The organism is Azospirillum sp. TSH64 (assembly GCF_003116035.1).
Lineage (GTDB): Bacteria > Pseudomonadota > Alphaproteobacteria > Azospirillales > Azospirillaceae > Azospirillum.
The window spans coordinates 206,218-261,276 of record NZ_LGQW01000015.1; the positions used below are offsets into that span (position 1 = coordinate 206,218).

59 protein-coding genes and 1 tRNA gene (1 of these 60 only partly in view) are annotated in these 55,059 nt (G+C 66.2%); 36 read left to right on the plus strand and 24 right to left on the minus strand.

The window, feature by feature from the left end; translation table 11 throughout:
* From TSH64_RS35760 to ftsH, 6 genes are all read left to right on the plus strand, one after another.
* Positions 1-939, plus strand: a 939-nt coding sequence (locus tag TSH64_RS35760) for a hypothetical protein (RefSeq protein WP_199237405.1), incomplete at its 5' end; no start/stop codon positions are given.
* A 2-nt stretch (positions 940-941) separates the two neighbouring features.
* Positions 942-2,294 (plus strand): Tol-Pal system beta propeller repeat protein TolB, encoded by a 1,353-nt coding sequence (tolB, locus tag TSH64_RS02335; protein ID WP_109095397.1) that lies wholly within the window; start codon positions 942-944, stop codon positions 2,292-2,294.
* Between the two features lie 149 nt (positions 2,295-2,443).
* Complete coding sequence (gene pal / locus TSH64_RS02340) at positions 2,444-2,914, plus strand: peptidoglycan-associated lipoprotein Pal (protein WP_098740232.1); 471 nt, start codon at positions 2,444-2,446, stop codon at positions 2,912-2,914.
* 250 nt (positions 2,915-3,164) lie between these two features.
* Complete coding sequence (gene ybgF / locus TSH64_RS02345; RefSeq protein ID WP_109095398.1) at positions 3,165-4,031, plus strand: tol-pal system protein YbgF; 867 nt, start codon at positions 3,165-3,167, stop codon at positions 4,029-4,031.
* Positions 4,019-5,413, plus strand: coding sequence for a tRNA lysidine(34) synthetase TilS (gene tilS, locus TSH64_RS02350; RefSeq protein ID WP_247872700.1), 1,395 nt, complete (start codon positions 4,019-4,021; stop codon positions 5,411-5,413). Before ybgF ends, tilS begins: the two co-directional genes overlap by 13 nt.
* A gap of 82 nt (positions 5,414-5,495) precedes the next feature.
* On the plus strand, positions 5,496-7,433 hold the full coding sequence (gene ftsH / locus TSH64_RS02355) for an ATP-dependent zinc metalloprotease FtsH (protein ID WP_109095399.1): 1,938 nt from the start codon (positions 5,496-5,498) through the stop codon (positions 7,431-7,433).
* An 84-nt stretch (positions 7,434-7,517) separates the two neighbouring features.
* Here ftsH and TSH64_RS02360 read toward each other — a convergent pair whose 3' ends face one another.
* Positions 7,518-8,681 (minus strand): hypothetical protein, encoded by a 1,164-nt coding sequence (locus tag TSH64_RS02360; RefSeq protein ID WP_109095400.1) that lies wholly within the window; start codon positions 8,679-8,681, stop codon positions 7,518-7,520.
* 141 nt (positions 8,682-8,822) lie between these two features.
* On the minus strand, positions 8,823-9,671 hold the full coding sequence (gene fabI, locus TSH64_RS02365; protein ID WP_109095401.1) for an enoyl-ACP reductase FabI: 849 nt from the start codon (positions 9,669-9,671) through the stop codon (positions 8,823-8,825).
* Positions 9,672-9,789: 118 nt separating this feature from the next.
* On the opposite strand from fabI, the gene TSH64_RS02370 reads away from it, so the two are divergent.
* A complete protein-coding gene (locus tag TSH64_RS02370; protein ID WP_247872701.1) occupies positions 9,790-11,172 on the plus strand; it encodes a YihY family inner membrane protein in 1,383 nt (460 codons plus the stop codon).
* 70 nt (positions 11,173-11,242) lie between these two features.
* On the opposite strand, the gene TSH64_RS02375 is transcribed toward TSH64_RS02370, so the two are convergent.
* Together TSH64_RS02375 and TSH64_RS02380 are read right to left on the minus strand one after the other, a co-directional pair.
* Positions 11,243-12,208 carry a J domain-containing protein gene (locus TSH64_RS02375; RefSeq protein ID WP_109095403.1) on the minus strand — a complete coding sequence of 322 codons (966 nt, stop codon included), beginning with the start codon at positions 12,206-12,208 and terminating at the stop codon, positions 11,243-11,245.
* Between the two features lie 51 nt (positions 12,209-12,259).
* The gene (locus TSH64_RS02380) at positions 12,260-12,733 is read right to left on the minus strand and encodes an RT0821/Lpp0805 family surface protein (protein WP_109095404.1); all 474 of its coding nucleotides are present in this window, start codon (positions 12,731-12,733) and stop codon (positions 12,260-12,262) included.
* Between the two features lie 198 nt (positions 12,734-12,931).
* Between TSH64_RS02380 and pdxH the strand changes: the two genes are divergently transcribed.
* From pdxH to TSH64_RS02405, 5 genes are all read left to right on the plus strand, one after another.
* Entirely contained in the window at positions 12,932-13,549 is a 618-nt protein-coding gene (pdxH, locus tag TSH64_RS02385; RefSeq protein WP_109095405.1) for a pyridoxamine 5'-phosphate oxidase, read from the plus strand.
* A gap of 114 nt (positions 13,550-13,663) precedes the next feature.
* Complete coding sequence (locus TSH64_RS02390) at positions 13,664-14,566, plus strand: cation diffusion facilitator family transporter (protein WP_199237407.1); 903 nt, start codon at positions 13,664-13,666, stop codon at positions 14,564-14,566.
* Positions 14,567-14,797: 231 nt separating this feature from the next.
* A complete protein-coding gene (locus tag TSH64_RS02395; protein WP_247872702.1) occupies positions 14,798-16,201 on the plus strand; it encodes a methyl-accepting chemotaxis protein in 1,404 nt (467 codons plus the stop codon).
* Between the two features lie 91 nt (positions 16,202-16,292).
* Positions 16,293-17,405, plus strand: a complete 1,113-nt coding sequence (gene hypD, locus TSH64_RS02400; RefSeq protein WP_109095407.1) for a hydrogenase formation protein HypD — start codon at positions 16,293-16,295, stop codon at positions 17,403-17,405.
* A 208-nt stretch (positions 17,406-17,613) separates the two neighbouring features.
* Positions 17,614-18,435: a universal stress protein gene (locus TSH64_RS02405; protein WP_109095408.1), complete on the plus strand. Its 822-nt coding sequence runs from the start codon at positions 17,614-17,616 to the stop codon at positions 18,433-18,435.
* A 42-nt stretch (positions 18,436-18,477) separates the two neighbouring features.
* On the opposite strand, the gene TSH64_RS02410 is transcribed toward TSH64_RS02405, so the two are convergent.
* The 5 genes from TSH64_RS02410 to TSH64_RS02430 form a co-directional block, all read right to left on the minus strand.
* Positions 18,478-20,163: a CHASE3 domain-containing protein gene (locus TSH64_RS02410; protein WP_247872703.1), complete on the minus strand. Its 1,686-nt coding sequence runs from the start codon at positions 20,161-20,163 to the stop codon at positions 18,478-18,480.
* Between the two features lie 373 nt (positions 20,164-20,536).
* Positions 20,537-21,019 carry a GNAT family N-acetyltransferase gene (locus TSH64_RS02415; RefSeq protein WP_247872704.1) on the minus strand — a complete coding sequence of 161 codons (483 nt, stop codon included), beginning with the start codon at positions 21,017-21,019 and terminating at the stop codon, positions 20,537-20,539.
* A gap of 9 nt (positions 21,020-21,028) precedes the next feature.
* Positions 21,029-21,439 carry a hypothetical protein gene (locus TSH64_RS02420; RefSeq protein ID WP_109095410.1) on the minus strand — a complete coding sequence of 137 codons (411 nt, stop codon included), beginning with the start codon at positions 21,437-21,439 and terminating at the stop codon, positions 21,029-21,031.
* An 81-nt stretch (positions 21,440-21,520) separates the two neighbouring features.
* Positions 21,521-21,940: a hypothetical protein gene (locus tag TSH64_RS02425; RefSeq protein ID WP_109095411.1), complete on the minus strand. Its 420-nt coding sequence runs from the start codon at positions 21,938-21,940 to the stop codon at positions 21,521-21,523.
* Between the two features lie 126 nt (positions 21,941-22,066).
* Positions 22,067-22,579 carry a ferritin-like domain-containing protein gene (locus tag TSH64_RS02430; RefSeq protein ID WP_098740217.1) on the minus strand — a complete coding sequence of 171 codons (513 nt, stop codon included), beginning with the start codon at positions 22,577-22,579 and terminating at the stop codon, positions 22,067-22,069.
* A 169-nt stretch (positions 22,580-22,748) separates the two neighbouring features.
* Here TSH64_RS02430 and TSH64_RS02435 point away from each other — a divergent pair, with 169 nt between their 5' ends.
* A complete protein-coding gene (locus TSH64_RS02435) occupies positions 22,749-22,979 on the plus strand; it encodes a hypothetical protein (protein ID WP_098740216.1) in 231 nt (76 codons plus the stop codon).
* Positions 22,980-23,375: 396 nt separating this feature from the next.
* On the plus strand, positions 23,376-23,900 hold the full coding sequence (locus tag TSH64_RS02440) for a hypothetical protein (protein ID WP_109095412.1): 525 nt from the start codon (positions 23,376-23,378) through the stop codon (positions 23,898-23,900).
* A gap of 128 nt (positions 23,901-24,028) precedes the next feature.
* Here the strand turns inward: TSH64_RS02440 and TSH64_RS02445 are convergent, their stop codons facing one another.
* Positions 24,029-24,472, minus strand: a complete 444-nt coding sequence (locus tag TSH64_RS02445; protein WP_014247241.1) for a MucR family transcriptional regulator — start codon at positions 24,470-24,472, stop codon at positions 24,029-24,031.
* A 585-nt stretch (positions 24,473-25,057) separates the two neighbouring features.
* Here TSH64_RS02445 and rpiB point away from each other — a divergent pair.
* From rpiB to nrdR, 3 genes are all read left to right on the plus strand, one after another.
* Positions 25,058-25,495: a ribose 5-phosphate isomerase B gene (gene rpiB / locus TSH64_RS02450; RefSeq protein WP_109095413.1), complete on the plus strand. Its 438-nt coding sequence runs from the start codon at positions 25,058-25,060 to the stop codon at positions 25,493-25,495.
* Positions 25,496-25,644: 149 nt separating this feature from the next.
* Complete coding sequence (gene glyA / locus TSH64_RS02455; protein WP_098740214.1) at positions 25,645-26,946, plus strand: serine hydroxymethyltransferase; 1,302 nt, start codon at positions 25,645-25,647, stop codon at positions 26,944-26,946.
* Positions 26,947-26,978: 32 nt separating this feature from the next.
* Positions 26,979-27,446, plus strand: coding sequence for a transcriptional regulator NrdR (gene nrdR, locus TSH64_RS02460; RefSeq protein WP_109095414.1), 468 nt, complete (start codon positions 26,979-26,981; stop codon positions 27,444-27,446).
* Positions 27,447-27,516: 70 nt separating this feature from the next.
* Here nrdR and TSH64_RS02465 read toward each other — a convergent pair whose 3' ends face one another.
* The 9 genes from TSH64_RS02465 to bamE all read right to left on the minus strand — a co-directional run bounded on the left by TSH64_RS02465 (position 27,517) and on the right by bamE (position 36,104).
* Positions 27,517-29,619: a sodium-translocating pyrophosphatase gene (locus TSH64_RS02465; protein ID WP_109095415.1), complete on the minus strand. Its 2,103-nt coding sequence runs from the start codon at positions 29,617-29,619 to the stop codon at positions 27,517-27,519.
* Positions 29,620-29,864: 245 nt separating this feature from the next.
* Positions 29,865-30,323 (minus strand): hypothetical protein, encoded by a 459-nt coding sequence (locus TSH64_RS02470; RefSeq protein ID WP_109095416.1) that lies wholly within the window; start codon positions 30,321-30,323, stop codon positions 29,865-29,867.
* A gap of 91 nt (positions 30,324-30,414) precedes the next feature.
* Positions 30,415-31,446 (minus strand): thiamine-phosphate kinase, encoded by a 1,032-nt coding sequence (thiL, locus tag TSH64_RS02475; protein WP_109095417.1) that lies wholly within the window; start codon positions 31,444-31,446, stop codon positions 30,415-30,417.
* A gap of 83 nt (positions 31,447-31,529) precedes the next feature.
* Positions 31,530-32,120 carry a transcription antitermination factor NusB gene (nusB, locus tag TSH64_RS02480; RefSeq protein ID WP_109095418.1) on the minus strand — a complete coding sequence of 197 codons (591 nt, stop codon included), beginning with the start codon at positions 32,118-32,120 and terminating at the stop codon, positions 31,530-31,532.
* A gap of 35 nt (positions 32,121-32,155) precedes the next feature.
* Positions 32,156-32,620, minus strand: coding sequence for a 6,7-dimethyl-8-ribityllumazine synthase (gene ribH, locus TSH64_RS02485; protein ID WP_098740208.1), 465 nt, complete (start codon positions 32,618-32,620; stop codon positions 32,156-32,158).
* A gap of 18 nt (positions 32,621-32,638) precedes the next feature.
* A complete protein-coding gene (ribB, locus tag TSH64_RS02490; RefSeq protein WP_109095419.1) occupies positions 32,639-33,778 on the minus strand; it encodes a 3,4-dihydroxy-2-butanone-4-phosphate synthase in 1,140 nt (379 codons plus the stop codon).
* Positions 33,775-34,362 carry a riboflavin synthase gene (locus tag TSH64_RS02495; RefSeq protein ID WP_109095420.1) on the minus strand — a complete coding sequence of 196 codons (588 nt, stop codon included), beginning with the start codon at positions 34,360-34,362 and terminating at the stop codon, positions 33,775-33,777. The genes ribB and TSH64_RS02495 overlap by 4 nt, the downstream gene beginning before the upstream one ends.
* Before the next feature lie 78 nt (positions 34,363-34,440).
* Positions 34,441-35,583: a bifunctional diaminohydroxyphosphoribosylaminopyrimidine deaminase/5-amino-6-(5-phosphoribosylamino)uracil reductase RibD gene (gene ribD, locus TSH64_RS02500; protein ID WP_348770317.1), complete on the minus strand. Its 1,143-nt coding sequence runs from the start codon at positions 35,581-35,583 to the stop codon at positions 34,441-34,443.
* 26 nt (positions 35,584-35,609) lie between these two features.
* Positions 35,610-36,104: an outer membrane protein assembly factor BamE gene (gene bamE, locus TSH64_RS02505; protein WP_109095422.1), complete on the minus strand. Its 495-nt coding sequence runs from the start codon at positions 36,102-36,104 to the stop codon at positions 35,610-35,612.
* Positions 36,105-36,236: 132 nt separating this feature from the next.
* On the opposite strand from bamE, the gene TSH64_RS02510 reads away from it, so the two are divergent.
* The 9 genes from TSH64_RS02510 to TSH64_RS36170 all read left to right on the plus strand — a co-directional run bounded on the left by TSH64_RS02510 (position 36,237) and on the right by TSH64_RS36170 (position 42,114).
* On the plus strand, positions 36,237-36,818 hold the full coding sequence (locus TSH64_RS02510; RefSeq protein WP_109452182.1) for a ubiquinol-cytochrome C chaperone family protein: 582 nt from the start codon (positions 36,237-36,239) through the stop codon (positions 36,816-36,818).
* Between the two features lie 147 nt (positions 36,819-36,965).
* Positions 36,966-37,553 carry a DUF177 domain-containing protein gene (locus tag TSH64_RS02515; protein ID WP_109095423.1) on the plus strand — a complete coding sequence of 196 codons (588 nt, stop codon included), beginning with the start codon at positions 36,966-36,968 and terminating at the stop codon, positions 37,551-37,553.
* A 190-nt stretch (positions 37,554-37,743) separates the two neighbouring features.
* Positions 37,744-37,932 carry a 50S ribosomal protein L32 gene (gene rpmF, locus TSH64_RS02520; protein WP_012973646.1) on the plus strand — a complete coding sequence of 63 codons (189 nt, stop codon included), beginning with the start codon at positions 37,744-37,746 and terminating at the stop codon, positions 37,930-37,932.
* Between the two features lie 82 nt (positions 37,933-38,014).
* Positions 38,015-39,067 carry a phosphate acyltransferase PlsX gene (plsX, locus tag TSH64_RS02525; RefSeq protein WP_109095424.1) on the plus strand — a complete coding sequence of 351 codons (1,053 nt, stop codon included), beginning with the start codon at positions 38,015-38,017 and terminating at the stop codon, positions 39,065-39,067.
* 3 nt (positions 39,068-39,070) lie between these two features.
* Positions 39,071-40,042, plus strand: coding sequence for a beta-ketoacyl-ACP synthase III (locus TSH64_RS02530; protein WP_109095425.1), 972 nt, complete (start codon positions 39,071-39,073; stop codon positions 40,040-40,042).
* 157 nt (positions 40,043-40,199) lie between these two features.
* A complete protein-coding gene (locus TSH64_RS02535) occupies positions 40,200-40,532 on the plus strand; it encodes an integration host factor subunit alpha (protein ID WP_098740199.1) in 333 nt (110 codons plus the stop codon).
* A gap of 117 nt (positions 40,533-40,649) precedes the next feature.
* The gene (locus TSH64_RS02540; RefSeq protein WP_109095426.1) at positions 40,650-41,126 is read left to right on the plus strand and encodes a MerR family transcriptional regulator; all 477 of its coding nucleotides are present in this window, start codon (positions 40,650-40,652) and stop codon (positions 41,124-41,126) included.
* Between the two features lie 94 nt (positions 41,127-41,220).
* Positions 41,221-41,297, plus strand: a tRNA-Pro gene (locus tag TSH64_RS02545).
* Positions 41,298-41,394: 97 nt separating this feature from the next.
* Positions 41,395-42,114: a hypothetical protein gene (locus TSH64_RS36170; protein WP_247872705.1), complete on the plus strand. Its 720-nt coding sequence runs from the start codon at positions 41,395-41,397 to the stop codon at positions 42,112-42,114.
* 850 nt (positions 42,115-42,964) lie between these two features.
* Here TSH64_RS36170 and TSH64_RS02560 read toward each other — a convergent pair.
* From TSH64_RS02560 to TSH64_RS02575, 4 genes are all read right to left on the minus strand, one after another.
* Positions 42,965-43,279: a hypothetical protein gene (locus TSH64_RS02560; RefSeq protein ID WP_109095428.1), complete on the minus strand. Its 315-nt coding sequence runs from the start codon at positions 43,277-43,279 to the stop codon at positions 42,965-42,967.
* Positions 43,276-43,428: a hypothetical protein gene (locus TSH64_RS35555; protein WP_158285329.1), complete on the minus strand. Its 153-nt coding sequence runs from the start codon at positions 43,426-43,428 to the stop codon at positions 43,276-43,278. The genes TSH64_RS02560 and TSH64_RS35555 overlap by 4 nt, the downstream gene beginning before the upstream one ends.
* A gap of 31 nt (positions 43,429-43,459) precedes the next feature.
* Positions 43,460-43,903 (minus strand): ribbon-helix-helix domain-containing protein, encoded by a 444-nt coding sequence (locus TSH64_RS02570; RefSeq protein WP_109095430.1) that lies wholly within the window; start codon positions 43,901-43,903, stop codon positions 43,460-43,462.
* A gap of 595 nt (positions 43,904-44,498) precedes the next feature.
* A complete protein-coding gene (locus TSH64_RS02575; RefSeq protein ID WP_109048454.1) occupies positions 44,499-44,819 on the minus strand; it encodes a hypothetical protein in 321 nt (106 codons plus the stop codon).
* Positions 44,820-44,948: 129 nt separating this feature from the next.
* On the opposite strand from TSH64_RS02575, the gene TSH64_RS02580 reads away from it, so the two are divergent.
* The 10 genes from TSH64_RS02580 to TSH64_RS02615 all read left to right on the plus strand — a co-directional run bounded on the left by TSH64_RS02580 (position 44,949) and on the right by TSH64_RS02615 (position 54,100).
* Positions 44,949-45,212 (plus strand): hypothetical protein, encoded by a 264-nt coding sequence (locus TSH64_RS02580; protein ID WP_109452186.1) that lies wholly within the window; start codon positions 44,949-44,951, stop codon positions 45,210-45,212.
* 279 nt (positions 45,213-45,491) lie between these two features.
* Positions 45,492-45,737 carry a hypothetical protein gene (locus tag TSH64_RS02585; protein ID WP_109048453.1) on the plus strand — a complete coding sequence of 82 codons (246 nt, stop codon included), beginning with the start codon at positions 45,492-45,494 and terminating at the stop codon, positions 45,735-45,737.
* 673 nt (positions 45,738-46,410) lie between these two features.
* Positions 46,411-47,277, plus strand: a complete 867-nt coding sequence (locus tag TSH64_RS02590) for a hypothetical protein (RefSeq protein WP_109095431.1) — start codon at positions 46,411-46,413, stop codon at positions 47,275-47,277.
* Positions 47,278-47,464: 187 nt separating this feature from the next.
* Entirely contained in the window at positions 47,465-47,851 is a 387-nt protein-coding gene (locus TSH64_RS35225) for a hypothetical protein (protein ID WP_146207979.1), read from the plus strand.
* Positions 47,852-47,857: 6 nt separating this feature from the next.
* A complete protein-coding gene (locus TSH64_RS35230; RefSeq protein ID WP_146207980.1) occupies positions 47,858-49,183 on the plus strand; it encodes a hypothetical protein in 1,326 nt (441 codons plus the stop codon).
* Positions 49,180-50,634: a hypothetical protein gene (locus TSH64_RS35235; RefSeq protein WP_146207981.1), complete on the plus strand. Its 1,455-nt coding sequence runs from the start codon at positions 49,180-49,182 to the stop codon at positions 50,632-50,634. Before TSH64_RS35230 ends, TSH64_RS35235 begins: the two co-directional genes overlap by 4 nt.
* Positions 50,635-50,987: 353 nt before the next feature.
* Positions 50,988-51,776, plus strand: a complete 789-nt coding sequence (locus TSH64_RS02600) for a hypothetical protein (RefSeq protein WP_247872706.1) — start codon at positions 50,988-50,990, stop codon at positions 51,774-51,776.
* Positions 51,773-52,393, plus strand: a complete 621-nt coding sequence (locus tag TSH64_RS02605; RefSeq protein ID WP_109095434.1) for an AAA family ATPase — start codon at positions 51,773-51,775, stop codon at positions 52,391-52,393. Before TSH64_RS02600 ends, TSH64_RS02605 begins: the two co-directional genes overlap by 4 nt.
* Positions 52,394-52,397: 4 nt before the next feature.
* Complete coding sequence (locus TSH64_RS02610) at positions 52,398-53,129, plus strand: DUF3102 domain-containing protein (protein ID WP_109095435.1); 732 nt, start codon at positions 52,398-52,400, stop codon at positions 53,127-53,129.
* Positions 53,130-53,344: 215 nt separating this feature from the next.
* Positions 53,345-54,100: a DUF5131 family protein gene (locus TSH64_RS02615; protein ID WP_109095436.1), complete on the plus strand. Its 756-nt coding sequence runs from the start codon at positions 53,345-53,347 to the stop codon at positions 54,098-54,100.
* A 9-nt stretch (positions 54,101-54,109) separates the two neighbouring features.
* On the opposite strand, the gene TSH64_RS02620 is transcribed toward TSH64_RS02615, so the two are convergent.
* A protein-coding gene (locus TSH64_RS02620) for a three-Cys-motif partner protein TcmP (RefSeq protein ID WP_109095437.1) crosses the window boundary here: on the minus strand, positions 54,110-55,059 show its 3' portion. Its footprint extends 331 nt past the window's final position; only the last 950 of its 1,281 coding nucleotides appear in the window; its start codon lies off the right edge, out of view; its stop codon occupies positions 54,110-54,112.

Genomic DNA, 55,059 nt, shown 5'->3' on the forward strand with positions numbered 1-55,059 from the left:
CCGGAGCCGCCGAAGGTCGCCCAGGTGCCGCCGCCCCCGCGCGAGCCGACGCCGCCGCCCAAGCCGACCCCGTCGCCCCCGCCTCCTCCTCCGCCGCCACCCCCGCCGCCTCCGCCCCCGGATCCGGCGCCGTCGCCGACTCCGAAGCCGCCGGAGCCTCCCAAGCCCGAGCCGCCGAAGCCGGAACCGCCCAAACCGGAACCGCCGAAGCACGAGCCCAAGCCCGAGCCTCCGAAACCGGAGCCGCCCAAGCCCGAGCCGAAAAAGCCCGAGCCTCCTAAGCCGGAACCGCCGAAACCGGAACCGCCCAAGGCGGAGCCGAAGAAGCCGGAGCCTGCCAAGGAGGTCGCGAAGGCCGAGCCGCCGAAGGATGCCAAGGCCGAGACGAAGAAGGCGGATGCGCCGGCCAAGCAGCCGGAGAAGCCGTCGGCCAAGGCCGACCCGCTGTCCGACCTGCTGTCGAACGTCGGGAAGATCAAGCCGTCGGACAACCCGAAGGCTGACGGCAAGGCATCGGCCAGCGCCAACAGCGACGCCAAGCCCAGCCAGAAGACCGCGTCGGCGGCTCCGGCCGGGGCGGCCAAGGCAACAAACGGCCCCGACAAGCCGTTCAAGCCATCCGGCCGCGCGTTGGACGCCATCCGCGGCCAGCTGAGCAAGAACTGGAACTTCGACAGCGGCCGCAAGGACGCCGGTTCGATGCAGATCGAGATCCATGTGGAGGTCGGCCGCGACCACAGCGTGGTTCGCGCCTGGATCGACGACAAGTACAGGTCGCGCTACATGTCGGATGCCGCCTTCCGGGCGTCGGCCGACGCGGCGGTGCGCGCGGTCAAGCGGTCCAGCCCCCTGGAGCTGCTGACCAGCGAGTTCACGCCGCAGACTTATGAAGATTGGCGCTTCATCGTGTTCAATTTCGACCCGAGGGACATGTTCTGACCATGACGACGAAGACGAGGCTTCTGTTGAAGCTGGCCGGGGCCACCGGCGCGCTTCTCCTCTCCCTCGGCGTTGCCGCTCCGCAGGAGGCGCGCGCCGAGTTGCGCATCGACATCACGCGGGGCGTGTCCGAGCCGCTGCCCATCGCCATCACCAGCTTCGCCGGATCGGGCGGGCGCGATGCGCAGATGGGCGCCGACATCTCCAAGGTGATCTCCGACGATCTGGAGCGCTCCGGCCTGTTCAAGCCGCTGGACCCGCGCGGCTTCCTGCAGACGCCGGACCAGCTGCGCAGCGGCGAGCCGCGCTATCAGGACTGGAAGGCGCTGGGCGCCCAGGCCCTGGTCGCCGGCAACACCACCACGGGCGCCGACGGCCGCATGAAGGTCGATTTCCGCCTGTGGGACGTCGCCGCCGGCCAGTACATGCAAGGGCTGAGCTACAGCGCCTCGCCGCAGGAATGGCGCCGCATCGCCCACATCGTGGCCGACGCCATCTATAAGCGCCTGACCGGCGAGGACGGCTATTTCGACACGCGCATCGTCTATGTCGCCGAATCCGGCCCGGCGAACGCGCGCAAGAAGCAGCTGGCCATCATGGACCAGGACAGCGCCAACCATCAGTTCCTGACCGACGGCCAGACCCTGGTCCTGACGCCGCGCTTCTCGCCGACGTCCCAGGAAATCACGTACATGTCGTACTTCAACAAGAAGCCGCGCGTGTACCTGTTCAACATCGACACCGGCCGCCAAGAGGTCCTGGGCGACTTCCCCGGCATGACCTTCGCTCCGCGCTTCTCGCCGGACGGCAACAAGGTCATCATGTCGATGGCCCAGAACGGCAACACCGACATCTACACGCTGGACCTGCGCACCCGCCGCCAGACCCAGCTGACCGATGCGCCGGGCATCGACACCGGCCCCAGCTACTCGCCGGACGGCCAGCGCATCGTCTTCGAGTCGGACCGCGGCGGCACCCAGCAGCTCTATGTCATGGGCGCCGACGGCTCGGGCGTGAAGCGGCTGACCTTCGGCGAGGGCCGGTACGGTACGCCGGTGTGGTCGCCGCGCGGCGACCTGATCGCATTCACGCGCCAGCGTGGTAGCAGCTTTGCAGTTGGCGTAATCCGTCCGGATGGGACGGGGGAACGGATCCTGACCGAAGCCTTCCACGTCGAGGGTCCGACCTGGGCCCCCAACGGCCGAGTCATCATGTTCTTCAAGGACTTGCCGTCGGGTGACGGGCGTGGCCGCAACGCAAAGCTGTACAGCATCGACATCACCGGCGCCAACGAGCGTCGCGTGAGCACCCCGGTCGATGCGTCGGACCCCGCGTGGTCGCCCTTGATTCCCTAGTGGAGTAGCCCTATTTTGCGGCCACGCGGGAGCAATGCTCAAGACAAAGGTCGAACGTCGTCTTTTCGTCGGGGATTGGCGGAAAGAAGCGGCTCCTGTGCAGACAAAGTTCGACCATCAAACAAGTTTCGTTCAAGGGGTCCCTGAACATGCGTATGAAGTTCCTCGCTCTCGCCGCGGTCGCTCTGCTCGCCGCTTGCGAATCCACTCCGAACGACGCCGCCAACGGCGCCAACACCGGTGCCCAGCAGTCGTCGGTCCGTCCGGGCTCGGCGGAAGATTTCGTCGTCAACGTCGGCGACCGCGTCTTCTTCGGCCTCGACCGCTTCGACCTGTCGCCGGAGGCTCGCGCCACCCTCGACCGTCAGGCCAAGTGGCTGCAGACCTACGGCTCGGTCACCGTCACTGTCGAGGGCCATGCCGACGAGCGCGGCACCCGCGAGTACAACCTCGCCCTGGGTGAGCGTCGCGCCAACTCGGTGAAGAACTACCTGGCCGCCAAGGGCATCACCCCGAACCGCGTCAACGTCGTCTCCTACGGCAAGGAGCGTCCGGCCGTCGTTGGTTCGAACGAGGCCGCCTGGTCGCAGAACCGCCGTGGCGTGACCGTCGTCAACTGATGACGCCGGTCCCCGCCTGACGGGGAACAGGGAAGGGCGCCGCCGCCGGGCAACCGGGGGCGGCGCCTTTTCTTTTTTGGCGGCATCTTCCCGGAAGATCCTTTTCGGGGGCCGGAAAAATCCGGCAAGGTCGGTTCTTTGCGTGGACGCGCAAGTTCTGCTAAACAGCGGCCATCGCGTCGCCTTTATCGTTCGCCATGGTCGCCGTGGGTGCTCCCCCGGCATCAGATCTCCTCAGGATCCCACGCGCATGACCAACATCCGTCCCGTCGCCGCCCTCCTGCTGGGTGGCATGCTCGCGGCAACCCCAGCCGTGGGCCCCGCCCTGGCCCAGTCGAAGGGGCAGATCGAGCGGCTGCAATCGCTGGAAACGCAGGTCGCGGCACTGGGCGGTCCGGTGGAGGTGGCGCAGCTGTCGCCCTCCGTCGCCGCCGATTTCGAGATCCGCCTGCAGAACCTGGAGCGCACCATCCAGGATCTGACCGGCAAGTACGAGGAATCGACCTATCAGCTCAGCCAGCTGCGCGAGCGCCTGGAGAAGGTGAACGCCGACGTCGATTTCCGCCTGAAGGATCTGGAGAAGGGCGGCGGGACCGCCGGCGGCGCCATGGGGGGTGCCATGTCCGATGCCGCCCCGACCAAGCCGTCCAAGGCTGCCGCGGCTGACGAGAAGAAGGCCGACAAGCCGGCGCAGACCGCTTCGGCCAATCCGCCCTCGACCGCCGGACTGTCGCCGGAAAAGCAGTATGAGCAGGCGTTCGAGTTGCTGCGCAACTCCGACTATGACCGGGCGGAGAAGGCGTTGCAGGAGTTCATCGTCAAGAACAAGTCGCATGCCTATGCCGGCAACGCGCAATATTGGCTGGGCGAGAGCTATTACGTCCGCAACAAGTTCCCGGAAGCGGCCCAGGCCTTCGCCGAGGTGCTATCCAAGTACCGCACCAACCCGAAGGCGGCCGACAGCCTGCTGAAGCTGGGTATGACCCTGCAGCAGATGAACAAGAAGTCGGACGCCTGCACCGCCTTCGGCCAGCTGCTGACCAAGTTCCCCGAAGCCTCGGCCAGCGTGAAGCGCCGCGCCGATACGGAGCGCAAGCGCATCAATTGCCCGGCCTGATGGGCGGCGACTCCGAAGACGGCCCCGGGGACGGTGGGCCGGTATCGCGGGAGGAGTTCGCCCACGCCCTGGCGGCGCTGGGCGGATTCGAACCGTCACCAGCCGTCGCGGTCGGGGTTTCAGGTGGTGGCGACAGCGTGGCGCTGGTCCTGCTGCTGCGGCATTGGGTCGCGGAGCGGGGCGGAAGCCTGCTGGCGCTGACCGTCGATCATGGGCTGCGGCCCGAGTCCGCCGGGGAGGCGGCAGCGGTCGGGCGGGCGATGGCCCGTCTCGGCGTTCCCCACCGCATCCTGCGCTGGGACGGGGCGAAGCCGTCGGCCGGAATCCAGGCTGCCGCCCGGACGGCGCGGCACCGGCTGCTCGGCGCGGCCTGCGCCGAGGCCGGCATCCTGCATCTGGCGCTCGCCCATCATCGTGATGATCAGGCTGAAACGGTTCTGCTGAGGCTGGCCCGCGGGTCCGGCATCGACGGGCTGGCCGGGATGGCGCCCGTCCGTGCCGATGGGGCGGTGCGGGTGATCCGGCCGCTGCTGCGCTTTTCCCACGAGCGGCTGCTGGCGACCTGCCGCGCGGGAGGCGTGGACTGGATCGAGGATCCCTCCAACAGCAACCCGCGCTTCGCCCGTGCCCGGCTGCGCGCCGCCCGCGAGACTTTGGGCGGGGAGGGGCTCGACGCCGGCCGGTTGGGCGAGGTCGCCCGGCGCGCCGGCCGTGCCCGGGCGGCGCTGGAACAGGCGACGGCCGCGCTGCTGGCAGAGGCCGCAACCGTTCATCCGGAGGGCTGGATCACCCTGGCGCCGGCACCGCTGCGCGCCGCACCGCTGGAGATCGCGCTGCGGGCTCTGGGTGCCGCGCTGGCCGCGGTCGGCGGACCGGCGTACCCGGTGCGCGACGAAGCGCTGGAGCGGCTGCTCGACGGTTTGAAGGACGGGCAGGGCGGAGCGAAGACGGGCGCGACCTTGGGCGGCTGCGTCGTCCGGATGCGGCGCGGCGCGGTCATGGTCGCGCGCGAACCGGTGGCGGTGACGGAGCGGCCGACGGTGGCCCCCGGAGGAACAATTCGCTGGGACGGTCGATTCGACCTGAGGGTGTCGCCCGGCCATTGCCGGCCCGTCACGGTCGCGGCGCTGGGGGCCGAGGGTTGGCGCGAATGGGCAGGTCGCCAAGCGCCGAAGGGGGTGCCCGACCTGCCGGTTCCGGTGCGGGAAACCCTGCCAAGCCTTTGGTCGGGCACGGATTTGCTTGGTGTGCCGATGATCGGCATGTGCTACGGGTTCGACGCGGATGGACAGCATCCGGTGGACCGCGCAAGGTTTTGTCCACTTTCGTCGTTGGGAAGACCAGCTTTTACGGTTGTTTCGGACCGGGACGGCATTATTTAATCTGGGAACGTGCCCGTAGGAGACCGGGGTGCGGCCTTGTCGGCGCACCGCATGGCGATGGGTTCGCAGAAAGGCGTGTGACGTGAACAATTTCGGCAAGAACCTCGCTCTCTGGATCATCATAGGGCTGCTGCTCGTGGCCCTGTTCAACCTGTTCCAGAGTTCCTCCACCCGCAGCCCGCAAACGACCGTTCCGTTCAGCGAGCTTCTCGCCGAAGTGGACCGGGGCCAGGTCGCCGACGTGACGATCAAGGGCAACCAGGTTTCGGGCCATTTCTCCGACGGCCGCTCCTTCAGCACCTATGTCCCGCCCGAAGCGGGGCTGGTGGAGCGCCTGACCAACAAGAACGTCCGGATCAACGCGGTCCCCGACGACAGCAACGTGCCGTCGCTGTTCTCGGTGCTGCTGTCCTGGTTCCCGATGCTTCTGCTGATCGGCGTCTGGATCTTCTTCATGCGCCAGATGCAATCCGGCGGCGGCAAGGCCATGGGCTTCGGCAAGTCGCGGGCCCGCCTGCTGACCGAGAAGGTCGGCCGCGTCACCTTCGACGACGTCGCCGGCATCGACGAGGCCAAGCAGGAGCTGACGGAGATCGTCGAGTTCCTGAAGGACCCGCAGAAGTTCCAGCGGCTGGGCGGCAAGATCCCGAAGGGCTGCCTGCTCGTTGGTCCTCCGGGCACCGGCAAGACGCTGACCGCCCGCGCGGTGGCCGGCGAAGCCAATGTGCCGTTCTTCACCATCTCCGGTTCGGACTTCGTCGAAATGTTCGTCGGCGTGGGTGCGTCCCGCGTCCGCGACATGTTCGAGCAGGGCAAGAAGAACGCTCCCTGCATCATCTTCATCGACGAAATCGACGCGGTCGGCCGCCATCGCGGTGCCGGCCTGGGCGGCGGCAACGACGAGCGTGAGCAGACCCTCAACCAGCTGCTGGTCGAGATGGATGGCTTCGAGGCGAACGAGGGCGTGATCCTGATCGCCGCGACCAACCGTCCGGACGTTCTCGACCCCGCTCTGCTGCGTCCGGGCCGCTTCGACCGTCAGGTCGTGGTGCCGAACCCCGACGTGCTGGGCCGCGAGAAGATCCTCAAGGTCCACATGCGGAAGGTTCCGCTGTCGCCGGACGTCGACGCCAAGGTCATCGCCCGCGGCACCCCCGGCTTCTCGGGCGCCGATCTGGCGAACCTGGTGAACGAGGCGGCGCTGCTCGCGGCCCGCATCGGCAAGCGCGTCGTCGGCATGTCCGAGTTCGAGAACGCCAAGGACAAGGTCATGATGGGTGCGGAACGCCGCTCCATGGTGATGACCGAGGACGAGAAGAAGCTGACCGCCTACCACGAGGCCGGCCACGCCATCTGCGCCATCCACTGCGCCGACAGCGACCCGGTCCACAAGGCCACCATCATCCCGCGCGGCCGTGCGCTGGGCATGGTGATGCGCCTGCCGGAAGGCGACCGCATCAGCCTGTCGCAGGCCAAGCTGCTGGCCGACCTGACCGTCGCCATGGGTGGCCGCATCGCCGAGGAGCTGATCTTCGGCAAGGAGCGGGTGACCACCGGCGCCTCGGGCGACATCAAGATGGCGACCGAGATGTCGCGCCGGATGGTGACGGAGTGGGGCATGAGCGACAAGCTCGGCCCGCTGCTCTACGGCGAGCCGACGCAGGAGGTGTTCCTGGGCCATTCCGTGACCCAGCACAAGAACATGTCCGACCGCACGGCCCAACTGGTCGACGAGGAAATCCGCCGCATCGTGGACGAGAGCTACGACCGCGCGCGGGTCATCCTGACCGAGAACATCGACCAGTTGCACACACTGGCCAAGGGCCTGCTGGAGTACGAGACGCTGAGCGGCGACGAGATCAACCGTCTGCTGCGCGGCGAACCGATCCTGCGCGACGATGACCGCGAGACGATGGCCGTCCCGCCGCGTCCGACCACCGGCTCCGGCCGCCGCTCCTCCGTTCCGCCCAGCACCGGGCAGGAAAGCGGTGGCATGGGTCCGGAACCGCAGGGCACCTGAGGCTCCGGGTTCGGAAATGAAGAAGGCGGCGCTGCGAGGCGCCGCCTTTTTTCTTTGGCAGATTTCGAAGTGGGCAGGAACCGCTCAGAGCGCGCCCTTCTGCTCGCGGCGGCGGTCCAGCGCCACGTCGAACTGGCGCAGCAGCTTCTGCATGCCCTCGAAATACAGCTTGCGCGTCGGCGTGTTCTTCATGCAGCGGGCGTCGAGATGGGCGACGCTGGTGAGCGCGGACACGCAGTAGCCGAGCAGCCAGTAGCGCGACCGGATGCTGCGCAGATAGTCGCGGAACGGCTCCGGCTGGCCGGCCATGAAGCTGCTGAAGGAGGCCTCGTAGTCCGACAGGATGGTGCGGATGTCCAGCAGCGTCGTCTCCAGCAGCTTGCCCACCTTCTCGATGTGCATCAGCAGCTGGGTCTCGTAGGGCTTGTGCATGCGGATGTCGACCGGGATGCACTCGCGCGACTTCAGCCAGGTCAGGATGGTGCGGGCGCGCGGGGCGATGCGGCGCAGTTGGTATTCGTAGAAGGTCGTGCCCTTCCACGCGCTGAAGATGGTGTCGGCCTCCGACCGTTCGATGCCGAAGGCGGAGACGAACAGGCCGGCTTCTTCCAGGTTGGGGTTCCAGATCGCCTCCAGGAAGCGTTCGACGCTTCCGGCGCTGCCCTGGCTGCCCGACAGCGCCTTGCGGACGATCGGCTCGATGCGGGCGCGGATCAGGCGGCGGAGCTGATGGTCCTCCTCGTTGGAGATCAGCCAGTGGCGCGGATCGACGTTGATCTTCTCCGCCTCGAAGCAGGTCTTCAGCAGGAAGGCGTCGAGCGACGGCACGTCGTCGATCATCTGGAGCATCTTCATGTCGCCGATGATGCCGTTTTCCTGCGGCCCGTGCTTGATGCCGAACTGCTCTTCCAGCAGGGCCGCACTGTTGCGGCCGCGAAGATAGACGGCGACACCGCCGGCCTCCGGTGCCTTGGAGTTGTGCGGCACATAGATCCCGGTTTCGACCGGGCGCTCGCCGCCCTCCAGCTCCTCGTCCTCGGCGATGGGATCGCCGCCGTCGTCGTCGCGGTCGTCGAAGTTCGGGTACTTGAACAGGATGCAGTTGTTCAGGCCCTGAGCCTTGAACATGCGCTGCTCTTCCGGAATCTCGCGCGTGATGCCGATGAGATTCATCGACACGCTGGACCCGCCATACAGGATCTGCTCAAGGATCGGAGAAACCGAGTCCATTTTCTTGCGAGCGCGCATGAATATTACCCAATCCCGCGAATATTTCTCAAATCATAAACGCCGTATTCGCAAACGCAAAGAGGGATCGGCGGACCGATCCCTCTCTTCATCGTGCGATTGCGTGCACCGTCCGGCTGTTCCACCGAGCGGGCCGTGGCCTCAGCCGGCCTTCGGCGTGCCGCCCAGCGAGCCCAGCAGGCTGGCGACTTCGGCCGCCTCGTCCACCGCGACCATGCCGACGGTGTGGTAACCGCTGTCGACATGCATCACCTCGCCGGTGACGCCGCTGCCCAGATCGGACATCAGGAACAGGCCGGCGCCGCCGACCTCCTGGATGGTGACGTTGCGCTTCAGCGGGGCGTTCAGCTCGTTCCACTTCAGGATATAGCGGAAGTCCCCGATGCCGCTGGCGGCCAGAGTCTTGATCGGACCGGCGGAGATGGCGTTGACACGGATGTTGCGGCCACCCAGATCGACTGCCAGATAGCGCACGCTGGCTTCCAGCGCGGCCTTGGCGACACCCATCACGTTGTAATGGGGCATGACGCGCTCGGCGCCATAGTAGGATAGGGTAAGCAGGCTGCCGCCGTCCTTCATCAGCGGCACGGCGCGCTGCGCCACCGCGGTGAAGGAGTAGCAGGAGATGTCCATAGTGCGCAGGAAGTTGGCCCGCGTGGTGTCCAGGTACAGCCCGTCCAGCTCGTTCTTGTCGGAAAAGGCGATGGCATGAACCACGAAGTCCAGCTTGCCCCAGTCCTTCTCGATGGCGGCGAAGGTCGCATCGATGCTGGCCTCGTCCGTGACGTCGCAGGGCAGGACCAGCTTGGCGCCGACCTGCTCGGCCAGCGGCTTCACCCGCTTCAGCAGCGCGTCGCCCTGGTAGGTGAAGGCAAGCTCCGCCCCGTGCTGGGCCAGGGCGGAGGCGATCCCCCAGGCGATCGAACGATCGTTGGCCACGCCCATGATCAGGCCACGCTTGCCGGCCATGAGCGGCATCGGATTGGACATCGGAACCTCGTGAACGACGGATGTGCTGCGGCTCCAGCCGCGAAAAGTGGGGCGCATCCTACACGAAAGCGCCCAACGGTCAAACCGACGCGGGCTGTCTTGCCGCAGGAGGCGTCGCATGTCTCATCCTAAGGACAATCCGGGCCATGAGGACGCCGAGCGCAGCCGCATCCTGACCGGCCTGCGGGAGCTTGGCGGCTTCTTCGGCCACTCCATGCTGCGCTTCTACAACGACAACTGCTTCCAGACCGCCGCGGCGCTGACCTACACCTCGCTGCTGGCCATCGTGCCGATGATGACCATCGGCTTCGCCATCTTCTCGGCATTCCCGGCCTTCAGTGCCCTGCAACTGCGCATCCAGACCGCGCTGGTCAAGAACCTGGTGCCGGAGATCGGCGACGCGATCCTGGAATATCTCGGCCGCTTCATGGCGAACGCCGGCCAGATGCCGATCTTCGGCGTGATCGGGCTGGCGGTGTCGGCGGTGCTGCTGATCTGGACCATCGAGGGATCCTTCGCCACGGTCTGGCGCGTGCGCGAGCCGCGGTCCTACGTGACGCGCATCCTGTCCTTCTGGGCGGTGGTCTCGCTGACCCCGCTGTTCGCCGGTGCCAGCTTGTCCCTGTCCAGCACGCTGTGGACGGCGCTGGAGGTCGCGCATCTGGAAGGGGTCGTCCATCCGCTGGCAGGGATCGGCATGCTGCTGCCCTTCGCCTTGCAGCTGGTCGGCTGCTCGCTGCTGTATCTGGTGATCCCGAATCGGGATGTGTTCTGGCTGGACGCGCTGTGCGGCGGGGCCATCGGCTCCATCCTGCTGGAAGGGTCGAAGGCGATCTTCGGCTGGTACATGCGCGAATACCCGGCCTACCAGACCATCTACGGCGCCCTGTCGGTGGTGCCGATCTTCCTGTTCTGGCTCTACATCGCGTGGTCGACGGTGCTGTTCGGCGCGGTTGTCGCCGCGTCGCTGCCCGAATGGCGGGCGGGCAAGGTCACCCGCGGCGGCATGGAGGGGCTGCTGCCGGCCCAGCGGCTGGCGCTGGCGCTGGCCGTCCTGCATGAGCTGATGGAGGCGAGCCGGCTCGGTGTCGGCATGCGCCGCCGCACGCTGGTCGGGCGGGTGCCGGTGGGCACGCTGCTGATCGACGGTATCCTGGAACAGCTGCGCGATGCCCATTGGGTGGCGCACACCACCCGCGACGCCTGGGTGGTCACCCGCGACATGGGCGAGGCGACCCTGCTGGAGCTGATGAAGGCGCTGGGCATCGGCATGCGCGGCTCGGTCCATGGGCTGGGCGGCCTTGACCTGCCCTGGCAGGAGCGCACCGCCCGCCTGCTGGACACCGCCGAGGCGCGGCAGGGCGATCTGCTGAACGTGCCGCTGAAGACCCTGCTGAACGACGATCCGCCGCCGGAAGGGCAGCCGGCGGGGCAAGGGGCGGGGCAAGGGGCGGGGCAGGCAGGCACCGGGCCGGTGCCGCTGCGGGCGGTGAAGAAATAGGGGACCGGCAGCGGCGGCGGGCCGAAGCGGTTCTGCGCCCTGAGGGGAGGGGGAAACCCGGCGGCGGCGGTTACTCCAGCCCGGCTTTCTTGCGGACGTCGTAGCTGCGGGTCTTCGCCCATTCCTCGACGAACTTGACCAGTTCGCCGTCGGGCGGGTCGGGCAGGACGACCTTCAGCTTCACATACTGGTCGCCGGGCTGCTTGGTGGCCTGGTTGACCACGCCCTTGCCGCGCAGGCGCAGGACGGAGCCGGTGTTGGCGCCCGGCGGCACCTTCACCGCGACCTTGCCGCTTATCGTCGGGACATTGACGGTCGCACCCAGAACCGCCTCGTTCAGGGTGATCGGCACCTCGACATGGATGTCACCGTCCTGCCGGGTGAAGAAGGGGTGGGATTCGACATGCACCTCGACGATGGCGTCGCCGTTGGGCATGCCGCCCATGCCGGGCAGGCCCTGGCCCTTCAGGCGCAGCTTCGACTCGTTCTCCGTCCCGGCCGGGATGGCGACGTCGATGCTCTTGCCGTTGGACAGGTTGATGCGGCGCTTCGACCCGTTCGCCGCCTCGATGAAGGGGACGGTGACGGAATAGGAGATGTCGCTGCCCCGCACCTTCGGCCCGGCGGAGCCGCCGGCCCCGGCTCCCGCTCCGGCCCCCGGCCCGCCGGGGCGGCGCCGGCCGCCGCCGAACAGGTCGGAGAACCAGTCGTCGCCGCCGCCGAAGAAGCTGTCGTCGGCGGTGCTGCTGTAGGCCTTGCCGCGGCTGCCGGCGGTCCGGCCGCGCGAGCCGAAGCCCGCGTGCCGTTCCTGCCCCGACGGGTCGATCTCGCCGCGGTCGTAGCGGGCGCGCTTCTCGGCATCCGACAGCAGCGTGTAGGCGGCCGAGATTTCCTTGAACCGCTCCTCGTTGGCGGCGTCGCCCGGCTTCAGGTCCGGGTGATGCTGCTTGGCGAGCTTGCGGTATGCCTTCTTGATGTCGTCGGCACTGGCGGACCGGCTGACGCCGAGAACGCTGTAGGGATCGCGCGTAGCCACGGGCAGAGATTTCCCGCCCCAGGGGGGCTCAAAGGTTGCGGGTCGGCGGTGTTACGAGTTGCCGATGATCTTCCACGTACCGTCGGCCTGTTTGCAAGCGGTTCCGTAGGCCTGCTCCGTCCGCCCCTTGACCACGATGGTCTGCTGGAACTCGCGGCAATAGGTGCCGGTGTTGCTGTAGCCGTCGCGGGTGGTCACGATGGTGCCGGAATTGCCCGACTGCGGGTTGTTCCAGTTGATGCGGTCGCCGACCGGGGCGGCATAGGCCTGGCGGGCGGCGGTCTCGGCATAGCCGGCATCGGCCTTGTCGAGCGAGCCGCCGATCTCCTTGCCGATGAAGGCGCCCAGCAACGTGCCGACGCCGGTCGCCACCAGCTTGCCCGTTCCGCCGCCGATCTGCGAACCGATCAGGCCGCCGGCGACCGCACCGCCGACCGTGCCGACCGTTTCCTTCTGACCGCCCGTCTGGCACCCGGCCAGCAGGCCCACGACGATCACGGCCGGAACGACTTTCTTCACGAACATCCTTGCGCCTCGAAAAGGTTGGTTGCCGCGGCTGCCAATCGGTGGCTTCGCGGTGGACAGTGATATAAGCGACCCTATGCTTGCTGTGAATTGTGATGAGGCTGTGACCCTTTCGCTTTTGCACAAAAGAACGCTCCCGCACCGGCCGCGCAACCCCTTGTCCGGCGGCGCGGGACCCATCGAGACAGGACCACAGGAATGACGGACAGCAACGACCGCGATCCCCGCTCCCCCTACGACCTCTTTGCCGACTGGATGAAGGAGGCGGAACAGAGCGAGCCCAACGATCCCAACGCCATGGCGCTCGCCACCGCCGACGCCAGCGGCATTCCGTCGGTGCGGATGGTGCTGCTGAAGGGGATCGATCCGCGCGGTTTCGTCTTCTACACCAACACCGAGAGCCGCAAGGGCACGCAGCTGCTGGCGAATCGGAACGCCGCCCTGTGCTTCCACTGGAAGAGCCTGCGCCGGCAGGTGCGGGTCGAGGGGGCGGTGGAGATCGTCACCGACGCCGAGGCCGACGCCTATTTCGAGAGCCGTCCGCGCGACAGCCGGATCGGCGCCTGGGCCTCGCAGCAGTCGCGCCCGCTGGAGGGCCGGTGGGAGCTGGAGAAGCGCGTCGCGCAGTTCGCCGCCAAATACGCCATCGGCACGGTGCCGCGGCCGCCGCACTGGACCGGCTTCCGTGTCCTGCCGTCGCGGATCGAGTTCTGGCGCGACCGTCCGTTCCGCCTGCACGACCGGCTGGTGTTCCAGCGGGAGGACGGAGCGGCTGCCGATGCGCCGGGTTGGACGACCGAGCATCTGTTCCCGTAAAGGGAACCGTCAAACCGGAGCGCGCCGTAAGCGACCTGTAAGGATGGGCCGCTACGGTCGCGCCCCGGCCGGCATTGCGGAGTGGGGGAACCAGTGGGCGACAATGGGGAAAACGTGGCTTCGGCGGACCGTCTGCGCCGCTACGCCACCTATGCCAGCGTGTCGGTGGCCTCGACCCTGATCGCGGCGAAGCTGGGTGCCTATCTCTTGACCGAGTCGGTCAGCATCCTGTCCTCGCTGATCGATTCCTGCACCGACCTGATGGCCTCGGTGGTGACGCTGCTGGGGGTGCGCCATGCCCTGCGCCCGGCCGATGCCAACCACCGCTTCGGCCATGGCAAGGCGGAGGCGCTGGCGGCGCTAGCCCAGGCCGCCTTCATCGGCGGCTCCGCCGTGCTGCTGAGCATCGAGGCGGTGCGGCGGCTGGTCCGGCCGGAGCCGATCGCCGAGGGGACGATGGGCATCGCGGTGATGCTGCTGTCGATCCTGTTGACCGCCGGGCTGATCACCTTCCAGCGCCGGGTGCAGGCCGCCACGGGGTCGGTCGCCATCGGGGCGGACCGGCTGCATTATTCAGGCGACCTGCTGATGAACGGTGCCGTCATCGTCGCCATCCTGCTGACCGAGGCGACCGGGCTGGCTGCGGTCGATCCGCTGTTCGGCATCGGCATCGCCCTGTTCCTGCTGAACGGCGCCCGCGGCGTTGCGCGCGATGCGCTGGACGTGCTGATGGACCGCGAACTGGGGGAAGAGGAGCGCGGCCGCATCGCCGAACTGGCACTGGCCGAGCCGGGGGTGCGCGGCCTGCACGACCTGCGCACCCGCAATGCCGGCACCGGCTGTTTCATCGAGCTGCATCTGGAACTGGACGGCGGCCTGACCCTGACCGCCGCGCACGAGATCGCCGACCGTGTCGAGACGCGGCTGCGCGACGCCTTCGCCAATGCCGAGGTGCTGGTCCACCAGGAGCCCGCCGGTCTGGCCGACGAGCGTTTAGACCACCGGATCGCCGGCTGAGAGCGGAACGTCACCGCGCACGGCGCGTAATACGGAACCGTATTGCGGGATATCCCGTATTTCGCGTCCAACCAAGGAGGCTGCACAATCACTGGGCGCGCCTCTCCTTAAGGTATCCTACCAATGGACAGGGGGGCCGGGTTCGGCTCGGTCACCCCGTTCGTTGCGAATCTGTATCAAAAGCGCAATAATCGGTCTCGGGAGAAAGCGCTCAGTTATAAAACAGCAAAAATGGTGGACATGATGGATGGTGGCTTTGGGCTTCGTCCGCATCTGATCGCGGACATCGCGGAGGAGGCTGGCAACCTCGGCATCGAGATTGCGGATATCGCCGGCCATATCGAGGATGTGAACGCCCGCGTCACCCACCAGTCGGAGGTGTTCGCCCAGCTGCGCGACACCGGCGCCAAGATGTCGCGCAGCACGGACCGGATTTCCCAGGCCTCCGCCATCGCGCGCTCGGTGACCGAACAGGCGCGGCAGGAGGTCGACAGTTCCCACGACCGCGTGCAGAAATCCTTGTCCGACATCCATTCCCTGGTGTCGTCGGTGACGGGGATCGAAGGGCAGATCGCCGGGCTGCGCGACGCGCTCGACCGCGTCGGCAAGGTCGCCAAGGAGATCTTCACCATCGCCAAGCAGACCAACCTGCTGGCGTTGAACGCCACCATCGAGGCGGCACGCGCCGGCGATGCCGGGCGCGGCTTCGCCGTGGTGGCAAACGAGGTGAAGTCGCTGTCCACCAAGACCAGCGAGGCGACGACCGAGATCGATGCGACGCTGAAGTCCCTGAACGAGCAGGCGCAGCGCCTGATGGCGGAGAGCGCCGCCAGCGCCGCCAAGGCCCGCGCGGTCAGCGAGGGGACCACCGCCATCGGCACGGTGATCGAGACGGTCGGCCGCGCCATGCGCGAACTGAACGGCGAGACCGACAAGATCGATGCCGCATCGGCCGAGATCGGCGGCAATTGCGGCGAGCTGGAGCGCGAGATCGCCGATCTGGCGGTGGGCGTGAAACTGTCCAGCGAGAATCTGGCCCAGGCGCGCGACCGGGTGAACAGCCTGGTCGGGATGAGCGAGCGGCTGATCGGCGTCACCGCCGAACTGAACATTGAGACGGTCGACACCCCCTTCATCGCCGCGGTGAAGGACGCCGCCGCGAAGGTGTCCGCCGCCTTCGAGGATGCGCTGGCCCGCGGCGACATCAGCGAATCCGACCTGTTCGACCGCCAGTACCAGCCGGTCGCCGGTTCGGACCCGCAGCAGGTGACGACCCGCTACACCCAGCTGTGCGACCGCGTCCTGCCCGGCATCCAGGAGCCGGTGCTGACGGCCAACGGCCGCATCGTCTTCTGCGTGGCGGTGGACGAGAACGGCTATCTGCCGACCCACAACCGTCAGTTCAGCCAGCCCCAGGGCCGCGACCCGGTCTGGAACGCCGCCAACTGCCGCAACCGCCGCATCTTCAACGACCGCGTCGGGCTGGCCGCCGGCCGCAGCACCAAGCCCTTTCTGCTCCAGACCTACCGGCGCGACATGGGCGGCGGGAAGTTCGCGCTGATGAAGGACGTCTCCGCCCCCGTCACCGTGCGCGGACGCCATTGGGGCGGGCTGCGGCTGGCCTACAAAGTCTGACGGCGGGACGATTTCCCGGGCTTCCCTCTTGATCCGTATCAACGCATACGATCAGCCTTGCGGGTGAAATGGCGGGGCAGAGGGAGCGACCATGAAATACGTCGAAGAGTTCCGCGATCCGGTTCTGGCCCGCAATGTCGCCGCCGCCATCGCGCGGGAGGTGCGGGCCGACCGCTCCTATCATCTGATGGAGTTCTGCGGCGGCCACACCCACGCCATCTCCCGCTATGGCATCCCCGACCTGCTGCCCGGCAATGTGCGGATGATCCACGGGCCGGGCTGCCCGGTCTGCGTCCTGCCGGTCGGGCGGATCGACGACGCCATCGCGCTCGCCCGCCGGCCGGAGGTGACGCTCTGCACCTATGGCGACGTGATGCGCGTGCCGGGATCGGGGCGGCTCAGCCTGCTGAAGGCCAAGGCGCAGGGGGCCGACGTGCGGATGGTGGTGACTGCCGATGCGGCGGTGCGCATCGCCGCCGAAAATCCGGACCGGCAGGTGGTGTTCCTCGCCATCGGCTTCGAGACGACGACCCCGCCGACGGCGCTGGCCGTGCGTGCCGCTGCGGCGCAGGGGCTGACCAACTTCTCCGTCTTCTGCAACCATGTGCTCACCCCGTCGGCCATCCAGGGCATCCTGGCCGGGGCCGACGAGTGGCTGTCGCTCGACGGATTCGTCGGGCCGGCCCATGTCTCGGTCGTCATCGGGTCGGAGGCCTATGCCCCGGCCGCGGCGGAGCACGGCAAGCCGGTGGTGATCTCCGGATTCGAGCCGCTCGACGTGCTGCAATCCATCCTGATGCTGGTCCGCCAGATCAACGACGGGCGGGCGGAGGTGGAGAACCAGTTCACCCGCGCCGTCACCGCCGACGGCAACCGCAAGGCCCAGGCGCTGGTTCTGGAGATTTTCGAGACCCGGCCGTCCTTCGAATGGCGTGGGCTGGGCAGCATCCCGCACAGCGGGCTGAAGCTGCGCGACGCCTATGCCGCCTTCGATGCCGAGCGGCGCTTTCCCATCGCCGGGGCCAGCGTTCCCGACCACAAGGGCTGCGATTGCGGCGCCATCCTGCGTGGGGTGAAGCGACCGGTCGACTGCAAGCTGTTCGACACCGTCTGCACCCCGGAGAACCCCATGGGGTCCTGCATGGTCTCGGCCGAGGGCGCGTGCGCCGCGCATTACACCTATGGACGGTTCCGCGACGCCTGACCGGTTCCCGGCTCGGTTTTTCCGCACGGCCGGTTCGTCTCGTTGCGACTTCTCGCCGCAGGCCGGAAGAACGCGGCTGGACGAACGCCGCCCGGCTGAACATGATGCATATGAAACAATCCGTCTGGCCGCGTTTCGTCCCGCAGATCGGCCCGGCGGAGAACCGCAGACGTCATAAGACTTCGCATTTCATACCGGGAGGGCCCGCATGACCTACAAGCACATCCTCGTCCATCTCGACAGCAGCCCGCATGTCGAGGCGCGTCTCGATGCCGCAATCGCGCTGGCCCAGCGTCATGGCGCCGTCCTGCGCGGCCTGTTCGCGCAGGGCGACCGCAACGCCACCAGCGTGATCGCCCGCCGGTCCAGCGACCATCTGGGCGAAGCCGCGGCCCGCAGCGAGGCGCTGTTCGCGGAAAAGCTCGCCGCGTCCGGGTTGCAGGGCCATTGGCACGGCCTGACCCATGGCGAGTACAACCATGTCATCCGCGAGGTCATCATCTGGTCGCGCTTCGCCGACCTGACGGTGCTGGGCCAGTATGACCGCGAGGCCGGATCGCAGGCGGCGCCGGAGGAGTTGAACGAGCAGGTGGTGCTGAATTCCGGCCGCCCGGTGCTGGTCATCCCCTATGCCGGCCGCTTCGCCACCATCGGCCAGCGTGTGGCCGTCGCCTGGAACGCCGAGCGCGAAGCCGCCCGCGCCCTGTCCGACGCCATGCCGATGCTGGAGCAGGCCAAGGAGGTGACGGTCATCACCGTGCTGACCCAGGCCTCCTCCTCCGCGCCGGAGACGCCGCGGGTCGGCGTGCTCGACCATCTCGCCTTGCACGGCGTGACGGCCGAGCAGACCCATTTCACCGTGACCGACATCGGCGCGATGGACGCGCTGCTGGCCCGCGCCATGGACACCGGGGCCGACCTGCTGGTGATGGGCGCCCACGGGCATTACGGCTTCCCGTTCCTGCACCGCGGCAGCGGGACGCGGCATGTCCTGCGCACCTGCCCGGTGCCGCTGCTGCTGTCGCATTGAGGACTGGGGCAGGGGGGCGCCGGGTCGCGTCCCCCTGGTTCATCACGCCGTCTTCACCCCCTCGAGGAAGCTCTCCACCTCCTGGCGCAGGCGGGTGGATTCGCCGGTCAGGTGCTCGGCGACGCTGCGGACTTCGCCGGCAGCGCGGCCGGTGTCGCCGGCGGCGCGGGTGACGCCGACGATGTTGCTGGTCACCTGCTGCGTGCCCTGGGCCGCTTCCTGGACATTGCGGCTGATTTCCTGGGTCGCGGCGCTCTGCTGTTCCACCGCCGAGGCGATGGTCGCGGAGATCTGGCTGATCTCGGTGATGATGCGGCCGATCTCCTCGATGGCGGACACCGCCTCGCGCGTCGCGCCCTGGATGGTGGCGATCTGGCCGGTGATGTCCTCGGTCGCCTTGGCTGTCTGGTTGGCGAGGCTCTTCACCTCGCTCGCCACGACGGCAAAGCCCTTGCCGGCCTCTCCGGCCCGCGCCGCCTCGATGGTGGCGTTGAGCGCCAGCAGATTGGTCTGCGCCGCGATGTTGTTGATGAGGTCAACCACCTCGCCGATCTTCTGCGCTCCTTCGGCGAGGCCGGACACCACGCCGTTGGCACGGTTGGCGCCGCTGACCGCCTGTTCGGCGACGCGGGTCGACTGGGTGACCTGACGGCCGATCTCGGCGATGGAGGAGGACAGTTCCTCCGCGGCGGCGGCGACGGTCTGGACGTTGGCGGATGCCTGCTCGGCGGCCGACGCAACCGTGGTGCTCTGGCGGTTGGTCTCGTCGGCGGTGCTGGTCAGCGTGCCGGCCGACTGCTGCATCTGGGTCGCGGCACCCGACAGGCTCTGCACCACCGCGCCGACGTTGCCCTCGAAGGCGCGCATCAGCTCCTCCAGCCGGGCGGCGCGGCGGGCTTTGGCCTCCTCCTCGGCGCGCTGGGCGGCAGAGAGGCGGTCGGCTTCGATGGCGTTGCGCTTGAAGACATCGACCGCCTCGGCCATGGCACCGACCTCGTCCCTGCGGCCGACGCCGGGCACCTCGACGGCGCGGTCGCCGCCGGCCAGCCGTGCCATGGCGGCGGTCATGGCGACGATGGGCGTGGCGATGGAGCCGCGCAGCACCAGACCGGCGGCCACGGCGACCAGAAGGGAGATCAGCGCGCCGGCGACGGCGGTGACGTAGCCGGTCGAGAAGGCGGTCTTCTGCTCCGCGTCGCGCAGCGCCAGCAGCGCACGTTCAGCATCGTCGACCTCGCGGACCAACCTGCGGATGTGGTCCATCGATGCCTTGCCGAGCGCCTTCGCCTCCATCGCGCGGGCCTCCTCACGCGTGTCGGCCTTGGACATCAGGGCGATTTCCTTTTCCGCCACCGTTTCGCGCCAGATGGCGGCGTGTCTGCGCAGCTCCTCCACCCGGGCCTGCTGCTGCGGGTTGTCGGCGGTCAGCGACTTCACCTCCGCCAGGGCCCGGTCGAAGGACTGCGTGCCAGAGCGGTAGGGCTCGAGGAAGGCCGGATCGCCGCTGACCAGATAGCCGCGCAGACCGGTTTCCTGATCCACCATCGCCGCCATCGCCGCATCGGCGGTCTGGATCACGCGGTAGGTGTGGATTGTCCAACCGATGGAGGACTGGATCGACGAAAGGGTCGAATAGTTGGCAATGCTGATTGCGCCAATGATGACGATCAATGCAGAAAATGCCGTCAACAGCTTTCCGCCGATGCGGAGATTGGTGAACCAGGACATCGTCTTGCCCCTCATGTAACCGGACAGGCCTTTGCCTAGCGGGGACAGTCGCCTCGCCTTCGGAGTTGCATACGAAAGGGTGAATGCCTCACCCAATCGAATGTGGGAACTGATACGACAGCGATTTCGTTTTCGATCATCGAAAATTTTACGTATGACGAAATCATCGCTCTGTTACGTAAGGCTTATGCCTTGCCGCAAAACGAAGGAATAACAACGCCCCGTTGTCTTCCAAAGGCCGCAGACAGCCGTGGGCGGCAATGCCCCCGTATGTATGGGGCATTGTGTCGCATCGCTCTGCCGGCGATGGCGGGGCTGCTGCAAGGGAGCTGTGTGACGCGGGCTCAGCGACCGGTTGCCGGCAAGGGAAGCGTCAGCGCCGCAGCCGCATGTCGATGTGGGGAATGCCGAAATCGTCGTACGGCTCGGTATCCCGGACGAAGCCGAAGCTGCCGTAGAAGCATTCGAGATGCTGCTGCGCGCCGATGACCACGTCGCGGTCGGGCCAGCACTCCGCCAGCACCGTCAGCGACTCCGCCACCAGCGCCCGCCCCAGCCCGGTGGAGCGCTGCGACGGGTCGACCGCCAGACGGCCGAAGGAGACCGGCGCGTCCGGATTCGCTCCATCCGGGCCATTTTCATCAGGGCCGAGGCAGCGGGCACAGCCGACGATGGCGCCCGCTTCGTCCACCGCGATCAGGTGAAGCGCGCCGGGATCGCGGCCGTCGATGTCGGGGTAGGGGGAGGCCTGCTCGACCACGAACACGCGGCTGCGCAGGGCCAGCATGTCGTGCAGGTCGCGCAGCGTCATGGCATCGAAAGCGACGCGGCGGACGGGCGGCGGGGCGGTCTTCACGGGGATTTCTCAGGCAATCGCGTTGCGGATCATGTAGTCGGCGATGTCCTTGGGCTTCACCTTGACGTCGGTCAGCGGCTCGTCCGCGGTCATCGCCTTGGCGACCAGCAGGCTGTTCTGAACATTGGTCAGGGTGATGCGGTACACGCCGGCCGCTCCCTTGAGCCGCGGGTAATAGGTGGGGTCGATGGCCTTCTCGCGCCGGCCGAGCCGGGCCAGCGCGGTTTCCTCGTCCAGTTCCTCGACCGGCTTGGTCTGGATCAGCTTCCAGTCGGATTCGCCACCCCAGCCGGCGGCGACCTCTGCCTTGACCGCGGCCTCATCCTCCGCGATGCCCAGCTTGTAGATGTGCTTTCCCTGTCCGACGTCGGACGCCCATTTGGTCAGGGCGGCGCTGCGCGCGACATAGACGAGGGGCATGACGGGTCGATCCTTGAAGGGGGCTTCAATACGGGGGCCTTGTACGGCGCCTTGAATTGCGGAGCTTGTCCGGGGAGCAGTCTACTGCAGCGACGACTGCCGCGCGATGGGCGTGATGAGGATGCGGCTGACCACGTCCTTGCCGAACATGGCGATCACCGATTCGTCGATGCGGCGGCGCAGGGCAGGCACGTTCGCGATGTTGCCGCGGACGATCCAGCCCTCGTCCACGCCCTTGTAGATGGCGGTCAGGATGGCGTCGTGCAGGCGCGGGATGCTGAGCTGCACCTCGCCCAGCTTCAGGGCGTTGCCGATCTCCAGGTTCACTTCGACCTGGGTGTATTTCTCGATCCGTCCGGCATTCACCACCGGGACCATCAGCGGCTTGATCCGCACCGACGGCGGAAGGGCGCCCGGCGCCCCCTCGTTCGCAACGGCCGATGGCGCCGACGGCAGCGTCAGGAGCAGGGCAAGGCCGAAGGCACACAAAAGGCGACGCATGACGGAACACCGCGAAGGACCGGACAGCGGGGATGCTATCGGTCCGACGCGGCGCTTGCAACCAGGGTCCGGCCCTTATGCAGGGCCGGGAACGATTGGTCACGGAAGACTTGAGGGATTACGGGATCAGGCGGCCTTCCTGCCGCTGGCCGCCATCGCCTTCTTGTTGACGTCGCCGATCGCCAGCTTGTTGAGCAGCGTGTCGGTGTCCTTTTCCTCCTGCAGCGTCTCGTCCAGCAGCTGGGCGACCTTGTCGAGGCCGCAGGCGGTGGCGAAGGCATGCAGCGTGCCGTAGCTGGCGATCTCGTAATGCTCCACCTTCTGGGCGGCGGCGATCAGGGCGGCGTCCTGCACCTCGGGCGCCAGGCCCATCTCCAGGATTTCCTGGGCTTCGCTGATCAGCCCCTCCATCGCGTCGCAATGCTTGCCGCGCGGACGGGTGTCGAGCTCCTCGAACACCTGCTGGAGCCGCTCGATCTGCCCATGGGTCTGTTCCAGATGGGTTTCAAACGCCTGGCGCAGTTGGTCGGAGCTGGCGGCCTTGGCCATCTTCGGCAGGGCCTTCGCGATCTGCTTCTCGGCGTGGTAAATGTCGCGAAGATCCTCGATCAGCAGATCCTGCATCGTCTTGGCGGCCATTTTGGTGGTCCTTCCTCGCAGTGGGGGTTGGCGGAGCGGGGCTCCTGCGCGCCGAATGGCTGGATGGACAACAGCGATGGCTGCCGGGTGTTGCGGTCTCGAACGGGGACTGACCTTAGGGTAAGGAAGACCGGGCGATGTGGAACCGGGCCGAGGGAGGGCATTGGGCATGACCGACGGTGACGTGCTGTTCGAGTTCCAGCGGGTCGGCAGCTATCTGCGGGTGACCGCCATCGATGCCAGGACCGGCGTCGAGGTGACGGTGGCCGGCCCGGCAACCGGCAGCCAGGAACTGCTGAAACGGACGGCGATCAACAAGCTGCGCTTCGTGCAGAACAAGGGCGTCGGCCCAGCCGCCCCGGCCAAGCCGGGGCCGAAGCGGGGCGGCGGACTTTACTGACCGGGCCTGAACATCCAGAGGTTGCGCATCTGCCGTGGATTGCTCCCTTTCGCAAGGGGCGAAAAGAAAACGCGCCGCCGGACGGGGCCGGGCGGCGCGTATCGAAGTCTGGCTTTTGCTGATGGTGAGCGCCGGCATGCCTCCGCCGGCGGCCCCGACACTTGGTCGGCCCGCCGGTCGTAGAGCGAACCGCTCGACCCCGACAGTAGACCTATGCCTGCCCGTTGACACTGGCGCAGGGGGTGTAACGCTTGTAGAACCGCGCATCTCTGAACGAATGGCGCATAAGGAAAGCCCCTTTCCCTGCGCCGTTCAGCCGGTTAAGCGGGGTGTCGGCCGGGCCGTTTTCCGTGCCGGCCTTCGGGCAGAAGAATGAAACGCCAGAGGATCGAGGCCATGTTGGGTTTTAAGGCGGCGGGTTTTAGGGCGGCAGGCTTCGGGACGCTGGGCGTGACGGCTTTCCTGCGTGTGTCGCTGATGTCTGCGGCGTTGGGAACCGCTTCGGTTGCAGCCTTGCCGGTCCTGGCGATCCCGCAGGCGGCGCTGGCCGCTTCGTCCCAGCCGTCCCAGAAGCCGGGCCATGGCGCACAGGACCATGGCGGCCGTCAGTCCGCCCCCGGTGCCGCCGGTGCCGCTGCCGGGACGGCAAACGGTGGAGCGGCCCCGACCGCCCCGCAACCGACGACGCCGGCCGCGGGCTGCCTGAAGCCGGGTGTGCCGCTGTGCATGGACGACCAGGCGACCTTCCTCAGCGCCGACAAGATGTCTTCCTGTCAGGGCGAAGTGAAGGATTACGTCGACAAGTCGATGACCTATCTGACCTGCCTGAACGAAGAAAATGTGTCGACTGGACGCGAATTGAGTCGAAATGTCGACCGTTTCAACTGCCGCCTGTCGGGCCGCAAAGGGTGTGCCAACTGAGGCTTGCGGCCCATCGAATGCAACCGATTCGCAGCTTCAACCAATCGGATGGCAGGGCCATCGACCGGACACGCACACGGGCCGAATCCTGGGTGGATCGGCCCGCGTTGCATACGGACTTTACGCGATCAACCGGCCTTGCGGCGGGTCTGACGGCCGGAACTGCGGCCCAGGCCGATGCGCTTGGCGAATTCCGAACGCTGAGCCGCATAGTTCGGCGCGACCATCGGATAGTCGGGCGGAAGTCCCCAGCGTGCGCGATATTCGTCCGGCGACATGTTGTAGGTCGAGCGAAGGTGCCGCTTCAGCATCTTCAACTTCTTCCCGTCTTCCAGGCAGACGATGTATTCGGGCGTCACTGACTTACGAATCGGAACGGCCGGCTTCAGCGGCTCCGCCGCGACCTCTCGGGGCTGACCATTCAGACCGGTCAGCGACGAGTAGACCGTATTGATCACGTCGGGGATTTGCTGAGCAGGCAACACGTTCTTGCTGACATACGCCGATACGATGTCGGCGGTCATCCGCAGCAGCGCATTGTCCGGTACATCGGCGCGAAGCTGGTCGCTCATTGCACTGTGTCCTGGTTTTTCATTTGTCCGTAGGAACCAAGTTGCATACCGTGATTTGGGTGTCAATATAATTTCGGCAAGCATCAAATTAGTTGCTCTTGTCGGCCAGAACAAAGGAACGCCGCTTAAATCAGCCTTCGCTGAAAATCGTTGCACGGTTGTGGCTGTGCCGCGGCTTTAAGGCGCGTCTAGTAGGCGCCGGCTTGCGATTTTCCCCCGACTCCGTTGCAGCAATTGGCGGATTTCCCCCGCATATAACGAATCGGCTATCTCCCTTGTTTTGCCCCTTCGGCAACGAAGAGGTGAAAACAGAGGCCAAACTTTCGCGGTGATGGGCGTCGGTGCCGCTCCGGCTGTGTGCCGGCCGATCGTGCGCCGTAAATCGACCGCCAAATCGACCGCTGCCCGGCGGTGCTGGGTTTAGCTATGCATCCATGTCATGGTGTGGCTGTGGCGGTTGGCACCGACATCTGGTAGGGTGCCGGCGTCTTTCGCCCGATTGCAGGCCGCTTCGCCGGCCCGGTTGCCGCCCGTGCATCCGTACTGCCCGTATCCGTTACCGACCGCACCGGAGTTTCCGCCGTCATGACCGTCCGCACCGTGGCACTCGCTTCCGATCACGCCGGCTATGAGCTGAAGGCTCAGATCGCACGGCAGCTTGAGGGCGCCGGTTACACCGTCCTCGATCTCGGTACCGACGGTCCGGCCTCGGTCGATTACCCGGACTTCGCCGCGGCGCTGGCCGCCGCCGTCACCGACGGCCGGGCGCAGCGCGGCGTGCTGGTCTGCGGCAGCGGCATCGGCATCAGCATCGCCGCCAACCGCCATCCCGGCATCCGCGCCGCCCTGGTGCACGACGTGACCACCGCGCGCCTGTCGCGCGAGCACAACGACGCCAACGTGATCGCGCTGGGCGCCCGCATCGTCGGGCCGGAGATCGCCAAGGATTGCGTCGAAATCTTCCTGAAGACCGACTTTGAAGGCGGCGAGCGTCACAGCCGCCGCATCGCCAAGATGGGCTGAGCGCGTCCCCGCGCCGCTTTTCCTGGCCCAATCATTTGGCCGTGAAGGCCCGCAACCGGGACGCGACAGAGCCCGGAAAGACCTGACGACGGCAGGTTGGCCGCGCGCCTGTCCTGCCTGATGCCACTTCGATTGAGGAACCTCCCGCCATGACCAGCAGCAACACCGCAGAGATCGGCCGCTTCTTCGCCGCCTCGCTTGCCGAGACCGATCCCGAACTGGCCCGCGCGGTGCGCGACGAGCTGGTCCGCCAGCAGGAGCAGATCGAGCTGATCGCCTCCGAGAACATCGTCTCCCAGGCGGTGCTGGAAGCGCAGGGCTCGGTCCTGACCAACAAGTATGCCGAGGGCTATCCGGGCAAGCGTTACTACGGCGGCTGCGAATTTGTCGACGTGGCGGAGAACCTCGCCATCGAGCGCGCCTGCAAGCTGTTCGGCTGCGATTTCGCCAACGTGCAGCCGAACTCCGGCTCCCAGGCCAACCAGGCGGTGCTGCTGGCCCTGCTGCAGCCGGGCGACTGCGTGCTGGGCATGTCGCTGGCCGCCGGCGGCCACCTGACCCACGGTGCCGCCCCCAACATGTCGGGCAAGTGGTTCAAGGCCGTGCAGTACGGCGTGCGCAAGGACGACCACCTGATCGACTTCGATCAGGTCGAGGCTCTGGCCCGCGAGCACAAGCCGAAGCTGATCATCGCCGGCGGCTCCGCCTATCCGCGCGTGCTGGATTATGAGCGCTTCCGCGCCATCGCGGACGAGGTCGGCGCGATCTTCATGGTCGACATCGCCCACTATGCCGGCCTGATCGCCGGCGGCGTCTATCCGAACCCGTTCCCCTATGCCGACGTGGTCACCACCACCACCCACAAGACGCTGCGCGGCCCGCGCGGCGGCATGGTGCTGACCAACAAGGAAGACATCGCCAAGAAGATCAACTCGGCCGTCTTCCCCGGCCTCCAGGGCGGCCCGCTGATGCATGTCATCGCCGCCAAGGCGGTTGCCTTCGCCGAGGCGCTGCGTCCGGAGTTCAAGACCTATGCCCAGGCGGTGGTCGACAACGCCCAGGTGCTGGCCAAGACGCTGATCGCCGGCGGGCTGGACATCGTGTCGGGCGGCACCGACAGCCACATCGTGCTGGTCGACCTGCGTCCGAAGAACCTGACCGGCAAGGCGGCGGAAGCCAGCCTCGAGCATGCCGGCATGACCTGCAACAAGAACGGCGTGCCGTTCGACCCGCAGAAGCCGATGATCACCTCCGGCGTCCGCCTGGGCAGCCCGGCGGCGACAACCCGCGGCTTCGGCACCGCCGAGTTCAAACAGGTCGGCGAGATGATCGTCGAGACGCTGGACGGGCTGGCCGCCAGCAACTCCGGCGACAACACGGCGGTCGAGGCGGCAATGCGCGAGCGTGTCCGCGGCCTGTGCCGTCAGTTCCCGATCTACCCGACGCTGTAATCGCCCACGCCGTAAAGGGGGGAAACCACCAGATGCGCTGCCCGTTCTGCGGAAACGAGGACACCCAGGTCAAGGACTCGCGCCCGACCGAAGACAACTCGGCAATCCGCCGGCGGCGCTTCTGTCCCAGTTGCAGCGCCCGCTTCACCACCTTCGAACGCGTCCAACTGCGCGAGCTGACGGTGGTGAAGAGCAACGGCCAGCGCGAAGCCTTCGACCGCGAGAAGCTGTTGCGGTCGATGAGGATCGCGCTGCGCAAGCGCCCGATCGACGGCGACCGCATCGACCGGGTGGTGAACAGCATGGTCCGCCAGCTGGAATCCTCCGGCGAGAGCGAAATCCCGTCGAAGCAGATCGGCGAGAAGATCATGGAAGCGCTGCAGACGATGGATCAGGTGGCGTATATCCGCTACGCCTCCGTCTACAAGGATTTCCGCGAGGCTTCCGACTTCAACGAGTTCGTGGAAACTCTGGCGCCGGAAGCCTCGCCGGGACTGTAAATGCGTCGGTGCGGGGCAGGCGGTTGTCCTGCCCCGCACCGGTCGCTCACCCGAGCCCTCAGCCGAGCCCTCATCCGACCTGGGCCAGGATCGCCAGCAGCAGGATCGCCACGATGTTGGTGATCTTGATCATCGGGTTCACCGCCGGGCCGGCGGTGTCCTTGTAGGGGTCGCCGACGGTATCGCCGGTCACCGCCGCCTTGTGGGCGTCGGAGCCTTTGCCGCCGTGATTGCCCTCCTCGATGTACTTCTTGGCGTTGTCCCAGGCACCGCCGCCCGACGTCATCGAAATGGCGACGAAGATGCCGGTGACGATGGTTCCCAGCAGCATGGCGCCCAGGGACGCGAAGCCGGCCGCCCGCCCGCCGATGGCGGCGATCACCAGATAGAGGACCACCGGGGCCAGAACCGGCAGCAGCGAGGGGATGATCATCTCCTTGATCGCCGCCTTGGTCAGCATGTCCACCGCACGGCCGTAATCGGGCTTGGCGGTGCCCTCCATGATGCCGGGAATTTCGCGGAACTGGCGCCGCACCTCCACGACGACGGACCCGGCGGCGCGGCCGACGGCGGTCATGCCCATGGCACCGAACAGATAGGGCAGCAGGCCGCCCACCAGCAGCCCGACGACGACGTAGGGGTCGTTCAGCCGGAACTCGACCGGAATGTTGGGGAAGTAATGGCCCAAATCCTGGACGTAAGCCGCGAAGAGAACCAGGGCGGCCAGACCGGCGGAGCCGATGGCATAGCCCTTGGTCACCGCCTTGGTCGTGTTGCCGACGGCGTCCAGCGCGTCGGTGGTGACGCGGATGTTGGCGGGCATGTCCGACATCTCGGCGATGCCGCCGGCATTATCGGTGACCGGCCCATAGGCGTCGAGCGCCACCACCATGCCGGCCAGCGCCAGCATCGTCGTCGCGGCGATGCCGATGCCGAAGACGCCGGCCTGCCCGTGGGCGATCAGGATGCCGGCGCAGATGACGATCACCGGCAGGGCGGTCGATTCCATCGACACGGCAAGACCCTGGATGACGTTGGTGCCATGCCCGGTCTCCGACGCCTTGGCGACGCTGCGCACCGGGCGGTAGGCGGTCGAGGTGTAGAACTCGGTGATCCAGACCAAGAGGCCGGTGACGCCCAGCCCGACCAGGGCCGAGACCAGCAGGTTGAAGCCGGTGATCGACACGCCGTCGGTCATGGTGATGGCGCGGGTGAAGCCGAACAGGATCGCCGTGACGATCAGGATCAGCACCAGCGAGATGCCGGCCGCGACCGCCAGCCCCTTGTAGAGCGCCTTCATGATGTTGTTGTCGGGGCCGAGCTTCACCGCGAAGGTGCCGGCGACCGAGGCCAGGATGCAGACGGCGCCGATCAGCAGCGGATAGACCAGCATCATCCGCAACACGCCGCCGGTAAAGAAAATCGCCGCCAACAGCATGGTGGCGACGATGGTGACGGCGTAGGTCTCGAACAGGTCGGCGGCCATTCCGGCACAGTCGCCGACATTGTCGCCGACATTGTCGGCGATGACCGCCGGGTTGCGCGGGTCGTCCTCCGGGATGCCGGCCTCCACCTTGCCGACGAGGTCGGCGCCGACGTCGGCGCCCTTGGTGAAGATGCCGCCGCCCAGCCGGGCGAAGATCGAGATCAGCGAGGCACCGAAGCTGAGCGCCACCAGCGCCTCGAGGATCGTGCGCACCTCGACGGGATCGTTGACGTGGTAGACCAGCGTCAGGATGCCGAAATAGCCGCCGACGCCCAGCAGCCCGAGCCCGACCACCAGCATGCCGGTGATCGCGCCCGACTTGAAGGCGATGTCGAGTGCCGGCGCCAGGCCGCGGGTGGCGGCCTCGGCGGTGCGGACGTTGGCGCGGACCGAGACGTTCATGCCGACATAGCCGGCGCTGCCCGACAGCACGGCGCCGATCAGGAAGCCCAAGGCCACCGGAAAGCCCAGCGTCACCCACAGGATGACCAGCAGGACGGCGCCGGCGATGGCGATGGTGGTGTATTGGCGGTTCAGATAGGCGCGCGCCCCTTCCTGCACCGCGGCGGCGATGGCCTGCATCCGTTCGGACCCAGGCGACGCGGCCATGACTTCTTTTCCGGTACGAAAACCGTAGGCCAGCGCGAGCAGGCCGGCGGCGATGATGACGATGAACGCTAGAGCCATCGCATCCCCCGATTGATTTTAAGGTCGCGCCCCGGAAACGCTGGTCCCACCACGGTGATCAAGTGGGGGAGAAGTCGGGCGCAAGTATTATCGGGAAAAGCATGCGCCCGGTGCGGCCGCTTTGCAACCGCCGCACGGGGCGGCGCAACGCGGCGAAATGGCCGGGGGTGCCCCTGGCCTTTGTGGGTAGTGTCGGGATAATGCACCGCAAAATGGGTGCGAATTGCGGGTGCCCTGGGAGGCGGTCAGAGATTGCGCTGCGTAACCGCCTGGACCAGCACGTCATAGACCGCATCCTTGCCGACGACTTTGCCGGCGGCCTCCGCCAACTTGGTCTTTACGGCAGGAATATTGACCAAAGCCCCGTTCAGGATCGACTTGTCCGCAATGCCGCCATAGAGCGCGGTCAGGAAGGCGTCGGTCAGGCGCGGCTGGTTGGCCTGGACCATCGGCTGCTTTTCCAGAAGCACTTCCACCGCGACCACGACGGTCACGAACTGTTCGACTCGGGTCGGGCCGATCATCGGCACCACCAGCGGGGGCAGGCGGACGAAGGCGGTCGGCGGCTTGGGCGGCGGCTCCACCTTCTTCGGCGGTGCGTCGGGATGTTCGGTGAAGTATTTCTGATAGACGAACCAGCCACCGAAGCTGGCGCCGCCCAGCAAGACGATGCCGAGAACGAGGACGATCAGAGCCTTGACCACGGCAACACACCTCAGACAGACGGCGAAGCGCCGAACCCTGCGCCGCGGATGCTTTCGATTGTCTTAAACGCGGGGCGGGGGAGGTGGACGGTCAGAAATGGTCCCAGCCGCGCCGGGCCAGCGGCAGGGGCACACCGGCACCGTCCAGCACCGCGACCTCGCCGGGCGTACCGGGACAGAGTTCGCCGATCTCGGTGATCGCAACCCCGCATTCCGCGGCCAGGGCCGCCAGGGCGTCGCGGGCCGACGGCTGGGCGGTGAACAGAAGCTCGTAATCGTCGCCGCCGGTGATGGCCAGCGCCAGTCTCACCGGATCGCCGTCGATGGCGCCGCGGGCAGCCTCCGACAGCGGCACCGCATCGGCGCGGAGCAGGGCGGCGCAGCCGGACTCCTCGCAGAGATGGCCGAGGTCGGCGACCAGCCCGTCCGACACGTCCATCGCACCGCTGGCCAGACCGATCAGGCACGGCCCGACGCCCATGCGCGGGTCGGGCCGGCGCATCCGGCGCAGCAGATGGGCGCGCGTGTCCTGGTCCGGAATGTCGAGACGGCCATAGGCGACTTCGAGCCCGAGCGCGGCATCGCCGATGCTGCCGGTGACGAAGACGCGGTCGCCCGGTTGCCCGCCCCAGCGCGGCAGGGCACAACCGGTGGGGACCAGCCCGAAGGCGGTGACCGACAGGGTGATTGGGCCGCTGGTCGAGACCGAATCGCCACCGGCCAGCGCAATGCCGAACTGCCGCTGCTCCTCGCCCAGCCCGGCGGCGAAGCCCTCCAGCCAGGATTCGTCGAGGCCGCGGGGCAGGGCGGTCACCAGCGTGTAGGCCAGCGGCTCCGCCCCCATGGCGGCGAGGTCGGACAGGTTGCTGCGCATCAGCTTGGCGGCGATGTCCGCCGGCGCATCGTCGGGGAAGAAATGCACCCCGGCGACCATGGCGTCGGTGGTGACGACCAGTTCCCGCCCGTCCGGCACGCCGAACACGGCGGCATCGTCCCGCAGGCCGCGGGCGCCGGGAAAACCGGCGGCCAGCGGCTTGAAGAAGCGGGTGATCCGGCCGAACTCGCCGAGAGGGCGATTCCCCCTCTCCCCCCCGGGGAGAGGGTCGGGGTGAGGGGGATGCACGGGGTTGATTCTCGTGAAAGGCACGCGGTGCGACCCCCTCACCCTAACCCTCTCCCCGGGGGGAGAGGGAATTTCTTCGGGTATTACTCCTCAACCGCACTGCGGCCGGGGTCGGGCTTGGCGAGGTCGTCGGCGCGCAGTGCGCGGGCGACATGGTCGAGCACGCCGTTCACCATCGCCGGCTCGCGGCCGGAGAAGAAGGCGCGGGCGACGTCGACATACTCGCTGATGAGGATGCGCGGGTGGGTGTCCATATGCACCGCGATCTCGTAGGCACCGGCGCGCAGGATGGCGCGCAGCAGCAGCTCCAGCCGGTCGAGCGGGAAGCGCGGGTCGAGGGCGGCGCCCAGCACCCCGTCGACCTCGGCGCGGCGGTGGATCGCACCGCGGACGATGTCGGCGAACAGCTGCGGATCGCCGGAGACGAACTTGTCGCCGTCGATCTCCTCGCCCAGCCGGTGGGCGACGAACTCGCCGACGACATTCTCGACCGGGGCCTGGGCCAGATCGATCTGGTACAGCGCCTGGGCCGCGGCCAGACGGGCGGCCTTGCGGCGCGCCTTGGCGGAGCCGCCGCCGGTCTTGTTCTTGCGGGACTTCGATTTGCCCTTGGAGTCGCCGCCCTTGGGGGCGTGATCGGGTGTCACGGGGCTGCCCGCGTCGTCGTTGCTCATGATCTGCAGTCGCTAAAAGAGAGGAGATGTCGGGGTCAGCGCGGATAGAGGCGGAATTTGCGCTTCAGGTCAATCATGTCAAGACAGGCACGCGCGGCACGCCCGCCGGTATTGACCGATCCGACATTGGCGCGGGCCCAGGCCTGCTCGCGGTTTTCCACCGTCAGGATGCCGTTTCCGACCGCCAGACTGTAGCGCAGGGCCAGATCCTGCAGGCCGCGGGCGCTTTCGGCACAGATCGTGTCGTACCGCGTCGTCTCGCCCCGGATCACGCAGCCCAGCGCGACATAGCCGTCGAACCGCTTGCGGGCAGTGAAGAAATCCATGGAGCGGATGGCGTACATGATCGCCGCCGGAAGCTCCAGACAGCCGGGCACGCCATAGCGGATGTGCGTGGCGCCGGCGCGGTCGAGTTCCGCGACGGCGCCACGCGCCAGCTCATCGGCGATGTCCTCGTGGACGCGGGCGTCCACGACCATGATGTGGGGCGTATCGGTCATCCGGCGGCGTTCTGGTCCTCAGTCCTCGCCGGGGTCGGTGGCGCCCGGATTGATCGCGCGGTGGCCGACCACGGTCAGGCCGTAGCCCTCCAGCCCGATGATCGGCTTCTTGCGGTTGGAGATCAGGGTCATCTTGCGCACGCCCAGATCCAGCAGGATCTGCGCGCCGATGCCGTAGTCGCGCAGTTCCGGAACGCTGCCGGCCTGACCCTCCAGCCGCGCCTTCAGCACGGTGGAAAGGCCGTTCGGGTTCGGCTCGCGCAGCAGCACGACGACGCCGCGGCCCTCCTTGGCGATCAGCTCCATCGAGGCGTGCAGGTCGTTGTCGCGGCCGGAGTTGCGGTCGCCCAGCACGTCGTCCAGCACCGACTGGGCATGCATGCGCACCAGCACCGGCTCGTCGCCGGAGATGTCGCCGCGGACCAGCGCGATGTGCTCGGCATACTGGATCTTGTTGATGTAGACGTAGGACTGGAAGCGCCCGCCATAGCGGCTGTCGAGATTGCCGGCCAGAACCTGCTCGACGATGGTCTCGGTGCGGCGGCGGTAGGCGATCAGGTCGGCGATGGTGCCGACCTTCAGCCCGTGGAACTGGGCGAACTGCACCAGATCGGGCAGGCGTGCCATGGTGCCGTCGTCGTTCATGATCTCGCAGATCACCGCGGACGAGGAATGGCCGGACAGCCGGGCGATGTCGACCGAGGCCTCGGTATGGCCGGCGCGGACCAGCACGCCGCCGTCACGCGCCAGCAGCGGGAAGATGTGGCCGGGGGTGGCGAGATCGTGCGGGCCGGACGCCGGGTCGATGGCGACGGCGATGGTGCGGGCACGGTCGGCGGCGGAGATGCCGGTGGTCACGCCTTCGCGCGCCTCGATGGAGACGGTGAAGGCGGTCTGGTGGCGGGACGCGTTCTGCTGCGCCATCAGCGGCAGGCGCAGCCGTTCGATGTTCGGCCGGTCCATGGTCAGGCAGATCAGGCCGCGCCCGTGCTTGGCCATGAAGTTCACCGCGTCCGGCGTGGCGCAGGAGGCGGGGATCACCAGATCGCCCTCGTTCTCCCGGTCCTCGTCGTCGACCAGGATGAACATCCTGCCCTGACGCGCCTCTTCGATGATCTCTTCGGCCGTCGACAGGTAGTGGTGAAACTCGGACGTCATTCCTGCCCCGCGAGCCGGGCGACATAGCGCGCCAGCATATCGATTTCGAGATTGACCGCATCGCCCTCCGTCAGCCCGCCGAAGGTGGTGGCGGTCTGAGTGTGGGGGATGATGTTGACGCCGAAGCGGTTGCCTTCGACCTCGTTGACGGTCAGCGACACGCCGTCGATGGCGACCGAGCCCTTGGGCGCGATGTATTTGGCGAGGGTGGCCGGCGCCTCGAAGGTCAGGCGCAGCGATTCGCCTTCGGGGCGGATCGACAGCAGCCGGCCGACCCCGTCGACATGGCCGGACACGATGTGGCCGCCCAGCTCGTCGCCGACCTTGAGCGCGCGCTCCAGGTTGATGCGCGTGCCGGCTTCCCAGCCGCCGAGCGTCGTCTTCGACAGGGTTTCCCCCGAAGCCTGGATGACGTAGGTCCCCGGTCCCTTTTCGATGACCGTCAGACAGACGCCGTTGTGGGCGATGGACGCCCCGATCGCGATCGTCTCCGTGTCGAAGGCGGTCTCGATGGTGAACCGGGTGTCGCCCTGCCGCTCCACGGCCCGGACGCGCCCGACATCGGTGATGATTCCGGTGAACATGCGGGGGAATTTAGCAGGTTTCGCGGCCAGGGGAAGCGGGCGCGACACCGCAAGCGGCGCAACGGTCTGTTGCGCGGGCTAGACCGACGCTTTGGGGCCGATCCGGCGACAGCTTTCGGCCAGATCGGCGCCGGCGCTGCGGACGGCGGTGCGTTCGAAGCGCGCCATCGCGGCCAACGCCTCGACTCCGAAGCCGGCGACCGCCGGCAACCCGTCGCCGCCGATCAGCGAGGCGGCGCGGAACCACTCCAGCCGGTCGACCAGACCGGCGCCGAGCAGGGCGGCGGCCATCGACGCTCCGCCTTCCACCAGCACGCGGGTGATGCCGCGGGCGGCGAGGGCGGTCATCGCGGCTGCGGGATCGACACGGCCGTCGGGCCCGGCGGCGACCGGGATCGGCTCGATGCCGAGGGCAGCCAGAGCCTCCGCACGCGCGGGGTCGGGGGTGGGGCCGGTGACGACCCAGGTCGGAATGCGGCGAGCGCCGGTGGCGAGCTTCGCCGTCGGCGGCAGGCGCAGGCCGCTGTCCACCACAACCCGCACCGGGCTGCGGTCTTCCAGGCCGGGCAGGCGGCAGGTCAATTCGGGGTCGTCGGCCAGCGCGGTGCCGATGCCGACCAGGATGGCGTCATGGCTGGCGCGCAGCCGGTGGCCCCAGGCGCGCGCCGTCGGGCCGGTGATCCACTGCGACTCGCCGGTGGCGGTGGCGATGCGGCCGTCCAGCGTACTGGCGACTTTCAGCGTGACCAGCGGGCGGCCCAGCGTGATGCGGTTGAAGAAGCCCTCGTTGAGTGCCAGCGCATCGGCCTCGCAGACGCCCGTCGTGACCGCGATGCCGGCATCGCGCAGCCGGGCCAAGCCGCCGCCGGCAACCCGTGGGTCGGGGTCCTGGCAGGCGACGACGACACGCGCCACCTTCGCCTCGACCAGCGCCAGGGCGCAGGGCGGCGTCTTGCCATAATGGTTGCAGGGTTCCAGCGTGACGTAGGCGGTGGCGCCCTCCGCTCCGCCGGAAAAAGCGCGGGCTCGGTCCAGCGCCTGGGTCTCGGCATGGGGGCGGCCGCCGGGCTGGGTCCAGCCGCGGCCGATCACGGCGCCGTCGCGGACCAGCACGCAGCCGACCGCGGGATTGGGCCAGGTCCGCCCCAGCCCGCGCGCCGCGAGCGACAGGGCGGCGCGCATGTGGCGCAGGTCGGTGTCCGTATCGGAAGGAATGGGCACGGCGGGCCGGGCTATCGGCCGGCCGATCAGCTGCCGGGGCCCTTGCCCTTGGTATCCTTGGCGGAGAAGCGGCCGACGTTGCCCATCATCTGTTCCAGGAAGCCCATCTCGCGGCCGGCGGTGGGGGTCGTGCGCTCCACCAGATCGATGTCCTGGCCGTTCGACTTGTCGAGCGTCTTGATCTCGCGCAGGACGCCGTTGTCGTCGAAATGGGCGACGACGACGCGGCGCTCCGTCACTTCCGGCTCGAAGAAGGCGGTCTTCTCAGTCTTCTGCCCGATATAGTACCAGACGTTCGGATCGAAGGTGCCGACCGAGGTCGGCGTGCCCAGCACCGCAGCGACGTCGTCGCGCCGGCTCTGGCCCGGTTGCAGTTCCGCCACCAGCTGCGGGTCCGTCAGGTTGCCGCGGGTGGCGAGGGTGGGCGAGCAGCCGGTCGCGGCGAGGCCGGCGAGCAGGATGCTGCCCAGCAGGGCGGTGCGAATGACGGCGCGGGGGGCGGAAAAGTTCGATCTGGTCATGGTGCTCGGGCTATGATGGAGCCGGCGGGGCAGCGAGGCCGTTCACGGCTGTGGACAGTCTCCGGGCGGGACAATCGCACCGGCTGCTTCGCCCTGTCAACGAGACTCCGAGTCGGGGAAGGGTTGCCGTTCGTGTCAGGAAGCTTTATCGGCCGTTTGCTGGGCCCGCTGTTGGGTGGTGTGGGGGGCGGAGACCGCGCCCGCACCGCCGCCGCGGTGGGCGGTCTGTTCACCGCCATCGTCGGGCAGGCCCGCGAACCCGGCTTCTACAGCGCGCTTTCCGTGCCCGACAGCCTGGACGGGCGGTTCGAGATGGTGGCGCTGCACATGCTGCTGGTGATGCGCCGGCTGAAGGGTCAGGGGCCGGAGGCGGGCAAACTGTCGCAGCGCCTCTATGAGACGATGGTCGACGATTTCGAGAAGTCGCTGCTGGAGATGGGGGCCGGCGACAGTGGCATCGCCCGGCGCGTGAAGACGATGGCGCGCGGGATGGCCGGGCGGATCCGCGCCTATGACGAGGCGCTGGCCGACTCCGACGGCCGCCGGCTGGAGGTGGCGCTGGACAACAACCTCTACGGCACGGTCGATCCGGTGCCGGACGGGGCGCTGGCGGCGATGGCCGCCTATGTCCGCAGCTGTGCCGCGACGCTCGACGCCCAGCCGCTGGAGTCGCTGTTGCAGGGCGAGATCCGCTTCGCACCGGTGCCGGCCTGACCGCTTCGCTATATATGTAGAGTGTCGCCGATGCCTGCCGCCGTGTCTGGGGGCTTGCCTTTCCAGGCCGCGGGTTGCATGTGACTCGGGACTTGCCGGGCGTTCGCCGCGCCGGCCGTTTTGGTTTTCGATCGGAAAGTCTTTGCCATGAGCCCTGCCAACGGCGCCCTGCCGGCCCCGGAATTCTCGCGCGTCGTCAATGCCGACACGGTGCGTCGTGCCGAGGTGAGCGAAACCATCGAAGCGACGGAGACGGAGCGCCGCGCGCTCGCCGAACGGCTGGAGCTGGAGGCGATCGGCAGCCTGACCGCCACGGTGAGGCTGCGCGCCGTGCGTGGCGGCCAGATGATCCGGGTCTCCGGACAGCTGGAGGCCGACGTGGTCCAGACCTGCGTCGTGACGCTGGAGCCGGTGCCGGCCCATGTCAGCGAACGCTTCGAGGCGCTGTTCGCCCCGGAGTCGATGATCGAGGATCCGGGGCTGGAGATCGATTTCGACGCCTCCCTGTCGGACGAGGACGTTCCCGAGCCGATGGAGAACAACCGAATCGACATCGGCGAACTGACGGCGCAGCACCTGTCGCTGGGGCTCGACCCCTATCCGCATGCCGAAGGCGTGGATTTCGAGGGGTATCGCGAGCATGAGGACGGCGAGACGACCGAGGACGAGGCCGCCGAGGAGCCTGAAAAACCCAATCCCTTCGCCGTCCTGCAGAAGTTGAAGCCGGGGAACTGATCCGGCTGTTGCTTTCCCCGCCGCGTCTTGTATAAGGGCCGGCACTTCCACCCCCACCAATGAGCGGCCCGGGGTTGCGGAATGGGGGTTGTTCGGGCTTGCCCTTTTGGGGCATTTGCCTTATTGAATGCCGCTCGCGCTGGGCGGCCCCTGTTCGGGCCGCCCTTTCCAATGAAGAGAGTTTACGGTCATGGCTGTTCCGAAGAAGAAGACCTCCAAGTCGCGGCGCAACATGCGTCGTTCGCACCACGCTCTGCCCACCTCGGCCTACAACGAGTGCCCGAACTGCGGCGAGCTGAAGCGTCCGCACCACGTCTGCGGGTCTTGCGGCCATTACGACCAGCGTGAAGTGGTTCAGAGCGGCACCGCGGCCGCTTGATCCGCATCGCGTTGTCTGAGGTCCCGTTGATCGGGGGCGCCCGTCGCCCCTGCCGGGGTCCAAGCCGGGGAGCCTGTTCGCGGTGAGCCAGCGCCTGACCATCGCCCTGGATGCCATGGGTGGCGATCACGGTCCCGACATGGTCATTGCCGGGGCGGACATCGCGCGGGAACGCCATCCCGACGTGCGTTTTCTGCTGTATGGCGACCAGCAGCGGCTTGAGCCGCTGCTGAACCAGCGGCCTGCGTTGAAGGCAGTGGCGGAAATCCGCCACACCGCCGACTTCGTGGCCGGGGACGCCAAGCCTGCGGTTGCGCTGCGTGCGGGTCGCCAGTCCAGCATGCGGCTTGCCATCGACGCCGTCGCGGCGGGCGAGGCGGCCTGCGTGGTGTCGGCCGGCAACACCGGCGCCCTGATGGCGATGGCCAAGTTCGTGCTGAAGACGCTGCCGGGCATCGACCGGCCGGCGATGGCCTCCTTCTTCCCGACGCAGCGGGGCGAGAGCGTCATGCTGGATCTCGGCGCCAACGCCGAGTGCCAGCCTGAAAACCTCGTCCAGTTCGCCGTGATGGGGGCCGTCTTCGCACGTGCCATCCTGGGCCTGCCGCAGCCGTCGATCGGCGTGCTGAACATCGGCTCGGAGGACATGAAGGGCAACGAAGTGGTGCGTGCCGCGGCGGCCAGCCTGCGCGACATGCCGCTTCCCGGCCGCTTCCATGGCTTCGTCGAAGGCACCGACATCGGGCTGGGCACGGTGGACGTCATCGTCACCGACGGCTTCACCGGCAATGTCGCGCTGAAGACGGCGGAGGGGACGGCGAAGCTGTTCTCCGAATTCCTGCGCCGCACCTTCGCGACGTCCTTCCTGGCACGGATCGGTTATCTGCTGGCCCGCGGCGCCTTCAAGCGCTTCCGCGAGCGGATCGACCCGCGCCGCTACAACGGCGCGATGTTCCTCGGCCTGCGCGGCGTCTGCGTGAAGAGCCATGGCGGCACCGACGCTGTCGGCTTCGCCAATGCCGTCGCGGTCGCCATCAACCTGGCGACGCACGGCTTCAACGAACGCATCAAGGAAGAGATGGGACGTATAGCCGACGCGACCCCTCTTCCCGACACGAAGGCGGCGGCGGGCTGAACAATGGTCATGCGTTCCCGAGTTCTGGGTTGCGGCATCTTCCTGCCGTCCAACGTCGTCACCAACCAAGATCTGGAACAGCGGGTCGACACGACGGACGAATGGATCGTCCAGCGCACCGGCATCAAGTCCCGCCATATCGCCGCCGAGGGGGAGAAGACCTCCGACCTCGCCATCGCCGCGGCGATGCGGGCGCTGGAGCATGCGGGCGTGCCGGGCAGCAGCATCGACTGCATCATCCTGGCCACCACCACCCCGGACAACACCTTCCCGGCCACGGCGACCAAGGTGCAGGCCGCGCTGGGCGCCGCCGGTTTCGCCATGGACATCCAGGCGGTCTGTGCCGGCTTCGTCTATGCCATGTCGGTGGCCGACAATTTCCTGCGCAACGGTCAGGCGCGCCGCGCCCTGGTGATCGGGGCGGAGACCTTCTCCCGCCTGCTGGACTGGAACGACCGCACCACCTGCGTGCTGTTCGGTGACGGCGCCGGCGCCATCGTCATGGAAGCCTACGAGGCCAAGGGCGATTCGAGCGACCAGGGCGTGCTGTCCACCCATCTTCATTCCGACGGCAACCAGTACGACCTGCTCTATGTCGACGGCGGCGCGTCCTCGACCGGCACCATCGGCCATGTCCGCATGCATGGGCAGGAAATCTTCCGGCATGCCGTGTCGAAGCTGTCGGCGGTGGTCGAGGAGGCCCTGGCCGCCAACGGCCTGGAGTCGGCCGACATCGATTGGATGGTGCCGCACCAGGCGAATCGCCGCATCATCGACGGGCTGGCCCGCAAGATGAAGCTGTCGCCGGAAAAGGTGGTGCTGACGGTGGACCGCCACGGCAACACCTCCGCGGCCTCGATCCCGCTGGCCTTGGGCGAAGCGGTGGCGGACGGCCGTATCAAGCGCGGCGACCTGATCCTGATGGAAGCCATCGGCGGCGGCCTGACCTGGGGTTCGGCGCTGGTCCGCTGGTAAGGCACCGGCGTCCTCCGCACATCGCACATCCGTCATGCTGCAATGCACGCCCGGCCGGGCTTCGGCCGGGCCGTATGGGGCTGCCAAGCTTTTGAATTGACGGACCTTCTTTCGCCGGATTACCGTCTTTGCAACGGTTGCGGGGGGAGGTTTAACAATGTCGCAAAATACCGTAACGCGCGCCCAACTGAGCGAAGCCGTCTACCAGGAAGTCGGACTTTCGCGCAACGAATCGGCCGATCTGGTCGAAACGGTGCTGGACGAGATTTCCGATGCCCTGTCCCGGGGGGAGATGGTCAAGATCTCCTCCTTCGGCAGTTTCCAGGTCCGCCAGAAAGGCGAGCGGGTCGGCCGCAACCCCAAGACCGGGGAAGAGGTGCCGATTCTGCCGCGTCGTGTTCTGGTGTTCCGTGCCAGCCATGTGCTGAAACACCGGATCAACGAGGTTCAGGAGGGTGGGGCACCGACGCCTGCGCGGGCGTTGTCCTGACGCCGGTCGTTTGCGATGACCTCTCCGCCTTGCCTGTCGCCGTGCCGTGCCTTTCCGCGGAGTGCCGCCACTGGCCGTTGTCGGATGGCGGCCTGATCGCGCCATGAAATTCGCTCCATGAAATCCGCCACGGCCTATCGCACCATCAGCGAGGTGTCGACCGACCTCAACGTGCCTCAGCATGTGCTGCGGTTCTGGGAAACGAAGTTCCCCCAGATCCGTCCGCTGAAGCGTGGCGGCGGCCGGCGCTATTACCGGCCGGAGGATGTCGAACTTCTCCGGCGCATCCAGGCTCTGCTGTATGAGGACCGCTACACCATCAAGGGCGTCCAGCGCCTGCTGAAGGAAGGGCGCATGTCCGACCCGACGCCGCCGCTGCCCGAGGATGCCGACGATGGCGGCGGGCCGGTCGATGCGGACGGGTTCGGCGGCGACGTCACCGACGATGACAGGGATGACGACAGGGGCGGGAGCGTGGATCATCCGCCGCTGTCGGACGCGGTCCGGCACGAGATCACCATGGTCCTGGACGAGCTGAAATCGCTGCAATCGGTGCTGTCCCGCCTGTCCGAAATTGGGGGCAAAAAAAGCTGAAAAATCATCACGGGAGATGTTGCATCGGCGAAAGCCCGCGGCTATAGTCCCGTTCCCTTCCGGAGCCAAGCCGCAAGCACTGCGGTGAAGTTGACGGAGCGTAGCGCAGCCTGGTAGCGCATCAGACTGGGGGTCTGGGGGTCGCAGGTTCGAATCCTGTCGCTCCGACCAGTTCCGGAAGGACCGGAGAAGCCTTGGAACCCAACGGTTCCAAGGCTTTTTCTTTTGGGGCCGGCGAAGCTTCTCTCACATCGGTGGACGCGGCTGTTTGGGACTTCTGTTTGGGACTTTTCCCAAAGGCCGTTGCCTTGCCCCCAAACGCGATGGCCTGGACCGCCTGACGACGAACCGGGTCCGCCACCTCGATGTACCGCTCGGTGGTGCGGTGGTCCTTATGTCGGGCAAGCGCCTTCGTGGTGGCGGCAGAGGCAACCTGTGCCACGGCGGTGACGAAGCTGGCCTTGGTGTCATGCCAGCGGTGCTTGATGCCAAGCTTCTTCAGCACGGTGTTCCATGCCCGCCGGGGATTCTTCACCGGCCGGCGCTCCCCCTTCTCTCCATGCTGGTAGGTGAAGAGGTGGTCGACCTCCCACTTCCTTGCCTGCGCCACGAGGCGTGCCAGCAGCTCCAGTGCCTCGTCGTTGGCCGGCACGCACTCCGCCCGTCCACCCTTGGTCGACTCGGCATCCAGCCAGACCCCGCGAACGCTGAAATCGATCTGCTGGATCCGCAGGCCGAAGACCTCCGCCTTGCGGAAACCCATCAACCGCACCAGCAGCGCCGCGTCGGCAACATGGGCCGGTGTCTCAGGGGGGTGGATGATTGCCGCGAGGTTCTCATCGGAGATCGGCCGCGGCAGGTGCTCGGGCTCGGCCAGACGCGGGACCTTAGGCAGCTCCGACAGAAGTGGCCGGCCGTCACCGTCACGCAGGTTGTGCGCGATGCGCAACGCCGCACCGAGACAGATCAGGTAACGGTTGATCGTTGAGTCCGACCTGGTGCGGACCCCGTCCTTGAACAGCGGCGCTTTCGCCTTCGGGCCTGCCGCGACCTGTTCCTTCTTCTTGCCGGCGCCCATGTAGACCCGGAGAGGCTGCTTCCGCGACCAGGTGACATAGTCCCACACCCGAGACTCCGTCAGCTGCGCCACCGGTGTATCGGCGCCGAAGAACTCCAGAAGCTCCCTGACATAGACCTGTTCGTTCACCCAATTCTTGCCGGTGGCTTTTCGGGCGGCGAACTCGGCCAGCATCTGTGCAACCGTGTACGCGGCCAGTCGGCCGCCAGGGCGCTTTTCCGACTCCAGCTCTTCCATCACGGCGGCGCGGATCGCAGCCTCCATGCGCTTGGCCTGGGTCTTGTTCCTGGCCAGCTCGCCGGATTTCGGGTCGCGGCAGTAGCCTGCATACCGCTTGCCGCCGCACTCGAAATCGTAAAGCCATTTGTCGCGGGCAGTGCTGAAATAGACGCTCATGGCGGTTACCTCCGGCTCGAAGGCTCGCTCACGACACCGAGGGTGTGCAAGAAGGCCAAAGCTTCACGATGGCCAGCTGTGGGCTTCGCGGGTTTGGAGACGGGCGGTTCAGCAGGGGGCGCCGAGTCGCGCTTTCGCTTGACCGATGGGATCGCCCGTCGCCGTTGATACTCTGCAATCGACCGAAGGTAGACACGGACACCCCGCTTGCCGACTCGGTGGCCTCGAAGATCTCCGCCATGCACAGCGGCATAGACCTCGCTGCGGGGCATCGCCAGCAGTGCGGCGGCTTCCTTGACGGTGCAGGATGGGCCATCGGGAAGTAGGTCGGCGAGGGCAGGGTTCACAGCTGCACGGGGCATGCCTAACCTCCCGTGTGCGGGTCGGCCAGCGGGACGGCCGGCAGCGCCCGCGTCGGCCCGCCATGCGCCAACAGGTAGGCGATGGGGGAGGGGACAGCCACGACCAGCACGGGGAAGACGGCGCGCGGGTAATGGGCGGGGATGTCCACGCTGTAGACGCCGGGGGTGAGGATATCGCAGACGACTGGCACCTCGCCCACGGCGAGGATGACCAGCCGCTCGCCCTGTCGGAACTGGATCCGGCGGACGTCGGCCGGAGTGTCGAACCGCGCCGCGTGGCACACCTGCCAGTCGGTTGCCTCAAGAGTGGGGATCACGGCAGTTCCTCCTGTGCCAGTTCGGCGCAGTCGCGGTGATAGCGCGCGGCGGACAGCAGGCGCCGCCGGCGGAAGGGGAGGCCGGTCTCGCCTGCCTCCAGCTCGGCCTGCCCGGCTTCCTCCAGGTGCCACTGGACGAGGCCGACCATGGCGGCTGTCTCTTGCCCTGCGCCGGTCATGTCAGTTCTTCAGCGGGCTGGCGACGAAGCCGCGCCCGTATGGCCGCCGCGCCTCCCCCAGGAACTCCAGCACCGCCTCCGGTGCCGTGTAGGTTTGCAGGAACAGCCGCACCATCGCTGTCAGCGGCAGATCGGTGGCGTGGAACCGCTCATGCACCGCGCTGACCAGCACGTCGCGGTTCGCGTAGCCCTCCAGCTCGGCAATGTGGTCGAGCAGCAGCCAGGACGTCACGTCCAGCCGCATCGAGGTCCGGTGCGAGATCCGGCGGTTGGCGATCACCACGTTGTAGGTGACCAGCGGCGTCGCCCCGTCCTTCGGCAGCGCCGGCGCCATGTGGCGCAACGTGCGCTCCATCTTCCCGGACAGATCGCCGAAGCTCCGTTCCATCGCCACATTCTGCGGCCCGTCCCTGCGTTGCAACGGGACCTTGATCGCTCCCTTCATCGGTCGCACTCCAACAGCGCCTGCATCCAAGGGTGCTGGCGTTCACGCCATACCCTGTATTAGGATGGGCGGTATACCGTGATTTCGTCAATGGCAAAAATCACGGTAAAGCGACCATTCTGAAGCCCCCGCCGGGCGCCGCCCGGCGGGACCGCCTTCGCCGCCGACCGCCATCTCGCAACTTGTGGAAACCGGTTGAGAAACGATGCAACTATTTCTTTTGCCCAGGCGGGGCGGTGCCATAGGATGCCGCGGCCTCGCGCCTTCCCATCCAGGAAGGCGGAGGCGGGGAGACGCCATCTCCCCACCCACGCGGCTGCCAACCGCATCGATGAGCCGTGCTGAGCCGGGGCGCGCACCCGTGCCCAGCCGCACACCTGTCCGCCTACCGGGGCCGGCCCCGGTAGAGTGTTGATTTATGGGGGGTTGGCGGTGCCGAACACACCGAAGAACGAAAAGACCGAAGACTTATCGCATCGCAAGGCGCGCGAGGATCGCGCGGTCGAGCTGGTGACGCAGCTGTGCCGCCGCGACGGCGAGGACAAGATCCTGCCGCTGATCGATCGCTGGATGAGGATGCGCCGGAGCCGGGCGGCTAGGTGCGCCGCTCAAGAACCCGGATCAGGGCATCGAAATCCTCGGTAGACCATGAGCGGAAGGTCCGGCGGGTCTTCACCTGCATTTCCCAGTCGGGATCGCCATAGGCCAGCAGTTCGGCCAGCGACAGGCCCGCGCCTTCCGCCAGCTTGGTCAGGGTGTCGATGGTGCTGTTGGCGCCATTGAACGCGTCCAGAACCGTTGTGGCTGGCAGCTTCGACAGGCCAGCCCAATGGTTCTTGGACCGCAGACGCTCCTTGTGCGTCTGAAGAACACGATTGAGTGCTGCGGCGATGTCGGTCTTGGGCGGCGTATCCATGCCGGCATTATGCGGACCCCGTGCAAAAGCGCGAGAACGCTGTGCCGATGAATCTATCTCGTGCAGCACCGATGAGCCCCCTTGACATTCACGGTATAGCGTTGAATCCTGATGGGCATGAAGCACGTCATGCACATCGATGCCTCGATTCATCGGATCTGCGCCTTCGCCCGGCATCAGGGCTGGAGTGCGGAGTCATTCGGCCGAGCCGCCGCCGTGCCGCCCAGCACCGTGCGTGACGTGCTCCGCCAGGAAGGCAACCCCACCGCCACGACCCTGCGGGCCATGGAGGCGGTGATTCCCCACGATTTCATGACCGATCCCGTCGCGCTGGCCAGCAGCGGCCTCTGCGCGCCGATCCTGGGAAGGCCGCGGAAAAAGAGGCGGACATGAACAGGGAGATCCGGCAAGACGCCACACCCTCGGTTGTTTCGGCGGGAAGCATCGCTCGCACTGAGCGACTGCGCAACCCCGAAGCTCCGGCTTGGGCGCGACGCTGTCCCATCGCCGAATCAGGCGTCGGCCACCCGGCCCGGTCAATCGGGAGCGTCCCGAGTCCGGCCACCCGTCGCCACAGCCACCGCTCCGCCGGGTTCCTTGTCCGTACCGGCGGAGCGGCCGCGGCCGGAATCGCCATCCGACTCCGGCCGCTTTCCCTGCCTGGGGCCGGTTATGCCCCCCGCTGACCCGGCCCTCACCGACGCGCAGCGCGCCGTCCTGGCCGCCTGGCCAGCCTTCGAGGCCGCCGCCGCGGTGACATGGTGCAGCGTCGACCGCCTGGTGCGGACGCTCTGCCACCGCGACTCCCTCGCCGATCTGCCCGACGACGACGCGGCCGAGTTGCTGGCGCTGATGCAGCGCGCCACCGACCGCCTGCATGCCCTACGGCCGGCATCCCCGCAGCGGGGATCCGCATGATCGGGCGCCGCCCGAGAGCCAGCCCCCCTTCGGATCCCAGATCTATCCAGAAAACCAACGGCTTCCCCCGCGAGGCCCGCCCTCTGGCCCGCCATCGCGCCGGCTGCGCCATGGCGCGCGGCCCGCCGTGCGTCCGCTCGACGGTCGCCAGTCAGCCGCCCCCATCGACTTTGAAGACCGCGCCGCTTTCGGCCGCCAGACGGCCGGAAGCGATGCGCGTCTTCACCCCCCGACGCCGCGCGCCCCCCGCGCCGGTGAACCCTGGAGCTTTGCCCGATGGCATCGCCACGCGCGCCACCCTGACCGGCGCCGGCTTCTCCCCGTAAGCCCCCGTCATCCGGTGCCCAGCGTCTGCCCTTGCCGGTGGCCGCGCCGCACCCGTCCTGTCCCCACCGTTGCGCGCCCGCGCGGCGGTGAACGCCGGAGCCTTGCCTTGTATCCGCGCGCCCCGCCCTGAGACGGGACGGCCCCGCCGAGGCCGCCCCGCTAGGACCACAATCATCGCCAATGCCCAAGCCCCTGCCGTGCCCACGGCGGGAACGCGGCGATGCGTGTCCGGAGGGTATCAGAATTCAGGATTAAAATCCGCTGTTCCTTGCAGCCACGGACTCGTGCGCCCCCAGGGAGCCGCATTGCCGCCGGCCGGCCACCGCGCCGCCGGGGAGGTGCCCCCATGTCCTCGCCATCCGCCTCAACCACCCCCGCAACCCCCGCCGCCAAACCGCAAGCCGCCTTCCGCGAGACCGTCGGCCGGTTCCGCTGCGCCGTTCTGGCCTGCCCGGCGCTGAAGCCGCGCGATAAGCTGGTCGCCCTGGTGATGCTGGAGCGCGTCAACCGCCAGATGTTCGAGGCGCTGGGCCTGCTGCTGACCTGGACCGGGGTGGAGGCGGTGGCGCGGCTCTGCGCCCTGTCCACCCGAGATGTGGAGCGGGCGCGCAGCGCGCTACTGACCGCCGGCGTCATCGTCCGCGACCGCGCCGGCGGCCGGGGCCAGCCCACCCGCATGCGCCTGTGCCTGGACTGGCTGGAGCGCGAGTACGGCCCGGCCGGCGACGCCCCCGATCCGTCCGACGATCTATCGCCCGACAGCGGTGTCGCCGACACGGGAGTCGGCCAAAGCGCCGAACGCCCGCCAACCGCCCCCGGATCGCCCGCCGGAACCGGTCTTCATCGCCCGACACCGGTGTCGGCCAAACCCTGTGATAAAACCCGTGAACCCCCGCGCGCGAGCCCACACGCGAGCGGCGGCACCAGCCCGCCGCCATCCGCCGCCGCCATCGAATGCGACGGCCACGCCCGGATCGCCCGCCGGATCGGCGCCGTCCAGCATGCGACGTGGTTCCGGGGATGCAGGCTTGGGCTGTCCGGGGATCGCAGGCTGACCGTCACCGCGCCGAATCGCTGCGTCGCCGACCGGATTCGAGCGGCTTACGAGCTGGAGCTGCTGCGGCTGTTCCATGTCGAGGCGGTGGACATCACCGTCGCCGTTCCGCCGGTTGCCTCCGATTCGGCCTTCCCGCTGATCGAGGGTAGGGCCTGAGCTATGCCCGTCCGGCTTGACGCCCTGTGCTGCCGTCGCCCCGACCGGCAGCTCTGCTTTGATCTGGACGATCCATTCCCACCTCGCGAGCGTTCGCTCGGCCTGTGTCCATCGTGAAAAGGAGCGGCTTGCCGGCTAAGCTCTAAAAGCATATCAACGAAGTAGAGCTGATGAGCGAAGGCGGTGCATGGTGGGGGACGATTACGGTGTAGCAGCAATCCGTCATCTGGAAGACGCTGAAATTTTAGCCGATGGCGAGCGTTGGGGTGGGGCAGGGCATTTAATTGGCTTCGCTGCCGAGTGCGCCATCAAACATCGCATAAGAACAATAAAACCTACTCTACAGAGGGTTGAAGGTCATCTCCCTGCCTTGATTGGGATTGCGAGAACCCATCTAACGGGACGGCGTGACGTTGGTATGCTTAATTTGCTTCGCACATCGGGATTGATGGGTGGATGGAAAGTCCATCTTCGATATGCCGATGATACAGCGGTTGGAAGAAACGATTTCACCAAATGGCGTGATCACGCAATTCTTCTCATGGCTGAAGCTAATCTTCAGAGAAGGGGTTAAAATTCAATGGCTAATAAAAATACTTATTACGACGATGCTTTGCCCCTAATTGTAGAGTCTTTCGTTCAGTATTTGGGTGTGGAGGCTCTTCAGGACCACGCTATCCTTCGTGATGCTGAAGGTTCTCTTACGTTGATTTTGCGGAAGGACATCCCTTCGGACATTCGAAGAGTGTTGGAAATATCTATCTTTAATATAGTTGGTACATATGCGGGAAGTGTTGGTGTTGGCACGCCTGAAGAATTGTTTGATGAAAGTCTTGCGGATGATATTCATGATCGCTGGGAGTTTGTTAAGTGCTCCAGCGGTGAGTATTTTGTCCGTATGATTGAGCGTCGTCTTGTTGGTCAAGATTGGCTGCGTGATATTCAGCCTAGCATTCCTGGTGTGCCTCCGATTGTTGTTTTTGCTAGTCACAAAGGTGGAGTGGGCCGGTCGACTGCGCTTTCCGTAGCATGCGCTGAATTTGCTTCGAGAGGGAAATCTATTCTCGCTATTGATTTAGATCTTGAAGCTCCTGGCTTGGGTGGAATGTTTTTGCCTGAGGGAAGTATTCCGGAATTTGGTGCTCTTGATTACTATGTTGAGAATGGTCGAGGCAATGTTGATGACAACTTCCTTAACCGTATGGTTGCAGTAAGTCCCCTTACTGATGGTCAAGGGCAGGTAATGATTGTGCCTGCCGTTGGTCAACGGTGTTACGATTTTCCACAAAACGTGATTGGGAAATTGTCTCGAGCATATCTCGAAGACATAGAGCCCAACGGAAGTAAGGCTCTTACTTTTTTAGATCAGACCCGAGCGATGATCCAAGATTTGTGCCGCAATGGTAGCTATGACGCGATTTTTGTTGATGCGCGTGCTGGTCTCAATGAGACAACAGCGGCAACCGTTCAGGGATTGGGTGCCGATGTCTTATTTTTCGGAATTGATGCTCCGCAGACGTGGGAAGGATATCGCTACTTTCTGTCCCACTTAGCTCGCTTCAAGCCTGAGACTTCTGAAGACGATTGGCGCTTCCGTATTAAAATGGTTCACGCAAAGGCAGCTCCGGATCCTAAAGCATGGGCGCGGTTTCGTGATCACGCGTTTGAGCTGTTTGCTGATCATCTTTATGATGAACTAGGGGTTGATGAAGCTGATGCTGAGACATCTTTCAGTTTTGACTTAGATGATTCAACTGCTCCACATTATGCTTGGCCAATTCTAGTGGACCCCAGCTATTTCGAATTCGACCCGCTTGCGAAGCGTGAACAATTTGCCGAGCCGATATATAATCGAACGTTCGGCCCCTTCCTCTCTGCTTTGTCAGACCGACTAGGTTTCAAATGACCAAGAACGATGACCTCGAAGCAATCCGCATCTTTTTGCGCTCACTTGACCCCAGAGCTTCGTCTGAGGCCAATTCACCATTGCCTTTGGGTGATTTGTACGCACCTTCTGCCCATGCCAACGCTTTAGATCCGAACCGTCCTTTAGTCGTTGGAAATAGAGGGGTTGGAAAGAGCGTCTGGTCTGGCGTTTTGGCCGATGAGGTGTCTCGCCTTTCTGTGGCCGATGATTACCCGAAGCTTCGCCTCAATTCTATGAAGGTGGAGCTTGGTTTTCATCAGGCAGCTGGAAAGGACGAAGGTGTTGCGCCGTCTCCGAGATTGCTCGAAAGGCTTCTTCGGAGTGGGATTGATACATACGATATTTGGAATGCAGTATTGTTCCGGGCAGTTTCGCCGTTTATTGGTCACAATCCTCACAATAAAATCATTGATACCATTAATTGGATGTCAGAAGAAGTTGAGGATGCTGAGGAAATTCTGCGCTCTGCAGACAAATATTTTACAGCAAATGGATTTACGTTTGTATTGGTTTTTGATGCTCTTGATCAGTTAGGGAAAACTTGGTCTGAAATTCAGCCTCTTACGGAGGGAATACTCAGGCTGGCGCTTGATATGTTGGGGTTTCGAGCGATGCGAGCCAAAGTATTTATGAGAACGGATCAGGTTAAGGATCCGGCTCTATTTCAATTCCCAGATGCTTCAAAAATGCGTGCTGGAAAGGTCGACCTCGAATGGCATGCAACAGAGTTGTACGGTCTTCTTTATACATTAATTAATAATAGTGATGAAGCAAGTGGCGCATTTTCGCGAATAGTTAAGGAAGTTGTGGGTAGGAGGGCATCTCCTGAATACCTTGACGATAAGGATGACCAGATTGCGGTATTTAATGCAATAGCTGGAGAGTTTATGGGGTCCGATCGTCGTCGTGGCCGTACATACACTTGGATTATCGATCATCTGGCTGATGCTTTTGGTGAGACAACTCCTCGCAGTTTCCTGATTGCGTTGCAACGCGCTGCGCAGTCTCGAAATAGGCCAGTATCGACCGCTATTGATTACGTCGGTATTCGCGAGGGGGTGCAACAAGCTTCGACAGTTCGAGTTGCGCAGCTTCAGGAAGATTACCCATGGATTTTGCAAACCCTCGAAGATCTTGCAGGACTCGAGGTTCCTTGTCATCAGAGCCAATTTATAGACAGATGGCGCGAAAGGAAAACAGTGAAAGTTATCAAAGAGATAACTGAGAAAAGCAAACGGCCAGGTCCAATTGAACTAGAGCACTCTTTCTTTTCTGAAGAGGACGCCCTGATTGAATCTCTTAAAACTATCGGAGTTGTTGAAGAACGGTCGGCAGATAAGATCAATATGCCTGACATCTTCCGAGTAGCCGCAAAAATTAAGCGTCGAGGTGGGGTTCGACCTCCTGTTTCGGGAGCAAAACGCGGATAGGCACATGCTTGCCAAATAAAGGGAAGAAATGACAGTAATAATCTCGTTTAGATTGTCCTTGACGTGCCGCCCCAACGGAGCGACCCTTCCCCCGGAGCCTCAGAACCTCCCCATAGGCGGCAAGCCACCCGCGCGTTTTCGCGAAGTGGCTCTTTTCATGCTCGGACTCTGTCCGTAGCATGCCCCTTTGCCGGGGGTCGGATAATACAACACCCGCAAGGGGAATAGTCCGGCCTGACCTATGCAGGTTCTGAACCCCCGGCGCCAGGGCGGTCCTCAGAAGCCCTCCTGTTGCCGGCAACGCCGCATAGGAGGGCATCGCCATGGAAGCCATGGGCGACAACGGGCAAGTCATGCCCGCGTTATCTCTGTCCGACATCGACACAGCCACCAACGGCGAGCCGCGCATCGTTGACCTGCGCCTTGCCGAAGCTCTGGGCTTCAAGAAGCCCCGCGATATTCGTCCCCTGATCGAGCGCCATATTGACACCTTGGAGCGGCTTGGCGGAATTTGCCGCACCGTGCGGCAAAATCCCGGAAGGGGTCGCCCCGCCACCGAGTTCTGGCTGACGAAGAAGCAGGCCGTCTATCTCTGCACCAAGGCCGAGACCGAACGCGCCATCACTGTCACCATCCAGATCGTCGAGCTGTTCGACGCCGTGACCGGCGGGGCCGCGCATCCCGCCCTGGCGCCGGTCCTCACCCGCGCCGACCTCGACGCCATCGACCGCCGCGCCCGCCGGATCGGGCAGGAGGAGGAGCAACGGGCGCGCTCCGCCCTGACCGACCGGGCGCTCGACCGTCTGCGCCGGGGCGAGCGGATCGACATCGCCTCGCTGTCCGCCGCCCGGCCGGATGAGCCCGCCGCTCTGCCCCCGCCGCCCGCCCGGACGCGCGAGGAGAGCATGGACCTCGCCCTTGCCCATCTGCGCGCCCTGCCGCCCGAGCTGCGGCAGGAGGGCTTCCGCCTGATGCACGCCATCAAGGCCCACAGCGACGCCCTGAAGGCGCTGAAGGCCGCGACCGAGGCGATCAACTCTCCGCTCGACACCATCGCCGAAATCCTGGAACGCGAGGCGACCCTCATCCGCCAGACCATCGCCGCCCAGGCGGGCCGGGCCGGGCAGGGGGACCGGGCATGAGGACGATCCTGGTGGTCCAGGGGAAGGGCGGCGGTCCGAAGACCGCCACCGTCCGCAATCTGGCCGTCGCGGCCGCCGTCGCCGGCCGGCGGGTGGGCACGCTCGACACCGACCCGCAAGGCTCGCTGACCCACTGGCACGGCCTGCGCCCGGCCGACGCCGCCGCGATCCTCCACGAACAGCGTCCGCTGGGCGCGGTGACGGAGCGGCCGACTCCGCCCGGCCTCGACCTGCTGGTGATCGACACCCCGACCGCGGTGGAGAATTTCCCCCAAGCGACCGCCCTGCTGTTCGACTGCGCCGATCTGGTGCTGGTGCCCGTCCGCCCCGGCCCGGAGGATCTGGTCAGCATGCAGGCCATGCTGCCCTACCTGCGCGCCCGGCGCCGGCCGCTGCGTCTGCTGCTGAGCCAGGTCGTCCCGCGCCAGCGCGAGACCGCCGACGCCCGCGCCATCGTCTCCGCCATGGGGGCGGTGGCGCCGGTGGAGATCCCGCAGCTTCAGGAGGTGTCGCGCAGCTTCATCGCCGGGCTGGGCACCGCGGAGATCCCAGGCACCCGCACCGGCCCGCTGTTCCGCGACCTCTGGCTCCACCTGTCCGCCGCGATGGAGGGCTGACCCCATGTCCCGACCCGGTTCCGGGCCGAAGCACAATCCCAGGCCGCCCGCCCGCCGCAGCCTGGGCGACGCCCGCCTGTCGATGCTGGCCACCCCGCGCCCGCTGACCACGCGGGCCGAGTTCGCCGCCGACATCCGCCGCGAATGGTCGAACGCTCTGGAGGCGACCATCGCCGTCGGCCGCCGCCTGAACGAGGCCAAGGCGGCTCTGCCTCATGGCGAGTACGAGGCGATGGTGGCGACCGACCTTCCGTTCAGCACCTCCACCGCCCGCAAGCTGCGCGAGATCGCCGTCTTCGTGGACGAGGGGCAGGTGCCGCTGGACCGTCTGCCGGAAGCGATGAGCACCCTCTACGCCATCGCCACCCTGCCGGACGACACCCGCCAACAGGCCCTGGACGCCGGCACGATCCACCCGGCGGTGACGAGAGGGGAGGTGGAGGCGCTGAAGGTGCCGGCGGTGACGCCGGCGCCGGCCCGGCCGGTGGGGGAGGGGGCCGCTCCGGTCCCGGCGCCGCGCGAGGCACGCTTCGCGGCGGCGTTGTCGCTGCCGTGGAGCACGGACCCGAACGATCCGGGGGCCATCACCGTCGAGCTGGACGGCGTGCGCCGCTACCTGCTGGTGATGGTGGCGCCGGATCCGGCGGCGGCCGACGTGGTGCGGCATGTGGTGGAACTGCATAACGGGGTGCTCGGTCGATCGTCCGGGGCGACCCGGATGGAGGACGTTCAATAACCAGAGTAGGACGATCGCCGTTCACGCTCGCCTGCTGCCAACGTTCCGAGTTGTTCAAGATGGACCTGACATTTCAAATGTTCTACCTTTGTTCTTTCTATGCGTTAATATCACGGCTGGCGATTGGCGAAGGGGATTCACACGCCCCGCTGGTTCTGTAAGATCACGGCCTGTTGGCGCCGCAGGCGCCAGGCGAATGCCAAAGGGAATGGGACATGGCGACCTCATCGATCGAGTGGACGGAATCAACCTGGAACCCGGTTGCCGGCTGCACGGTGATCTCGCCCGGCTGCACCAATTGCTATGCCATGCGGATGGCTGCTCGGCTGGAGGCGATGGGCACGGCCAAATATGCCGGGACCACTCGGCGGAGTGGTGACCGGGCTGTCTGGACCGGGCGGATTAACCTCGATGAGGCGGCATTACAGGCTCCCCGCAGTTGGAAGAAGCCGCAGCGTATCTTTGTCAATTCGATGAGCGACCTGTTCCACGAGGCGGTTCCTGTGGAGTTCGTTCGGCGCGTGTGGGAGGCCATGGCCGATGCCCATTGGCACACCTACCAGATCCTGACCAAGCGGCCCGAGCGGATGGCCAGCCTGCTCGCCCAGCCGGAGTTTGCGGTCCTCCCCAACGTATGGCTCGGTACCAGCGTGGAAGATGGCCAGTATGTGGAACGGATCGACCATTTACGCATCACGCCGGCGGCGGTTCGCTTCGTCTCCTTCGAGCCGCTGATCGGGCCGGTGGACAATGCCAACTTGAGCGGCATCGACTGGGCGATCGTCGGCGGTGAGTCGGGTCCCAAGGCCAGGCCGATGGAAAGCGCCTGGATCGATACCATCCACGATGCCTGCAAGGCACACGGCACCGCCTTCTTCTTCAAGCAGTGGGGGGGCCGGAACAAGAAGGCAGCCGGCCGCACCTATAGCGGCCGAACCTGGGATGAATACCCGGCGGCAGCAGCTCCCTGACGTCGACGGTCAGCGCGCTGGAGGACGGAAGCTGAAGAAGGTTGGTTGGTCAGTGATCTGTACTCGGTCCTTCCAATCCAGCTTCGTAGCGCGTGGCATCGGTCGACCTTCGGCCGTCAGTAACTGCACTTCGTTTTCCTGCCTCAAGGCGACCAGGACGTCGGACATCTGTAGTGAAATGGCCGGTGTCTGATTGCAGATGGTGCGGTACAACTCCCCGACCGAAATTGACGTGCCATTCTTCTGGCATATTGCGTGGATGAGAGGGGGCAACTCGGCCAACAGAGCGGACTGAGACAGGGTGTTGGCCTGTTCATCGAATTGGAACATGAAATCTAATTCGGGTTGGGCGTTGTCTCGTGTCGAGTCGTACCCCAGCATGCGCAGACCGGCACGCCCATGATGCACGAAGTGATTGTGTAGCTCCCAATGCTGCGCGCCCATTTCATCCCGTGCTTTCGGGTGGGTGGACAGATGAAGGAGCCAATAGGATCGATGGCTTTCTGGGGACTTCACATAAAAGCAGGTATAGAACGGTGCACCAGTCAACGCGACGATCCGTTCATATAGGAAATGCTGGATCATCCAGCGCCAACCGCGCTGTTCACTCTTAATCTGCAACATGTGCAGTACGTCATCCCTTGTAAGCCCTGTCGGCAGAATACCTTTTAGGAATGCCTCGTCGTTAGACAGATAATTGATAAGCGCATCGACGCTGAAGGTTAAGACGATTTCCGGATGTTCCAGTTCTGTGAGGATGCGGCGGATCGAGAAGAAGGATACTGTGTTGTATCCATACTGATCTAGAAAAAAAATAGCCCTATGCGCTCGTCCACGTGACTTTACTTTTTCAAGAATGGTGGAGCACTGTTCTTCGAATGTCGAGTTGATGATATGAGCGCTTTGGTCGAGTCGCTTGGCGTGTGGGCCGGTAGCGATTTCGTTCCGGAGGAACTCAA

Excerpts from the sequence above, each read along its gene's own strand:
- tolB (WP_109095397.1), top strand. The coding sequence starts at position 942 with ATGACGACGAAGACGAGGCTTCTGTTGAAGCTGGCCGGGGCCACCGGC.
- pal (WP_098740232.1), top strand. The coding sequence starts at position 2,444 with ATGCGTATGAAGTTCCTCGCTCTCGCCGCGGTCGCTCTGCTCGCCGCT.
- ybgF (WP_109095398.1), top strand. The coding sequence starts at position 3,165 with ATGACCAACATCCGTCCCGTCGCCGCCCTCCTGCTGGGTGGCATGCTC.
- TSH64_RS02360 (WP_109095400.1), bottom strand. The coding sequence starts at position 8,681 with ATGCGCGCTCGCAAGAAAATGGACTCGGTTTCTCCGATCCTTGAGCAG.
- fabI (WP_109095401.1), bottom strand. The coding sequence starts at position 9,671 with ATGTCCAATCCGATGCCGCTCATGGCCGGCAAGCGTGGCCTGATCATG.
- TSH64_RS02370 (WP_247872701.1), top strand. The coding sequence starts at position 9,790 with ATGTCTCATCCTAAGGACAATCCGGGCCATGAGGACGCCGAGCGCAGC.
- TSH64_RS02380 (WP_109095404.1), bottom strand. The coding sequence starts at position 12,733 with ATGTTCGTGAAGAAAGTCGTTCCGGCCGTGATCGTCGTGGGCCTGCTG.
- pdxH (WP_109095405.1), top strand. The coding sequence starts at position 12,932 with ATGACGGACAGCAACGACCGCGATCCCCGCTCCCCCTACGACCTCTTT.
- TSH64_RS02395 (WP_247872702.1), top strand. The coding sequence starts at position 14,798 with ATGGTGGACATGATGGATGGTGGCTTTGGGCTTCGTCCGCATCTGATC.
- hypD (WP_109095407.1), top strand. The coding sequence starts at position 16,293 with ATGAAATACGTCGAAGAGTTCCGCGATCCGGTTCTGGCCCGCAATGTC.
- TSH64_RS02405 (WP_109095408.1), top strand. The coding sequence starts at position 17,614 with ATGACCTACAAGCACATCCTCGTCCATCTCGACAGCAGCCCGCATGTC.
- TSH64_RS02410 (WP_247872703.1), bottom strand. The coding sequence starts at position 20,163 with ATGTCCTGGTTCACCAATCTCCGCATCGGCGGAAAGCTGTTGACGGCA.
- TSH64_RS02420 (WP_109095410.1), bottom strand. The coding sequence starts at position 21,439 with ATGCCCCTCGTCTATGTCGCGCGCAGCGCCGCCCTGACCAAATGGGCG.
- TSH64_RS02425 (WP_109095411.1), bottom strand. The coding sequence starts at position 21,940 with ATGCGTCGCCTTTTGTGTGCCTTCGGCCTTGCCCTGCTCCTGACGCTG.
- TSH64_RS02430 (WP_098740217.1), bottom strand. The coding sequence starts at position 22,579 with ATGGCCGCCAAGACGATGCAGGATCTGCTGATCGAGGATCTTCGCGAC.
- TSH64_RS02435 (WP_098740216.1), top strand. The coding sequence starts at position 22,749 with ATGACCGACGGTGACGTGCTGTTCGAGTTCCAGCGGGTCGGCAGCTAT.
- TSH64_RS02440 (WP_109095412.1), top strand. The coding sequence starts at position 23,376 with ATGTTGGGTTTTAAGGCGGCGGGTTTTAGGGCGGCAGGCTTCGGGACG.
- TSH64_RS02445 (WP_014247241.1), bottom strand. The coding sequence starts at position 24,472 with ATGAGCGACCAGCTTCGCGCCGATGTACCGGACAATGCGCTGCTGCGG.
- rpiB (WP_109095413.1), top strand. The coding sequence starts at position 25,058 with ATGACCGTCCGCACCGTGGCACTCGCTTCCGATCACGCCGGCTATGAG.
- glyA (WP_098740214.1), top strand. The coding sequence starts at position 25,645 with ATGACCAGCAGCAACACCGCAGAGATCGGCCGCTTCTTCGCCGCCTCG.
- nrdR (WP_109095414.1), top strand. The coding sequence starts at position 26,979 with ATGCGCTGCCCGTTCTGCGGAAACGAGGACACCCAGGTCAAGGACTCG.
- TSH64_RS02465 (WP_109095415.1), bottom strand. The coding sequence starts at position 29,619 with ATGGCTCTAGCGTTCATCGTCATCATCGCCGCCGGCCTGCTCGCGCTG.
- nusB (WP_109095418.1), bottom strand. The coding sequence starts at position 32,120 with ATGAGCAACGACGACGCGGGCAGCCCCGTGACACCCGATCACGCCCCC.
- ribH (WP_098740208.1), bottom strand. The coding sequence starts at position 32,620 with ATGACCGATACGCCCCACATCATGGTCGTGGACGCCCGCGTCCACGAG.
- ribB (WP_109095419.1), bottom strand. The coding sequence starts at position 33,778 with ATGACGTCCGAGTTTCACCACTACCTGTCGACGGCCGAAGAGATCATC.
- TSH64_RS02495 (WP_109095420.1), bottom strand. The coding sequence starts at position 34,362 with ATGTTCACCGGAATCATCACCGATGTCGGGCGCGTCCGGGCCGTGGAG.
- bamE (WP_109095422.1), bottom strand. The coding sequence starts at position 36,104 with ATGACCAGATCGAACTTTTCCGCCCCCCGCGCCGTCATTCGCACCGCC.
- TSH64_RS02515 (WP_109095423.1), top strand. The coding sequence starts at position 36,966 with ATGAGCCCTGCCAACGGCGCCCTGCCGGCCCCGGAATTCTCGCGCGTC.
- rpmF (WP_012973646.1), top strand. The coding sequence starts at position 37,744 with ATGGCTGTTCCGAAGAAGAAGACCTCCAAGTCGCGGCGCAACATGCGT.
- TSH64_RS02530 (WP_109095425.1), top strand. The coding sequence starts at position 39,071 with ATGGTCATGCGTTCCCGAGTTCTGGGTTGCGGCATCTTCCTGCCGTCC.
- TSH64_RS02535 (WP_098740199.1), top strand. The coding sequence starts at position 40,200 with ATGTCGCAAAATACCGTAACGCGCGCCCAACTGAGCGAAGCCGTCTAC.
- TSH64_RS02540 (WP_109095426.1), top strand. The coding sequence starts at position 40,650 with ATGAAATCCGCCACGGCCTATCGCACCATCAGCGAGGTGTCGACCGAC.
- TSH64_RS35555 (WP_158285329.1), bottom strand. The coding sequence starts at position 43,428 with ATGGTCGGCCTCGTCCAGTGGCACCTGGAGGAAGCCGGGCAGGCCGAG.
- TSH64_RS02570 (WP_109095430.1), bottom strand. The coding sequence starts at position 43,903 with ATGAAGGGAGCGATCAAGGTCCCGTTGCAACGCAGGGACGGGCCGCAG.
- TSH64_RS02575 (WP_109048454.1), bottom strand. The coding sequence starts at position 44,819 with ATGGATACGCCGCCCAAGACCGACATCGCCGCAGCACTCAATCGTGTT.
- TSH64_RS02580 (WP_109452186.1), top strand. The coding sequence starts at position 44,949 with ATGCACATCGATGCCTCGATTCATCGGATCTGCGCCTTCGCCCGGCAT.
- TSH64_RS02585 (WP_109048453.1), top strand. The coding sequence starts at position 45,492 with ATGCCCCCCGCTGACCCGGCCCTCACCGACGCGCAGCGCGCCGTCCTG.
- TSH64_RS02590 (WP_109095431.1), top strand. The coding sequence starts at position 46,411 with ATGTCCTCGCCATCCGCCTCAACCACCCCCGCAACCCCCGCCGCCAAA.
- TSH64_RS35225 (WP_146207979.1), top strand. The coding sequence starts at position 47,465 with ATGGTGGGGGACGATTACGGTGTAGCAGCAATCCGTCATCTGGAAGAC.
- TSH64_RS35230 (WP_146207980.1), top strand. The coding sequence starts at position 47,858 with ATGGCTAATAAAAATACTTATTACGACGATGCTTTGCCCCTAATTGTA.
- TSH64_RS35235 (WP_146207981.1), top strand. The coding sequence starts at position 49,180 with ATGACCAAGAACGATGACCTCGAAGCAATCCGCATCTTTTTGCGCTCA.
- TSH64_RS02600 (WP_247872706.1), top strand. The coding sequence starts at position 50,988 with ATGCCCGCGTTATCTCTGTCCGACATCGACACAGCCACCAACGGCGAG.
- TSH64_RS02605 (WP_109095434.1), top strand. The coding sequence starts at position 51,773 with ATGAGGACGATCCTGGTGGTCCAGGGGAAGGGCGGCGGTCCGAAGACC.
- TSH64_RS02610 (WP_109095435.1), top strand. The coding sequence starts at position 52,398 with ATGTCCCGACCCGGTTCCGGGCCGAAGCACAATCCCAGGCCGCCCGCC.
- TSH64_RS02615 (WP_109095436.1), top strand. The coding sequence starts at position 53,345 with ATGGCGACCTCATCGATCGAGTGGACGGAATCAACCTGGAACCCGGTT.